This is a genomic window from Micromonospora sp. II (assembly GCF_001709195.1).
Classification (GTDB): domain Bacteria; phylum Actinomycetota; class Actinomycetes; order Mycobacteriales; family Micromonosporaceae; genus Micromonospora; species Micromonospora chalcea.
The window spans coordinates 1-56,139 of the sequence record NZ_LYXF01000089.1 but is presented as its reverse complement, the minus strand read 5'-3'; the positions used below and the strand labels follow the sequence as shown (position 1 = coordinate 56,139).

The window sequence follows — 56,139 nt, the reverse complement described above, 5'->3', positions numbered from 1 at the left end:
GCGCTGCACGACCCGGCCACGGTCCGGCCCGGCTTCTCGGCCCGGGACGAACTGCTCTCCCGGTACTGCCTCGCCACCGGCACCGACCCGGGGCGGATCGACTACTTCGTCGCCTACAACTGGTGGAAGACCGCGTGCATCCTCGAGGGCGTGTACACCAGGGTCACGCAGGGCGCGATGAGCGGCGGCGACCGCACCGCGGCCTCGTTCGCCGAGCAGGCGGCCGCCGTCGCCGGCCGGGCGGCGGCCCTCGCGGCGGCGCTGCCCCGGCACTGATCCGCGCCCGGCCGTACCCACTCGGCGTGGTGGCATGAGCCGGCTGTCGACGTCCCCGGTTCGACCGGGGACGTCGACACACCCGCCTAGGAGAGCCGCTCGATGACCATCGCCATGCCCTGGCCACCGGCCGTGCACATGGTCTCGAGGCCGAACTGGCCGTCCCGCGCCCGCAGCCCGTTGATGAGCGTCGTCGTCATCCGCGCTCCGGTCTGACCGAACGGGTGGCCCAGGGCGATCGCGCCGCCGTGCACGTTGACCTGCTCGGGGTTGGCCTTGAGGTCCGAGATGGAGGGGACGACCTGAGCGGCGAACGCCTCGTTGAGCTCGACGAGATCGATGTCGGCCATCGAGAGCCCGGCCAGCGCGAGGGCCCGCCTCGACGCCTCGACCGGGCCGAGACCCATGATCTCCGGCGAGATCGCCGAGACACCGGTGGACAGGATCCGGGCCAGCGGCGTGACGCCGAGTTCGGCGGCCTTGCGGCTGGACATGATGATGAGGGCGGCCGCGCCGTCGTTGAGCGGGCAGCAGTTGCCCGCGGTCACCGTACCGTCGGGCCGGAAGGCCGGTTTGAGGCCGGACAGCGACTCGGCCGTCACTCCGGCGCGAGGGCTGTCGTCGGTGGCCACGACGGTGCCGTCGGCGAGGGTCACCGGCGTGATGTCGGTGGCGAAGAAGCCCGACTCGATCGCGGCCTGGGCCCGCTGCTGGCTCGTGGCGGCCCACTCGTCCTGCTCGGCGCGGCTCACACCGCGGTGGCTCGCGACGTTCTCCGCGGTCTCGCCCATCGCGATGTAGACGTCGGGCAGTTCATTCGCGTCGCGTGGGTCGGTCCACGGGCCGGCGCCACCCCGTCCGCGGGTGGCGGTGCGCTCCCCCGCCGCGGCGAAGATCGGGTTCTTCGTGTCCGGCATGCCGTCGGACTTGCCGGCGGCGAAGCGCGAGACGGCCTCGACCCCGGCGGAGACGAGCACGTCGGCCTCACCGGAGCGGATGGCGTGCAGCGCCATCCGGGTCGTCTGCAGGCTCGACGCGCAGTACCGCTGCACCGTCGTCCCGGGAACCCGGTCGAGCCCGAGTTCGACAGCGACGACGCGCGCGAGGCCCCAGCCCTGCTCGCCGGCCGGCTGCGCGCAGCCGAGCATGAGGTCGTCGATCTGGGTCGGGTCGAGCGCCGGCACCTGGGCCAGGGCCGCCTGGACCATCTGGGTGGCCAGGTCGTCGGCCCGCATCGAGGCCAACGACCCCTTGAAGGCCCGGCCGATCGGCGAGCGCGCCGCGGCGACGATGACTGCGTCCTGCATTGGTGTCCTCCGGTTCTCGGGCTGGCGCCCGTGACGGCGGTGCCGTCGGTGTCAGGTCTGGTCGGGGCGTCGGGCCTGCCGGCGAGCAGGGCACCGGGGCCGGTGCGCCCGCACGAAGCGCAACGCCGGGCTCACCCGGTGAGCTTGAACTTCTGGATCTTTCCGCTCGCGGTTCGTGGCAGCGCCGCAACGACGGTGAAGCTGCGCGGGCGCTTGAAGTTGGCCAGCCGCTCCCGGCACCACGCCTCGAGCTCGTCGGCGAGCGCCGACTCGTCACCGGTCCAGGCGGGAACGGTCTGCACGAAGGCGCTGCCGACCTCGCCCATCCGCGCGTCGGGGACCCCGACGACCGCGACGTCGAAGACGGCGGGATGTTCGGACAGCACCCGCTCGACCTCGGCGGGGTAGACGTTGAAGCCCCCGACCATGTAGACGTCCTTGATCCGGTCGGTGATGCGCAGGTAGCCGTCCTCGTCGACCCAGCCGACGTCACCGGTGTGCAGCCAGCCGTCCTCGTCGATGGCCTGCGCCGTGGCGTCCGGGTCCTCGAAGTAGCCCGCCATCACGTTGTAGCCGCGCACGAGGATCTCGCCCGACTCGCCGGCCGGCAGCGGCTGTCCGTCGAGACCGGCGATCCGCAACTCGGTGCCCGGGATCGCCCGCCCGCAGCTGGTCGAGATCCGTTCGAGGCCGGCGTCGGGCGGGCACACGGTAGCGGTGCCGCACGTCTCGGTCAGGCCGTAGGCGGTGATGACGTCGCGGAAGCCGAGTTCCTCGCGCATCCGGCGCAGCAGCGGCACCGGCACGATCGTGGCGCCGGTGACGGCCAGGCGTACCGAGCTGAGGTCGTACCTGCCGAGGTCGGGGTGTTCGAGCAGGGACGTGTAGACGGTGGGCGCGCCGGGGAAGACCGTGACCCGTTCCTGCTCGATGAGACGCAGCACGGTCTCGACGGCGAACACGGCGACCGGGATGATCGTGGCGCGTGTGAGGAGGCAGGCCAGGATGCCGGCCCGCCAGCCGAAGCTGTGGAAGAACGGGTTGACCATGAGATAGCGGTCGCCTCGCCGCAGCCCGACGAGTCGGGCCCACTCCCGGTCGACGCGAAGGTTCGAGGCGTGCGAGACCATCGCGCCCTTGGGGTAGCCGGTGGTGCCGGAGGTGAACAGGATGTCGGACACGTCCTCCGGGGCGAGGGCGGCGATCCGTTCGTCGACGACTCCGGGGTCGACCTGGTCGGCCAGCGCGGTGAAGCCCGCCAGGGACCACACGCCGTGATCGGTCTGCTCGCGGCCGGTGGCGGACAGGTCGACGACGGTACGCACCGAGGGCAGCAGTGGCACGGGGCGGCCGACGGCCGGTGACGACCCGTCACCGCGCAGCGCGGCCAGGTAGTGGGAGTCCAGGAAGGCGTCGTCCAGGACGACCATCGTGGCCCGGACCTTGGCGATGACGGACCGTGCCTCCGCACCACGGAAGCGGGTGTTGACGGGGCACAGCACGCCGCCCGCGGCCAGCACGCCGAGGGCGCTGACGACCCAGTCGGCGCTGTTCGGGGCCCAGACGACGACGCGGTCCCCCGGCTCGAGACCGTGCGCGACAGCGGCCCGCGCGAACCGGTTGACGGCCGCGTCGAGCTCGGCGAAGGTCATCCGCACGTCCCCGTCGACGAGGGCCTCCAGCTCGGCGGCGTCCTGCGCGGCCTGCCGCAGCAGGGCGGGGATCGTGGTCAACACGTCACTCACGCACATCTCCTCACGCGGAGCCGGTCACTTGTCGGAAACGAAGCACAGACTACCAACCAAGCGCTTGCTAGACTAGCGGCAGCGACGCCGGCGGCACCGACCGGTGAGGCATCTGAAGGAAGGGAACCCGGTGGCAGAGGCATACATCGTGGACGCCGTCCGCACCCCCGTCACGCGACGCGGCGGCGCGCTCGCCAAGATCCACTCCGCCGATCTGGGAGCCGCCGCGCTCACCAGCCTCATGAGTTCCTCGGGGATCGACCCCGGCGCCGTCGAGGACGTCGTGTTCGGCTGTGTCGACACCATCGGCCCACAGGCCGGTGACATCGCCCGCACCGCCTGGCTCGCCGCCGGCCTCCCGCAGCACGTACCCGGCGTCACAGTGGACCGGCAGTGCGGCTCGAGCCAGCAGGCGGTGCACTTCGCGGCCCAGGCCGTCATGGCCGGAGTCAACGACGTCGTGGTCGCCGGGGGCGTGCAGAACATGAGTGCCATCCCCATCTCGGCCGCGATGCTCACCGGTCAGCAGTACGGCTTCGACGACCCCTTCTCCGGGTCGATCGGCTGGCGCGAGCGCTACGGCGACGAGCAGATCTCGCAGTTCCGCTCGGCCGAGATGATCGCCGAGAAGTGGGGCGTCAGCCGGGAGGACATGGAGCGCTTCGCCCTGCGTAGCCACGAGCGGGCCCTGCGGGCCATCGCCGAGGGCCGCTTCGGCCGCGAGATCCGCGCCGTCGGCGACGTCGACACCGACACCTGTCCGCGCGCCGACACGAGCCTGGAGAAGATGGCCGCCCTCGACCCGCTGACCCCCGGCGGCCGGGTCACCGCCGCCGTGGCGAGCCAGATCTGCGACGGCGCGGCGGCCCTGCTCGTCATGAGCGAGCAGGCCGTGGCCGAGCACGGCGTGACCCCGCGCGCCCGGATCCACCACCTGTCGGTACGCGCCGACGACCCGGTGCTGATGCTCACCGCCCCGATCCCCGCCACCGCCCACGCGCTCGAACGCACCGGAATGTCGATCGACGACATCGACCTGTTCGAGATCAACGAGGCGTTCGCCTCGGTCGTGCTCGCCTGGCTCCAGGAGACGGGGGCCGACCCGGAGCGGGTCAACGTCAACGGCGGCGCGATCGCCCTGGGCCACCCGCTCGGCGCCACCGGCGCCCGGCTGATGACCACCCTCCTGCACGAGCTCGAACGCACCGGCGGCCGCTACGGCCTGCAGGTGATGTGCGAGGGCGGCGGCCAGGCCAACGTCACGATCATCGAGAGGCTCTGATGACCCACTCCCCCGAGACGCCCGGCGGCGTCGACCTGACCGGCCAGGTCGCCGTCGTCACCGGAGGCACCCGTGGCATCGGCGCCGAGATCACCCGCGCCTTCCTCAGGGCCGGGGCGCGGGTGATCGTGTGCGGCCGCAGCGAGCCCGAGGAACTGCCCGGGATCGACGGACGCACGCCCGTCTTCGTCCAGTCGGACGTACGCGACCCGGAGCAGGCCAAGGCCCTCGTCGCCGCGGCGGTGGACCGGTTCGGCCGGCTCGACATCCTGGTCAACAACGCCGGTGGCGCACCGAGCGCCGACACCGCGACGGTGTCCCCCCGCTTCGTCTCGGCGGTCGTCACGCTCAACCTGCTCGCCCCGTTCTACGTCGCCCAGCAGGCCAACGAGGTCATGCAGCGTCAGGGCAGCGGGACGATCATCAACATCGGCTCGGTCGCCGGAGCCAACCCGGCCCCGGACACCGCCGCGTACGCCGCGGCCAAGGCGGGCCTGACGATGCTGACCCGGTGCCTCGGACTCGACTTCGCGCCCGCCGTACGGGTCAACCAGGTGACTGTGGGTCTCGTGCAGACCGAGCTGTCGCATCTCTACTACGGCGACGAGGCGGGGCAGGACCGCGTGGCGCGGACCATCCCCATGCGGCGGATGGCCACCCCGGCCGACATCGCCGCGGCCTGCCTGTTGCTCGTCTCGCCGCTGTCCGCCTACGTCACCGGCACGGAGATCGTCGTCGACGGTGGTGGGGAGATCCCGTCGCGGCACCTGGCCGCCCAGCCGCCCGGCGCCGGTCCGCTCGGCTGAGCGCGCGGGGCATGTACGGCGGAGGGGCCGCACCGGTTCGGTGCGGCCCCTCCGCTCCTGCCTGCCGTGGAGTTCGGCGCCTCGCTCAGAGGCCGGCGAGCGCCGCTACCTCGGCGCGGACCGCCGCCGCAGAGCCGGCCAGCAGCTGGGCCGACTTGCCGCGCTTGAAGAACAGGTGTGCGTGGTGCTCGAAGGTGAACCCGATGCCGCCGTGCAACTGGATCGCCTCGGCCGCGACGGTCATCAGCGTGTCGGCGCACACGAGCTTGGCCAGCGCCGCGTCGTGCGAGCGGGTGGCGGCCCCGGTGCGCAACGTCGTGACGAGGTGGTCGGCGGTGGCCCGCGCCCCGGCGACCGCGACGGCGAGGTCGGCGCAGCGGTGCTTGAGGGCCTGGAACGACCCGATCGGGCGGCCGAACTGCTCCCGCACCTTGAGGTAGTCGACGGTGAGGTCGAGGCAGGCGCGGGCGGCGGCCGCCGACTCCAGCGCGAGCATCGCGCGTACGTGGTCCAGCAGCACCCGGGCGCCGTCGCCGCCGGGGGCGTCGACCCGGGTGGCGGCGGCCTCGCGCAGGCGCACGGTGCTCAACCGACGGGTCTGGTCGAGCGTCATGTGCGTCCGCACGTCCACCCCGTCGGCGGCCCGGTCCACCGCGTAGACGCCGAGCTCACCGCCCTCGTTGCGGGCGGTGACGAGAACGACCCGGGCGGCTTCGGCCCCGGGGACGACGGTCTTCGTCCCGGTCAGCGCCCACTCGTCCCCGGCGCCGGTGGCCCGGGTGGCGGTCTGCCCGAGATCCCAGCCCGCGCCGTCCTCGGCGAGCGCGACGGCCAGGGTCAGCTGCTCGTCCACGACGCGTGCCAGCAGGGGCTCGGCGCTCGGGCCGAGGGCGCGGGCGGCGAGGATCGCGGTGAGGCTCGTCGCGAGCGCGCCCGGCACGAGCCGGGCCCCGAGCTCCTCGATGACGGCGGTCGCGGCGGGCACGTCCAGGCCGAGGCCGCCGAGGTGCTCCGGTACGACGAGGCCGAGCAGGCCCAGCTCGGCCGTGAGCAACTCGTGCAGCAGCGGGTCGTAGCCCCGCTCCCCGACCATGACCTCGTGGGTTCGGCGCAGGTCGGCCTGCCCGTCGAGCACCTCGGCCACGGAGGCACGGATCTCGGCGAGGTCCTCGGGCGTTCCGGTCATCGTCCTCACCTCATCGGGGCAGGCCGAGCAGGCGCTCGGCGATGATGTTGCGCTGGATCTCGTTGGAGCCGCCGTAGATCGTGTTGGCGCGGCTGAAGAGGAAGTGGGTCTGGGCGTCGTCCAGCTCGTACCCGGGCCCGGTGAGCAGCGCCCCGGCCCCCTCGACGTCGACCGCGAGCTCACCCAGCGAGCGGTTCCACGTGGCCCACTGGAGCTTGGAGATCGACGCCTCCAGACCGGACAGCCCTTCACCGGCGGACGCGAGCAGCCGCACCGCCGAGTGCCGCATCACCTCGAGCCCGATGTATGCGTCGACGAGGCGGTCACGCAGCGCCGGCTCCTGCCAGGCGCCGTTGGAGCGGGCCCGGGCGATGACGGCGTCGAGGCGCCGGCGGAAGCCGATCTGCTGGCCGAGGGTGGACACGCCCCGCTCGAAGCCCAGCGTGCCCATGGCGACCTTCCAGCCCTCGCCCTCGGCGCCGACACGGTGCTCGACGGCGGCGACGGCCTCGTCGAAGAAGACCTCGTTGAACTCGCTCGTGCCGGTCAGCTGGGTGATCGGGCGCACCGTCACGCCGGGCTGATTCATCGGCACCAGCAGGTAGGACAGGCCCGCGTGGCGGGTCGAGCCGGGATCGGTGCGGCACAGCACGAAGCACCAGTCGGCCAGGTGCGCCAGCGAGGTCCACACCTTTTGCCCGGTGATGACGTAGTGGTCGCCCCGGCGTTCGGCGCGGGTGCGCACCCCGGCGAGGTCCGAGCCCGCGCCGGGCTCGGAGTAGCCCTGGCACCAGATGTCCTCACCGCTGGTGATGCGGGGCAGGAAGCGGGCCTTCTGCTCCGGCGTGCCGAACGCGAGCAGGGTCGGGCCGAGCAGCTGCTCGGACATGTGCCCGAGCCGGCCGGGCGCGCCGGCGCGGGCGTACTCCTCGTGGAAGATGACCTGCTGGGCGAGGGTCGCGGGGCGACCGCCGTACTCGGTGGGCCAGGAGAGGCCGATCCAGCCGGCCCGGCCCAGGTGGCGCTCCCACTCGCGGCGCAGCTCGTGCGCCTCGTGCTCGCGTCCCTCGCCGCCGGTGCCGACGGCCTCGGCGAACGGTCCGGTGAGGGCCTCCTGGAGCCAGCCGCGGATCTCGGCCCGGAACTGCTCGTCGCTCACCGGCGCACCCATGTCAGGCACCGTAGACGGGGGTCGGCGGCTCGGAGCGGGCGATGAGGTCGGCGACCACGTCGGTGAGCTCCTCCGGTTCCCATCGGCCGCCCTTGTCGGCGGCCGGCCCGTGGCGCCAGCCGTCGGCGAGCGAGACCTCGCCGCCGGCGACCTCGAAGACGGCGCCGGTGACGGCCCGCGCGGCGTCGGAGCCGAGCCAGACCACGAGCGGGGAGACGTTTGCCGGGTCCATCGCGTCGAAGCCCGTCGCGGGGGCGGCCATCGCCTCGGCGAAGACGGCCTCGGTCATCGGGGTACGGGCCGAGGGGGCGATCGCGTTGACGACGATGCCGTACCGGGCCCACTCGGCGGCCGCGATCTGGGTCAGCGCGGCGATCCCGGCCTTGGCGGCACCGTAGTTGCCCTGTCCGACGCTGCCCATGAGCCCCGCGCCGGAGGATGTGTTGACCACGCGCGCGGCGACCGGGCGGCCGGCCTTGGCCTCGTCCCGCCAGTAGGCGGCGGCGTGGCGCATCGGGACGAAGTGTCCCTTGAGGTCGACCCGCAGGACCAGGTCCCACTCCTGCTCGCTCATGTTGACAAGCATCCGGTCGCGGTTGATGCCGGCGTTGTTGACGAGGGTGTGCAGCCCGCCGAAGGTCTCGACCGTCTCGCGCACGAGGCGCTCACCGTAGGCCCAGTCGCTGACGTCGCCGGTGCTGACGACCGCGCGGCCGCCCAGGGCGCGGATCTCGTCGACGACGGCCTGGGCCGCCTCCCGGCTGCTGTCGATGTCGTTGACGACGACGTTTGCGCCCTGCCGGGCGAATTCGAGGGCGTGGACCCGGCCCAGCCCCTGTCCGGCACCGGTCACGATCACCGTTCGTCCTGCGCAGAAGCCGCTCACGGCACGCCCTTTCACTCGAGGTACGGGAAGAAAACCACACCCGGCACTAGCTATGCAAGCAAGCGCTTGGTAGGGTCCCGGAAACGACAGAAGGATGGCGAAAGACGTGAAAATGTTCTCGGCCCTGCAATTCCGAGACTTCCGCTTCGTACTCCTGACCCTGGTGTTGTCCCAGGCCGGCTACTGGGGCTGCAACATCGCCTTCCAGTCGGTGCTGATCGAGAGCGACGCCACCCCGGCGACGATGGGGGCGCTCTTCTTCTGTCTGCTCGTGCCGTTCACGCTCTTCTCCATCCCGGCCGGGGTGCTGGCCGACGCGGTCGACCGGCGGCGGCTGCAGATCGGCGTGCTCCTGGCGACCACCGTCCTGGCCGGGGTCTGCGCGGCGACGATCGCGGCCAGCATCGTCGCCCTGCCCGTGATGCTCGGGCTCGCCTTCCTCGCCGGCACCGGAATCAGCTTTCTGTCCCCCGTGACCCAGGCGCTCGTGGCAAACACCGTCCCGGCCGAGGCGCTCGGCCATGCCGTCCCGATCCAGGCGGCCGGGCTCAACCTCGCCCGCTCGATCGGCCCCGCGGTCGCCGGGCTGATCCTCGTGGCCTGGGGACCGCTGGGCACGTTCGTGATGTACGCGACGCTCACTCTCGCCGCGGCCGCCGCCGCGGTAGCGGTCCGCACCCGGCGCATCCCGCCGGCCGTCCGGGTGGCCCGGGAGAGCCTGGCCACCCAGGTACGCGCGGGGATCCGGCACGCCCGCGAGCGTCCTCCGGCCGCGCTCTGCCTCGTCATCGTCGCGGTGAACGCGTTCTTCGGGTGCGCCTTCACCACCCAGCTCCCCGTCCGGGCGGCCGCGACCACTGACAACCCGGACCCGGTCTTCCCCGTGCTCGTGGCGCTGACCGGGCTGGGCTCGCTCCTCGGCATCCTCGTCGTGGCCCGCCTCTCCGAGCGCATCGCCACCGTGTGGCACGCCGCTGTCACCCTCGTTCTGCTCGGCCTGAGCAACGCCCTGCTCGGCGCCGCCACGACGGTGCCCGTGCTCGCGGCGGCCGCGCTGCTGTGCGGCACGTTCAGCATCGGCGCCATGGTGACCCTGCAGACGGTGGTCCAGAAGGTCGTCGACGACGCGCAGCGCGGCCGGGTGATGAGCCTCTACTTCCTCGGCTGGGGTGGCATGCCGTTCGGCGCCCTCCTGCTCGGCGGGCTGAGCACGTGGCTCGGCTCCACGACCGCGTTCCTGCTGTACGCCGCCGCATGCCTGGCCACGGCCGCCACCGTGCTCCTGTGGTTGCGCCGCGGACGCGCCGACCCCCTCCCCGCGACCTGACCTCCCCCGGCCCTCCCACCTCCTCAGGAGTTGTCGTGACCGACCAGTCCTCCCCGACCGCGCCCACGGCGGCACTGCCCGTGCCCGCCGACTTCGTCCACCGCGCCGGCGTCGCGCTCGTCACCGGCGGCACCGGCGGCCTCGGCCGGGTCATCGCCCGCGAGCTGGCGCGCCGAGGGTCGGCGGTGGCGATCACCTACCGCAGCGACGCCGACGCCGCCCGGCAGGTGCTCGACGAACTGCCGCCCGTCGCGTCCGGCACGCACTCGGCGCACCACCTCGATCTCACCGACGCCGAGGCCACCGCCGCGCTCGTGGCGCAGCTCACCGGAAGCCGCGGGCCGCTGCACACGGTCGTGCACGCGGCCGGGCCGCACGTGCCCATGCGGCACCTGTCCACAGTGCGTCCCGAGCAGTTCGCCACTCAGGTCGCAAACGACACGACCGCCTTCTTCACGCTGGTCTCGGCCTGCCTCCCGGCCCTGCGGCAGAGCCGTGGCAACGTCGTGGCGATCACGACCGCGGCGACGACGCGCTACCCCGCCCGGGACGGCCTGTCCGCCGCGCCGAAGGCGGCGGTCGAGGCGCTCGTACGGGCCTTCGCCAACGAGGAGGGCCGCTTCGGCATCCGGTTCAACTGCGTCGGGCCGGGCATGCTCACCGACGGGATGGCCGAGCGGCTGATCTCCTCGGGGGACCTCGACGAGCGCGCCCTGGCCGTCGCCCGGTCCTCGACTCCACTGCGGCGGTTCGGCAGTGCCCTCGACATCGCCGAGGCCGCCTGCTTCCTGGCCAGCGACCGGGCCGGCTTCATCTCCGGGCAGAAGCTCGACGTCGACGGAGGCTTCGGTGTCTGAGCCGTCGCGGTCCCTCCCGGTCGAGCTGGACGCGCTGCTCGCCGAGCGGGCCGTCGAACGGGCCCTGCTGCGCTATGCACGCGGGATCGACCGGATGGACCGGGCCCTGGCCGCGAGCGCCTTCCACCCGGACGCCCGGATCACCCTCGGCGGGACCACCGCCGACCGGGACACGATGCTGGACACGGTCTTCGCGCTCGTGGCGCGGCGCACCATGACGATGCACTACCTGACGAACATCCTGGTCGAACTCGACCCGGCCGACCCGGACCGCGCCCGGGCCGAGACGTACGGCATCGCGTTGCAGCGCAGCACGTCCGAGCCGCCACGCGGCAACATCATCAGCGGGTTCCGCTACGTCGACCTGGTCACCCGGCGCGCGGGCGAGTGGCGCGTGCGGGAACGCCGCACCGTCTCGGAGTGGCAGCGGGTCGACGACCTCGCCGGCCAGTGGCCGATCCCCGAGGCGGCACTGCGGGGAGCCCGCGACGCCTCCGACCCGATCAGCAGCCCGTGGCCGCCCGGCGGCCCGGCGGCCCGGCTGCGGAGGCCGGGCCGGACCCGGCCGGCGAGCCCGGGCGCCCCTGTGGGTGACCCGCGGCCGGGGGTCGGCGCCGACGCGCCGCGGCTCGGCTTCCGCACGGGCGACGTCGTCGTCGTGACCGGTGCCGGCAGCGGGATCGGCGCGGCGACCGCGGTAGCAGCCGGCGCCCAGGGACTCGTGGTGTCCGCGTGGGACCTCGACGCCGCCGCACTCGCGGCGGTGAGCGCCGCCGTCCGCGCGGCGGGCGGGGTGGTCGACCCGCACGTGGTCGACGTCGCCGACGAGGCGGCCGTGCGCGCGGCCCTGGCCGGGACCCGCTCGGCGTACGGGCCGGTGCGCCACCTCGTCAACAACGCCGGCCCGTCCTCGGCGACCGAACTCGACTTCGACCACGCCGTACGGCTGTGTGTCGGCAGCGTACGGTCGGTGACCCGGGCCTGGCTCGAACAGGCCCCGCCCGAGGCGACCCTCGTGAACACCGCCTCGGTCGCCGGCACCGCCGTGGGCACCGCCTCCGACTGGTACAGCGCGGCGAAGGCAGCGATCGTCGGCTACACCCGGCACCTGGCCGCGCACCGGGCCGACGTCGTACGGGCCAACGCGGTCGCACCCGGCATGGTGGACACCCCGAGGTTGCGGGGCTTCGCCGAGTCCCCGACGGGGCAGTCCGTGCTGGCCCGGGTGCCGAGCCACCGGATGGCCACACCGGACGAGATCGCCTGGCCGATCCTCTTCCTGCTCTCGCCGCTGGCCTCGTACGTCAACGGGGCGGTGCTCGTCGTCGACGGCGGGTGGACCGTCACGCAGTGAACGCGGCCGGTCAGCTCGGGTCGGTGCCCGGGCCGCCGAGCATCGCCCGCATCCCGCCGTGGTTGCCGGCGACGAGGGCGGCCCGGTCCGGTCCGGAGCGCCGCGCGGCGACCTCGGCCTGCTGGCGCACCACGTGCACCGGGCCGGCGCCCAGGGCCGCCAGCCCCTCGGCGGCGACGTCGGCCGGGTCGGCCGCGCCGGTCAGGTCGAGGCCGGCGCGCGCCATGGCGGGGGTGGCAGTGAGCCCGAGCACCAGGTGCAGCACGTCGACACCGACCTGCCGCAGCTCGAGCCAGAGGCCCTCGGTGAAGATCCGGGTGAAGGCCTTGGCGGCGGCGTAGACGCCGATGTCGGCGTGGCCGAGGTAGCCGGCCGAGGAGCCGACGACGAGGATGCCGCCGCGGCCGCGTGCGGCGAGCCGGGCGCCGAGCTCCCGGCAGAGTTCGAGCGGGCGGGTCACGTTGAGATCGATGACGGCCCGGACCCGGGCGAGGTCCGCCTCGACGAAGCGGCTGCGGTAGGTGTTCGCGCCCGCGTTGAGGACGAGCAGGCCGAGGTCGAGGTCGGCGACGGCCTCGACGATCCGGGCGGTCGCGTCCGCGTCGAGCAGGTCCAGGGCGAGCACGCGGCACGGGACCCCGTGCGCCCGGACCCGGTCGGCGGTCTCCCCGAGCGGCGCGGGCTTGCGGGCGACGAGCACGATGCCCAGGCCGGCCCGGGCCAGCTGCTCGGCGAACGCGGCGCCGACCCCCTCGGAACCGCCGACGACCAGGGCCCAGGGCCCGTAGCGCTCGAACAGTCCGGCGGTGGCCTCGCTCATGCCACGCGGTCCGTCGCCGTGACGGGCTCGTCGAACCAGTCCCACTCCCAGGGTGTGATGGTGGCCAGGGGCCCGGTGAACAGCGGGGTGGCCGTGCCGGCGAGCGCCGTGGGCGGGGCCGCCGGCGGGTCCGCGGCCAGGGCCCGCGCGAACTCGACCGGGTCGGCTTCGAGGTAGGTGAGCCGGATCCGCACGACGGGTCCGTCGGGGCGGCTGCGGCTCGGGGCGCTGCGGAAGGTCCACACGCCCGCGACGCCGTCGCGCGCGAGCAGGTCGGGCACCTGCGTCTCGTGCTCGAACCGGGACAGGTCGGCCACGTCCGGGCGCTGGGACGTCTCGACCCGGCTCACCTCGACGTACACCCCGCGGTGGGGCCGGAACGGCAGCGCGGCGAGGGTGACCAGTGCCCGGGGGGCGACGTGGCCCTGGACGGGCCGGAACATCCGGGTCATCGGCCGTTCGGTCCAGGCCAGCTCCGGACGCCGACCCTGGTGGATCGCCCGGTCGCCGAGGTCCGTCCACTCGGCGACCGAGTCCGCGGCCGGCTCGGCGAACCAGTACATCGCCATGTACTGGCTGCCGGCGAGGGCGGGGTCGGGGTAGCTGCCGAGCCGCTCGCACGCGGGCGTACGCACCCAGCGGTCGCCGTGCACGACCCCGGGCAGGGCGAGGTTCTCGGGGCGGTGGTCGAGCTGATGCCAGGCGTTGTAGTCGCGATGGCGGGCGGGGTCGGTCACCTTCGGAAACGAGAAGAAGGCTCGGGTGGCTGTCGCTGGGGTGCTGGGGAGCATCTCGGCCCTCTTCGCGGGTCGGGGCGCTGGTGACGCACGATCGGTCCGGTGTCGCCGCCGGGGCGCGGCCGGTGTTTCGAGCCTTGACCCTAGGGCAGCGCCGGTCATATGGTCAAGCAAGCGCTTGGTTGACACCGTTGTCCGCAAGAGGAGCCCCATGACCGGCAGTGACGCGGATTTCCGCGCCCGACTCGACGCTCTGATCGGCCTCACCGACCCGCCACGCCGGGCCAAGGACGCGATCACCGAAGCGGCCATCCGCGTCTGGTGCGACGCCGTCGGCGACGAGAACCCCGCGTACCAGGACCCCCGGTGGGCCGCCCGCTCCGTCTGGGGCGGCATCGTGGCCCCGGCGACCTCGCTGAACATGTGGACCCTGCCGGGCAACAGGCGCGCTCACCGCCACGCCGAGAGCCTCGACCGGGTCAACGAGGTCCTCGCCACGCGCGGGTTCACCTCGGTGGCCGCGGTGCAGACGGAGCACACCTACGTACGCCCGCTGCGCCCCGGCGACCACCTGGAGCAGTTCCCCTCCATCGGCGCGGTCTCCCCCGAGAAGTCCACCCGGCTCGGCCGGGGCCACTTCGTCGACCTCGTCAGCGACTACCGCACCGTCGAGGGCGAGCCGGTCGGGCGCGTCGTCCTGCGGATGCTCCGCTGGAACCCGGCGACCCGGACCGAGGGCCCGGCGAGGTCAGGGGACCGCCTCGCCCGCCCGGTACGCCCGGCCGCCGCCCCGGTCGACCTGCCGCCGGCCGGCACCACCGGCACCCTGACCGCGCACCTGCAACCCGGCTACGCCGCCGCCCCCCTCGACGAGCGCCCCTACCTCGTCGGTAGCGCCGACCTCGCCGACGGGACCCGCTTCACCGGAGACGTCGCGTACCTGCGCCCCGACCTCGTGCACGACGGCATGCCGGTCGTCGTGGCGCACCGGCGCACCCGCGACGGGGCGATCCTGCCGGTGCTCACCGCCCCCCGGCCGCAACGCCGCACGAGCACCCGCACCGGGGCCGAGGTGAGCATCGGGCAACGCCTCGCGCCCTGGCCGATCCCCGTCACCCAGCTGTCCATCGCGGCGCTGGCGACCGCGACGTTCGACTTCAACGACGTGCACCTCGACCGCGACGCGGCCCTGGAGCGAGGCGCCCGCGACGTCTACATGAACATCCTCGGCTCGAGCGCGCTGGTCAACTGCTACCTCACCGACTGGGCCGGGCCGGAGGCTCGCCTGGTCGACTTCCGTACCCGCCTGGCCGCGCAGAACCACCCCGGCGACACCTGCACGCTCGACGGCGTCGTCACCGGCCTGCAGCCGGCCGACAGGGGAACGCACGTCACCGTCGACGTCCGCGGCACCAACAGCCTCGGCGACCACGTCATCGCCTCCGCCACCATCGCCCTGCCCTGAGAGGAATCGCGTGCTCGCCAGCTACGTCGTCGACTCCGGCTCCCCCGACAGCCTGCGCCTCGGCCGACTCGACGCCCCGGCGCCCGGCCCCGGTCACGTGCTCGTGCGGGTCCAGGCGGCAAGCCTGGACCGGGTCGACACCTACATCCGTCGCGGCACCCACGGGATGGCGGTCACCGGCCCGACCATCCTCGGCCGGGACGTCGCCGGCACCGTCGTGCGGACCGGTCCGGGCGTCACCGGCTTCACCGCCGGCGACGCGGTCGTCGGGCTGACCACCGGCGCCCACGCCGAGTACGCCGTCGTCCCGGCCACGCACTGCTTCCCGCGACCGGCCGCGCTCGACGCCGTCCACGCCGCGGCGGTGCCCACCGCCGGACGCACCGCCTACGACGCGGTCGTCAACCTCGCCGGCGTACGCCCCGGCGACCGGGTCCTCGTCGTCGCCGCCGCGGGCGCGGTCGGCACCTTCGCCGTCCAGTACGCCCACCACCTGGGCGCGCGCGTCTTCGGCACCAGCGCCCCGGCGAAGGCCGACGCGGTACGCGCTCTCGGCGCGCTCGACGTCGTGGACCACTACCGCCCCGACGTCGTCGAGTCCCTGCGTGCCGCGCTGCCCGGCGGCGAGGTGGACGTCATCGTCGAGTCGGTCGGCGGCGCCCTCTGGTCCGACGTGCTCAAGGTCCTCGCCCCCGGCGGCCGGCTGGTCACCTGCGGCGTCACCGCCGACAGCCACGCCCACCTGCACCTGGGTCGCCTCATGGTCAAGGGCTGGACGCTGCGCGGCATCGGCCGGCCCGGGCCCGAGGCGGTGGCCGGCCAGCTACGCGAGGCGCTCACCCTCTCGGCCGTGACCGCCGCCCCCGCGATCGCCGCGACGTACCCGCTCGAGCAGGCCACTGTCGCGCACGACCGGCTGGAGGCGTCCGAGTTCGTCGGGCGGATCGTCCTCACCACCGGCTGAGCCGCTCAGGCGAGCGGCTCCCCCGAGACGGCGGTCAGGACGACGAGCGGGATCTGCCGCCCGAAGCCGGCGGCCCGTTCGGCGTAGCGTCCCACGTTCGGCTTGCGCGCCACGACGTGCGCGAACAGCTCCGGGTCGCGCTCGCCGTCGGTCACCCGCGCCCGCACCGGGACCGTCCTGCGCCGCAGGACGATCCAGCACAGTTCGTGGTGACGCGCGTTGACCACCCAGGCGGGGTCCTTGGGGCCGCCGCCCTTGGAGCCGACGACCACCAGATCCTTCCCGTACGGCACGTAGGGCAGCGCCGCGTCGCGCAGTTCCCCGGAGCGACGGCCCACAGTCGTCAGCAGCAGCGTGGGGTGGTACGGGAACCTGCCCGCCAGCGCGTACTGCAACGACACGAGCGAGAACCCGGTCCGTCGCACGAGGAACCGGTCGAACGCCATCCCGCGCGGCCCGCGGATGACGATCAGCCACGACCGGCCGTACGAGGCGAACGACCTCGTCTCCGCGCCGATCCGTCGGCTCACCGCGCACGCGCCAGCAGCGGCGACAGCGTCTCGGCGACGTCGGCGACGTCGTCGATGCCCCGGACCACCTCGACGAGCCGCTCCTGCGTGTCCGCGTCGAGGATCCCGTCGCAGAACGAGGCCAGCTTGCCGGTCACGAAGTCCCAGTCCGCCCGCGTCGTGTCGTCCCACGGGTCGCCCTGGGCGAAGTCCGACTCGACCACGTACTCCCGGCCGCCGGCCCGGATCGTCAGCGCGCCCCGCGTCCGGCGGATCTGGCCGCCCGGGTGTTCCCTGAGGTCGGCCTCCCACTCCGCGTCGAGCACCGGGTCGGGCGCCGTCGTGATCCGGCGCGCCAGGTCCCACACCGCTGGGTCGGCCAGCCGCTCGGGGTCGTACCACTGCGGTCCCGGTGCGTGCCCGAGCAACGCCAGCGCCGCGGCGTACGGCATGTTGAAGGCGCCGTCCAGCGGCGCGACGGCGGTGTCCGGGATCCGCGGGGCCGGCTCCCGGAACTGCAACGTCCGGTAAGCCGCCGGGCTCAGCCGGATCTCCATGGACTCGATCTGCGACACCGGCACCCCGTGGGTGCCCGGGAACGCGCGGATCGCGTCGAGCGCCGCGTGGGTGAAACGGCACGTCGGGTACGGCTTGAGCGACGTCTCGGTGATCCACCACTTCGACCCCAGGCCGGCGACCATCTCGTGCCGCTCGCCGCCGAGGAAGCCCATCGCCTCGATGAAGCCCGGGGTGCGGTCCAGCACGTCCAGGTCGCCGGTGTAGCCCTCCTCGGCCAGCGCCGCGCCGAGCATCCCGGCGTGCGCGATCGCGCCGTACGGGCCGTACTTGAACGCGTTGAACGAGCGCCGCTCGGCCATGTAGGAGTTCTTCGCCGGCGGGGCCAGCCAGGCGACCAGGCCGAGCGCGTGGGCCAGCCGCTCCGGCTCCCAGCCGCCGACGACAGCGCACGCCGCGGCCGCGCCCATCGAGGCGTACCCGTGCGACGACAGCGGCGACCAGCGGAACTGTCCGTCCTCGAAGGCCATGAGCGAGGTCGACAGGTTCAGCCGCGCGTTGATCTCGAACGCGATGATGCTCGCGCGCAGCAGGCTCGCCCCGTCGGCGTGCAGCCGCTCGGCCTCCGCCAGACCGGCCGCGACGCCGAACACCGCGAAGTGCGCCGAGTTGAAGAACGTGTCGTCGGCGTCCAGCGCGTTCATCATGTCCGCGTTGGCGTGCGCGGCGTTGATCGCCGCGACCCGCTGCTCCAGCCCGAACACCGTCGCCTCGGCGGGGCCGCCGAACCGGGCGGCGACCCGCTGGACCATGCGGCTGCGCCGCAACCGCACCGCCGCCAGCCCGCAGACGAGCGAGTCGAGCAGGACGAGCCGGCCGTAGTCGCGTACCGACTCGGGGATCTCCTCGTCGCGGGTCGTCGCGAACCGCGCCAGCAGTTGCGTCCGGGTCGGTTCCGTCGTACCGGTCACCGTTCAGCCCACCCTTCCCGGCGCGACGAGCCGGTTGCCCTGCGCGTCGCGCGGCAGCGGCACGGGGATCGCCGCGAGCAGCTTCTTCGTGTACTCCTGCCGCGGGTTGGCGAAGATCTGGTCCGTCGTGTCCGTCTCCACCACCTCACCTGCGGCCATCACCATGACCCGGTCGGCGATGACCTCGACGAGGGCCAGGTCGTGACAGACGAACAGGTACGCCAGACCCAGCTCCTCCTGCAGGTCCCGGAGCAGGTTGAGCACCTGCGCCCGCACCGACACGTCGAGCGCCGCGACCGGTTCGTCGCACACGATGAGGCTCGGCTTCATCGTCAGCGCCCGGGCGATCGCGACCCGCTGCAACTGCCCGCCGGACAGCTCGGCCGGGTAGCGCTCCAGGTAACGCGAGCCGATGCCGACCTTGTCGAGCAGCTCGACGGCCTCCTTCTCGCGGGTGGCCCGGTCCTTGTCGGTGTGCACGAGGAGAGGCTCGGCGACCGCGTCCCTGATCGTCATCCGCGGGTCGAGCGAGCTGTACGGATCCTGGAAGATCATCTGCATCCGCTGGCGCAGCGCGCGCAGTTGCTTCGGCTTCGTGGCCAGTACGTCGATCCCGTCGAAGGTCACCGAGCCGGAGTCCGGCTCGATGAGGCGCAGCACCATGCGCCCGACCGTCGACTTGCCCGCGCCGGACTCGCCGACGACGGCGAGGCACTCGCCGCGCTCCAGGGTGAAGCTCACCCCCTTGACCGCGTTCAACCATTTCGTACGCCGGCCGAGCCAGTCCCGGCCGGCGCTGAACGACTTCGTGAGGTTCTCGACTTCGAGCAGGCTCATCAGACCGTCACTCCATCCAGAGAGAGCTCCGCGGCCCGCACGCACCGCGCATGGTGCTCGGCGGCGCCGTCGAGACGGACCAGGCCGGGGTGGGCCACGTCGCACCGGCCCGGCACGGCGAACTCGCACCGGCTGCTGAACCGGCACCCGTGCGGCCAGGCGCCCGGCGCCGGGATGCCACCGGGGATCGCGCGCAACCGCCGGTCGGTGCTCAGGCCCGGCTTCGGGATCGAGCCGATCAGGCCGGACGTGTAGGGGTGCCGCGGGTGGAAGAACAACTGCTCCGAGGGCGCGTTCTCGGCCACCTCGCCGGCGTACATGACCACGACGTCCCGGCACAGCTCGGCCACCACCGCGAGGTCGTGGCTGACGAACAGCAGCGCCACCCCGGTCTGCTCCTGCAGGTCGCGCAGCAGTTCGAGGATCCGTTCCTGCACCGTCACGTCGAGCGCCGTCGTCGGCTCGTCGGCGATGAGCAGGCGCGGGTTGCACGCCATGACCATCGCGATCATGACGCGCTGGCACATGCCGCCGGAGAACGCGTGCGGGTAGTCGTCGATCCGCTGCGCCGCCCGCGGGATCTGCACCATGTCGAGCATCTCGACGGCACGGGCCCGGGCTTGCTTGCGGTTCATGCCCAGGTGCTTGCGCACCGACTCGGCGATCTGGTCCCCGACGGTGTACGCCGGGTTGAGGCTGCGGATCGGCTGCTGGAAGATCATGCCCATGCCCGGGCCGCGCAGGTCCCGCCACTGCTTCTGGGTGCCCGCGGTGAGATCCACGCCGTCGAAGACGATCCGGCCCGAGGCGATCCGTCCTCCGGTCGCCCCGGTCAGGCCCATCACCGCGATGGAGGTCACCGTCTTGCCCGACCCGGACTCGCCGACCAGGGCCATCGAACCGCCCGGCTTGAGCGAGAACGAGACGTCCTGGACGGTCGTCTGCCAGCCGCCCGAGGGCGAGGGGAACTCGACGCTCAGGTTCTCCACGCGCAGCAGGTCCGCCGTCCCGCCGGTGGCGTCGGTCCTGGTGCCGGCGGGCGCCGTTTCACGTGCCATGTCAGCTCCTGGTGGTTGCCGGACGGTCAGTTGCCCGAGCGGGTGCGCACGAGGGCGCGACGGACGCCGTCACCGACGTAGGTGAAGGCGAGGACGGCGAGGAAGATCATCACGCCGGGCGGCCACACGAGGTACGGCGCGAGGCGCATGTTCGACGAGGCGGTCGAGAGCATCGAGCCCCAGCTGGCCGCGGGGGCCTGGACGCCCAGCCCGAGGAAGCTCAGGCTCGCCTCGGCCGCGACGGCGGTACCAAGCGACACCGAGATGACGAGGATGATCGGCGGCAGCACGTTGGGCAGCACGTGCCGCACCGCGATCCGCAGGGTGCTGCAGCCCAGGGCGATCGAGGCCTCGATGTAGGTCTCGTGCCGCACGTCCATCGTGCCGGCGCGGGCCACCCGGAAGAAGCGCGGGGCCATGACCAGGCCGATGGCGAGCATCGCGTTGGTGATGCCGGCGCCGAGGACCGCGACGATGGTGATGGCCAGCACGAGCGACGGGGCGCTCATCAGCGCGTCCATGATGCGGGTCAGGATCGCGTCGACCCAGCCGCCGCGGTAGCCCGCGATCATGCCGAGCGGCAGACCGAGGACGAGCGCGACGGCCGCGGCCTGCAGCGCCGCCCACAGCGAGACCCGCGCGCCGAAGATGAGCCGGCTCAGCACGTCCCGGCCGTAGTCGTCGGTCCCCAGCCAGTGCTCGGCGTTCGGCGGCCGGAGCCGCAGCAACAGGTTCTGCACGTCGGGGTCGTACGGTGCCAGGGCCGGGGCGAAGATCGCGATGAAGGTCAGCACGAGCAGGAAGACGCCGGCCGCGATCGTCGCGGGGCGGCGCACGATGCTCTTGAGGATGCCGGGGGCGGCGACCGGCTCCGGTTCGCCCGTGCCGATGGCCGCCGCCGGCACCTCGGCGAGGCCCGAGTCGTTCCCCGGCGCCGGAGCCGAGGGGGTCTGGTTGGCGCTCATGACCGCACCTTCGGGTTGAAGTAGCCGTAGGAGATGTCGACGATGAGGTTGACGAGCACGACGACAGTCGTGCTGAACAGGACGAAGCCGAGCAGCACCGGGATGTCACGGCCCTGCACCGCCTCGATCGCGGTACGACCGAGGCCCGGCATGTTGTAGATCATCTCGATGGTCACCGACCCGGCGAGGACCTCCGCGACGCGGAAGCCGAGGACGGTGACGACGGGGATGCATGCGTTCTTCAGGGAGTGCTTGAACACCACGCTGGATCGCGACAGTCCCTTGGCCTCGGCGTTGAGGACGTAGTCGGACTTCATGACCTGCCCGAGCGCCGAGCGGAGTTGCAGGGTCACCTCGGCCGCGGGTAGCAGGCCGAGGGCGATGCCCGGCAGGACGAGGTGCGACAGCCACGGCCAGAAGCCGTCGGCCAGCGGCTGGTAGCCGAACGCCGGAAACATCTGCAGGCCCACCGCGAAGACCGAGGCGAGCACGAGGCCGAACCAGAAGCCCGGGATGGCGATCGCGATCGAGGCGAGCCCGTTGACGAACCGGTCGACGATGCCACCGGAGCGCAGCGTGGCCACGAGGGCGAGGGTGGCCCCGAGCACGACGGCGAAGATCATCGCGACGAGCACCAGCGACATCGTCGTGGCCATTCGCCGCGTCAGCAGCTCGATGACTGTCTGATCGGACAGGAAGGACGTGCCGAGGTCGCCGCGCAGGACGTCGCCGACCCACATGGCGTAGCGCACCAGGACCGGAGCGTTGAGGTTGAGTTCCTCGCGGATCGCCTCGACACGTTCCGGGGTCGGCTCGTCGCCGGCCAGGACGACGGCCGGGTCGCCCGGAGCGAGTTCGATCAGGGCGAAGACGAGCAGCGGGACGACGAACAGCAGGGGTATTGCCGCGAGCAAGCGCCTGCTGGCGTAGCGGATCATGTCCTACCTCGACTCTGAGCGTGTGCCTGGGACTGCGCCTCGCACGGCCTGGTGCCGGCAAGGCCGGTGGTGTCGCCGCCGGCCCCCGCCGCAGCGGGTGGTCCGGCGGCGACGCCACCGGTGGTCAGGAGCGACCGGTTACTTCTTGACGGCGATGTGGCGCAGGTCCCAGATGCCGATGTTCGACATCGGGATGTTGTCGGTGCCGACGATGTTCGCCTTCGAGACGTTCGCGTTGGTCTGGTTGCACAGCGGCACGAACCAGGCCTGCTCGAGCGTCGTCTTCCAGATGTCCTGGTACAGCGGGGCCCGCTTGTCCATCGGCAGCGTGGGGTTGGCGGCCTCGGCCGCCTTGCCCGCGATGAGCGAGGGGTCCGCGGCGAGCTTGTACGTGTTCAGCATGTAGGTGTTCACCGTCGCCGCCGGGTCGGCCTTCGGGCTCCACGACGTGCCGACCATCAGCTCGAAGTCGCCGGCGATGAAGCGCGGCTCGTTCTCGGTGTTGGGCACGGGGTTGAGCGTCGCGTCGACGCCGGCGGCCCGCAGGGACGCCTGCACGACGTTTGCCGGCTGCTCGGCGTTCGTGCCCGCGGCGAAGGTGACCGACACCTTGGCGCCGCCGGCCTGCTGCACGAGGGCCTTGGCCTTGTCCACGCTGAACTCGTACGGGTAGGTGTAGCTCGGGATGCGGCTCGGGTCCGTCTCCGGCACGACCTGGCGGGTCGGCGTGCAGTAGCCGCTGAAGAGCGCGCTGATCGCCTCCGGGTCGACCGCGTGGGCGATCGCCTGGCGGACCTCCGGCTTGACGAGGTCGCCCTTGTTGGCGCGCAGGTAGATGCCGACGACGTTCTTGAACTTCACCTGGTGCTGCTGGAGACCGCTGCCCGGGGTGACGATCTTCTCCACCGTGGCGATCTCGCCGGCCGAGCTGAGCGGGGCCAGGTCGACCTGGCCGCTCTGCAGGCCGTTGAGGCGGGCGGCGGCGTCGGGCACCCGCTGCAGCTCGATGCCGCCGAGACGGCCGACGTTCGGGTCCCAGTAGTTGTCGGCCCGCTTGAGGACGAGCTTCTCCTGGGGGACGAGCTGGGTGGCGATGTACGGGCCGGACCCGGCGGTGCCGGGATTGTTCTTGATGTCGGCGCCGTCCTTGATCGCCTTCGGGCTGACCATCATGCCGGCCGTGCCGGTGAAGGACGCGGGCAGCTGGACGCCCTTGCCCTTGACCAGCTTGAGGCGCGCGGTCGTCGCGTCGACGACCTCGACCGACTCGATGTCGGCGAGGTCGCTCTTGAGGGTCGAGCCCTCGAGCGTCTTGCCGCGCTCAATGTTGACCTTGACGGCCTCGGCGTCGAACGGCGTGCCGTCGTGGAACTTCACGTCGTCCCGGAGCTTGAGTTCCAGGACGCTGCCGTCCTCGACGAAGTTCCACTCCTTGGCCAGGCCCGGGACGATCTTGTCGTCCTTGTCCAGCATGGTCAGCCGGTCCCAGACGAGGAACAGGTAGCCCCACGCGCCGTAGCTCGTCTGCAGGGCCGGGTCGAGGTCGCGCAACGGACCCGCCGACGCGAACTTGAGCACTGCCGACGTGTCGATCTCGCCCTGCGCGGCGCTGCTGCCGCTGCCGGAGTTGTCCGGCGAGCTGCAGCCGGCCAGGGCGAGAGCCCCGATGCTGATCAACGCGACCACACGTTTGCGGGCCGTTATGGTGACGCCCATTCTCATCCTTCCTAAACACGAGCCGAGTCGTTCCGGCTGATCAGAGGTGGTGTTGTCCCTTCCGGCCGCTGCCGGGTGGGATCCGTGGGTCGCTGACGGCCTTCGGAGCTGTGGTGGTGGCCGGCGTCTCAGCCCTCCGCGGAGAGGATCAGTGCACTGGTGGGAACGCCGACGCCCGCCGTCACCAGGACGTTGCGGACGCCGTCGGGCTGGTTGGTCGAGGTGCCCCGGACGAGGCGGACGCCCTCCGCGACACCGTTCGTGCCGTGCAGGTAGGCCTCGCCGATCTGGCCGCCGTGGGTGTTCGTCGGCAGCGAGCCGGTGACCTCCAGGTTGCCGTCGGCGATGAAGTCCTTGGCCTCACCGCGACCGCAGAAGCCGTACTCCTCGAGCTGGTTGAGCACGTACGGCGTGAAGTGGTCGTAGAGGATCGCCGCGTCCATGTCGGCGGGACCGAGCCCCGACTGGGCCCACAACTGCCGGGCGCAGAGCTCGACCTCGGGGATCCGGGTCAGGTCCTCGCGGTAGTAGCTGACCATCTGGTACTGGTCCGGTCCCAGGCCCTGGGCCGCGCCCCGGATGTAGACCGGGGTGACGGGCAGGTCCTTGGCGCGTTCGGCGCTGACGACGACCATCGCCTGGCCGCCGTCGGTCTCCTGGCAGCAGTCGAACAGGTGCAGCGGCTCGGCGATCCAGCGCGAGGCCTGGTGCTCCTCGAGCGTGAGCGGCTTGCCGTAGAACCACGCCCTGGGGTTGTTCGCGGCGTGCTTGCGGGCGAGCACCGCCACCCGGCCGTAGTCCTCGCTGGTCGCGCCGTACGTGTGCATGTAGCGGCGGGCGAACATCGCGGTGTGCTGGGCCGGGGTGAGCAGGCCGTACGGGTTGACCCAGGAGCGGTACTCGTTGTCCGAGGTGGCCTGGGTCTTCGCCGGCGGAGGTCCCTGCCCGAAGCGGACGCCGGAGCGCTCGTTGAAGGCGCGGTACGCCACGACGACGTCGGCGATCCCGCTCGCGACGGCCATGGCGGCCTGCTGGACGGGGGCGCAGGCGCCGCCGCCGCCGTAGGGGATCCGGGAGAAGAACTTCAGCTCGGGGATGCCCAGGCTGCGGGCGACCATGTTCTCCGGGTTGGTCTCCATGGTGAAGGTCGTCATGCCGTCGACGTCGGCTGGGCTCAGGCCCGCGTCGGCCAGGGCGGCCGAGACGGCCTCGACGGCCAGCTGCAGCTCGCTGCGGCCGGAGTTCTTCGAGAACTCCGTCGCGCCGATGCCGACGACAGCGGTGCGACCCGACAGGAAGGTGGACGTCACGTCACTGCTCCGATCCGCGGGGCAGGCGCACTGTCACCTCGGAGACGACGTGCCCGCCCTTGCTGTTCATGCCACGCACCGCGACGCGCACGGTGTCCTCCTCGACGCCGACGACCTCACCGGTCAGCCGCATCACGTCACCCGGGAAGTTCGGCACCCCGAGGCGGGTGCTCAGGCGCACCATGCGCGCGGCGGGGCCGGCCCAGTCGGTGACGTAGCGGCCGACGAGCCCGTTGGTGTGGTTGATGCTCATGTACGTGTCGGGGGTGCCGCGACGCTGGGCCTGGGCCGGGTCGTGGTGCACGTCCTCGTAGTCGCGGGTCGCGAGCGCGCCGGCGACGATGACGGTCCGGGTCAGCGGGATCTCCAGCTCCGGCAGCATGTCGCCGGGGCTCACCTGCTCGATGGTGATCTGCGTGCCGCTCACAGCTGCTCCCCCTCGCCCACGAGGTCCGCGAGCTGCTGCAGGTGCCAGGCTCCCGAGCCGCCGGTGTTGGCAAGCTGCGTGGTCCAGAGCATGTAACGGTGGATCGGATAGGTGACGTCGGCGCCCATGCCGCCGTGCACGTGCTGCACGGTGCGCGCGACGCGGTCGCCCGCCTCGGCGGCCCAGTACTTCGCGACGTGCACCGCCGCCCGGGACGGCCGCCCGGTCGTCTCGCGCCACAGCGCGTTGAGGTAGGTGACCTCCATCGCCTCGGTGTCGATGTGGCAGTCGGCGAGCTGGTGGGCGACGGCCTGGAAGGTCGCGATCGGCACACCGAACTGCTCACGGCCCGAGGTGTAGTCGGCGGCCTGGCGTACGGCGGCCTGGCTGACGCCGCTCTGCAGAGCCGCCACCGCGGTCCAGACCTGGCGCAGCAACCAGTCGAACCGGTCCTCCTCGGGGCCCTCGGCGAGCAGCGCCGCGGCGGCGTCCTCGAAGTGAACGTCGGAGGCGAGTCCACGGTCGGTGCGCTCGAACGTGTCCCGGCGTACCCCGGGTCCGGCGGTCGGCACGAGGTACAGCCCGACCGCACCCGCCTCGTCGGTGGCCGGGACGACGATCGCGTCGGCGAGGTGCGCCGAGCGGACGCCGACGGCGGTGCCGCTCAGGGTGACCCCGTCACCGCCGGGCTCGGCGCCGGACCGCGCGCGGACGCGGGCGCCGTACGGCCGGGCGTCGGTCAGGTCGTCGACGGCCACGGTGAGGACCGCGTCCCCGGCGGCCACGCGGGGCAGCCACTCGGCCTGCTGCTTGGCGTTGCCGTAGCGCAGCAGCGGCAGGACGCCGCCGACGAGGGTCTCCCACAGCGGGACGGTGCCGAGCGTGCGGCCCTGTTCGACGAAGACCCCGGCGACCTCCCACAGGCCCAGCCCGGCGCCGCCGTGCTCCTCGGGCACGGGCAGCCCGAGGATGCCGGACTCGGCCAGGTCGCGGTACAGGACGCGGTCGAAGCGGTCCGGCCCGGCCTCGATGTCGAAGAGCCGCTGCGGGTCGCCGTTGCGCGAGAACACGTCGCGCGCCAGGTCGTTGACCGTGACCTGCTCCTCGGCGAGCTGGAAGTCCATCAGTTCCCTTCCTCTTCTGTGGGCTCCGATGCGGAGGTCGCGGCCCGGAAACGCGGCAGCGTGAGGTTCTCGTCGTAGTCGAGCCAGTCGACCTGCACGGGCATGCCGATCTCGACCTCGCCGGCGTCCCCGACGAAGTCGGCGACCAGACGGGTGCCCTCTTCGAGGTCGACGAGCACGACGGTGAGCGGGTAGTCGTACCCGGGCGCCTTCGGGTGGTGGCTGACGACGTAGCTGTGCACGGTGCCCCGGCCGCTCGCCTCCACCTCGTGCCATGCGTACGAGTGGCAGGAGGGGCAGATCGGGCCGGGCGGGTGGCGCAGCGTGCCGCAGTCGGTGCAGGCCTGGATGACGAGGCGACGCTGCGCGGCGGCGGCGAACCAGAACGCGTTGTCGCGCAGGATGAACGGCTTGTGCCGCAGCGCCGGGTCGGCGGCGGCCGGCGCCGCGGGCTTGGCGCCGGACGGGTCGAAGCGCAGGATGCGGAAGCGCTGGCGGGCCACGACCTCGTCGTTCTGGTCGGTGTAGGTGCGCAGCGTCGTGATGAAGTGGCCGGTGCCCAGGCCGGTGGTCTTGCGCGGGGAGACGTCCTCGATGACAGTGGTCATCTTGATCTCGTCGCCCAGGCGCAGCTCGCGCACGTACTCGTGCTCGTCGTTCGTCGCGACGACCCCGACGAAGCCGGCGTCGGCGAGCAGCGCGAGCAGCCGGGCCATCGGGGTGTCCGGCGCGGCGCCCGCGGCGGCGGCCGTGTGGGCCTTGTAGCCGACCATGAGCCAGGTGGACAGCATCGGCGGCGGGGCGACGACGCCCTCGCGGCCGGTGTCGCGGGCGGCCCGGTCGTCGACGTAGACGGGGTTCTCGTCGCCCATCGCCTCGACGAAGTGCCGGATCATCGCCTGGTTGACGGCGTCCTGGGCGTAGCGGGTGGGCGTGGCCTCGAGGCCGACGAACTCGCGCAGACGGGCGAGGAAGGCGTCCTGGTCGGTGGCTTCGGAGGCGGGGGCCTGCGTCGTGGTGCTCATGCGGAACGCCCCTTCCTCGGCATGCCGAGACCGGCGACCGCGATCATGTCGCGCAGCACCTCGTTGGTGCCGCCGCCGAAGGTGTTGATGTAGGAGCCGCGGGTGTACGCCTCAAGCTGCCCGCCGAGGACGGCGTCCGGCGCGCCGGATCGCCGGGTCGCGCGGGGCCCGACGACGGAGACGAGGTTGCGGCAGACCCGGTCGTGGGTCTCCGTGCCGTAGACCTTGGCGACCGACGCGGCGGCGGGCGCCGGGTTCTGGCCCTCCCCCACGACGGCGATCTTCCAGTTGAGCAGGCGCATCGCGGTCAGCTCGGCGTAGTCGCGGGCCAGTTCCGTGCGCACCCACGGCTTGTCGAGGACGCGGTTGCCGTCGGCGTCGGGCTCGGCGGCCCACGCGGCGACGTCGGTCCACAGCTGCTCGGTGCGCCCGCCCATCGCGGCCAGGCCCACCCGCTCGTGACCGAGCTGGCCGGTGATGAGGCGCCAGCCGCCGTTGACCTCGCCGACGAGGGCTTCGGGGCCGACGCGTACGTCCTCGTAGTAGGAGGCGTTGGTGTGGGTGATGCCGCTGGTGGCGATCGGCGTGCAGCTGAAGCCCGGGTCCGACGTCGGCACGATGAGGATGGTGATGCCCTTGTGCTTCGGGGCGGCGGGGTCGGTGCGCACGGCCATCCAGACGAAGTCGGCCTGGCTGACACCGCTGGTGAACACCTTCTGGCCGTTGATGACCCAGCCACCGTCGGGCGTCGCCTCGGCCCGGGCGCTCAGCGAGGCGAGGTCGGTGCCGGAGCCCGGCTCGCTGTAGCCGATGGCGAAGATGACGTCGCCGGTCAGCATGCCCGGCAGGTAGGTGCGCTTCTGCTCCTCGGTGCCGTAGCGCATCAGCATCGGGCCGATGTTGTTGATGGTGACGAAGGGGAACGGCGCCTGGGCGCGGTTGATCTCGTCGAAGAGGATGTACTGGTCGATCGCCGGGCGGCCCTGGCCGCCGTACTCCGTGGGCCAGCCGAGTCCGAGCAGGCCGTCCTTGCCGATCTGACGGATGATCTCGCGGTAGGCCGGGCGGTCCTCGTTGGTGCCGCCGAGCGCCTCGCGGACCTCGGGCGTGAGCAGGCGCGCGAAGTAGGCTCGCAGCTCCCTGCTCAGCTCTCGCTGCTCGGGCGTGTACTCCAGGTACATGGATGTTCCTCATTCTCGGGGCGTGGGCGCCAGTCGGTGTGCCGGGCGGGCCGGCAGGTCAGGGGGCCGGCAGGAGCGCGGCACGTCCGTTGTCGGCGAACTGCTTCTCGAGGTCCCGGACGTCCGCCTCGGTCAGCGGGCGGTACGCGGTGGACGCGCCGTCGCGGACCCAGACGGGGTCGGTCGTGACCCAGGCGGTACGGCGCAGGATCTGCTTGGCGACCTTGCCGTTGCCGGTGCTGGGGATCTGGTCGACGATCCGCACGAAGCGGGGCCGCCACTTGGTGCCGAGGTCGGCCTGCTCGTCGAGGAAGGCGGTGAACGCCTCGGGGTCGAAGGTGGCGCCGCTGCGCAGCTGGATCACGCACATGACCTGGTCGCCGGTACGCGGGTCGGGCACGGCGAAGACGGGGGCGACCGCCACCCGGTCCCAGCGCTCGATGATCCGCTCGGCGGGGCCGGCCGCGAAGTTCTCGCTGTCGACGCGGATCCAGTCCGAGGAGCGGCCGGCGAAGTAGAAGTAGCCGTCGGCGTCGCGGTAGGCCAGGTCCCCGGACCAGAAGTCCTCGCCGCGGACCCGCTCGGCGGCGGCCTCGGGGTTCTTGTAGTAGCCCTCGAACTTCGCCGCCATGCCGACGCCGACGAGCTGGCCGATGGCCTCGTCGGCGTTGAGCAGCCGCCCGGTCCCGTCGAGCCGGGCCGGCGGGCACTCCAGCCCGGTCTCCTCGTTCATGACCTTGATCTCGGCGCCTGCGACGGCCACACCGAGCGCCTCGGCGGGCGTCTCGGGGGTGCGGTTGATCCGCATGACGCCCTCGCTGGAGCCGTAGCCCTCGGAGATGACGACACCGAAGCGCTCGGCGAAGCGGGCGATGTCGGCGGCCGAGGCCTCGGTTCCGACGGCGCGCCGCAGCGTGCTCGTCGCGTCGCGGGGGTCGACCGGCCGGGCCAGGATGTAGGCCAGTGCCCGGCCGACGTAGTTGAAGTAGGTGACGCCGTGCTCGTGCACGTCGCGTACGAAGCCGGACGCGGAGAACCTGCGGACCATGCAGATCGTCGCGCCGCAGACCATGGCGGGGCCGAGATTGAGCATGACGGCGTTGCCGTGGAACAGCGGCATCGCCAGGTAGCTGACCGAGTCGCGGGTCAGCTCGGTTCGGGCCAGCAGCGCCTCGGAGACCGCGGCGAGGCGCCCGTGGGAGCAGATGACCGCCTTGGGGGCGCCGGTCGAGCCGGAGGAGAACATGAGCAGCAGGTTGGCGCGCGGGTCGACCTCGTCGGTGGGTACCGGCGCGCCGGCGTGCCGGGCCAGCCAGGCGGCGTACTCCGGGGAGTCGATGTTGCGCACCTGCCCGGCGGGGATGCCCAGGTCGAGCCCGTCGACGAGGCCGGCGAGGCGGTCCTCGGTGAGGAGCAGGTCGGTGTCGGTGTGCCGCACGTCGTGGGCCAGCTCGGCGCCACGCCGGGTCGGGTTGATCCCGACCACTGTGGCGCCGGCCAGCGCGGCGGCACAGATCCAGTACACGTAGTCGGGGGTGTTCTCCAGGAGCAGCCCGATGTGCAGTGGCCTGCCGTCGGGCCGGGGCACGTCGTCCAGTGCCGCGGCACGGTCGGCGGCCTCCTGCACGATCCGGCCCCAGGTGATGGTGCGGCCTTCGAAGAGCAGGCCGGGGTGGTCGTCGCCCGTGCGTGCCCGCACGATGTCGGCGAAGACGGCGGGTCCCGAGTTTCGGGCCACCGGGGCCTGAGTCGTCATTGACGTTTGCTCCGTCTCGTCCGTCGTCAAATGCGAATCACCAAACAAGCAAGCGCTTGGTCGAAGCGTAGAGTGAGGCTTGCCGCAGGTCAAGGCCTTGACAACGCTTCCCATGGGCTGCTCGCGGCGAGCGCCGAGCGCACCCGGTCGGTGTCCTCACCACGCCGGCGCGGGGCCCGTGGGACCCCCGCGGGTGTACGCGAGAAACGGGGCGTCGGGGCCGGCTGGGCGACCCCCTCGACCTCGACGACGGCGCCCCGGTCCCGCATCTGCGGGTGCTCGGCCGACTCGGCGATGTCCAGCACCGGATGCACGCACGCGTCGACGCCCTCGAAGACGCCGGTCCACTCCCGCCGGGTGCGGCCGGCGAAGACCGACGCGATCCGCTCGGCCCAGCCGGCCCACCCCGACTCGTCGAACTGCGCCGGCCCGTCCTCCGGATCGAGGCCGAGGGTACGCAGGAACGTGCGGTAGAACTTCGCCTCGATGGCCGCCACGGACATGAACCTGTCGTCGGCGGTGCGGTACACCCGGTAGAAGTGCGCCCCGCCGTCGAGGTAGTTCGTGCCACGGGTGAGGTTCCAGGCGCCCCGCGCGAGCATCGAGTGGATGACGACGGTGAGCAGCGCGCTGCCCTCGAGCATCGAGGCGTCCACGACCTGCCCACGCCCGGAGGAGACACGCTCCTGCAGTGCGGCCAGCACGCCGAAGGCCAGCATCATGCCGCCGCCGGCGAAGTCGGCCAGATACATCGGCGGCACGACGGGGCCGGTGTCGGGCAGGCCGATCGTGTCGAGCACCCCGGAGACGGCGATGTAGTTGAGGTCGTGCCCGGCGGCCGCGGCGAGAGGGCCGTCCTGGCCCCAGCCGGTCATCCGCGCCACGACCAGGCGCGGGTACCGCTCGGTGAGTTCGGCCGGGGCCAGGCCGAGACGTTCGAGCACCCCGGGCCGGAACGGGTCGAGCAGCACGTCCGCGTCGGCGAGCAGCCGGTGCACGAGCGCCCGGTCGGCCTCGGACTTCAGGTCGAGCGTGACTGTCGTACGGCCCCTGTCGATCGCGTTGACCTGCGCGCGCTCCCGCCGGTCGGGCTCGCCGGGCGGGTCCACCCGGACCACCTGGGCACCCATGTCGGCGAGCATCATCGTCGCGAACGGCACCGGCCCCTGCCCACCGAGTTCGAGGAGCCGCAGGCCGGCCAGCGGCCCTTCGAACCGCTGGCCGGGGACGCCGCTCACGCCTGTTCCCGGGTGCCGGCCGGCACCGGGAGGCCGGTCACGGCACGGGGGTCGGTGCTCCACGTCCGCGCGGTCACGCCCTCCTCGCGCAGGACGCGCTTGAGGACCCGACCGACGGCGTTCTTGGGCAGTTCGGTGCGGACCTCGATGTGGGAGGGCACGGCGTACCGCGGGATGCGCGGGTGCAGCCACTCGAAGAGCTCCGCGGGGTCGATCTGGGCGCCGGGCGCGGGCACGACAGTCACCTTGAGGTCGTCCTCGGCCAGCGGGGAGGGGACGGCGTGGACGGCGACCTCCCCGACGGCCGGGTGGGTCGCGACGACGCCCTCGATCTCGAAGCTGGAGATGTTCTCGCCGCCGCGGCGCAGGTAGTCCTTGCCCCGGTCGACGAAGTAGAGGTAGCCGTCCTCGTCGAGGCGGCCGTAGTCACCGCAGTGGAACCACAGTCCCCGGAAGACCTCCAGCGTCTTCTCCGGCTCACGCCAGTAGCCGTTGAACATGATCGCCGGACGGTTGGGACGGGCGACGATCTCGCCGACCTCGCCGACGGGCAGCGGGTTGTCGTGCTCGTCGACGATGCGTACCTCGAAGGAGTCGTTGATCTTGCCGGCGCTCCCGGCCCGGTAGCCCCCGGGTGGGGTGAGGGTGATCAGGCAGGCCTCGGTCAGGCCGTAGGCGCCCGAGCCGACCCGTTCGACGCCGAAGCGCTCCGTCCAGCGAGCGGCGAGCTCGGCGGTGACCGGCGAGCCGGACACGACGCGCAGCCGGCCGAAGGCCTCGCGGGTGGCCTCGGAGTCGGGGGCGCCGGCGATCATCGGCAGCATCGAGCCCATGAGCGCGGCCATCGTCGCGCGGCTGCGCAGGATCTCGTTCCAGAAGCCCCGGACCGAGAAGCGCGACGCGAGGTCGATGGCCGAGCCGAGCTGGAGCGAACCCATCACGTGCCCGACGGCGGCCATGTGGAACAGCGGCATCGCCGTCCAGAGGACGTCGTCGGCGCGGCGTTCGAGGTTCTCGTGCATCTGGCGGGCCATGTTCGCCACGTAGCCGTGGCTGACCATGCACGCCTTGGACGGCCCGGTCGTGCCGGCCGTGTAGATGAGGTGGCTGGTGGCGTACGCGTCGAGGTCCGGGGTGGTCGTCACCGCCGAGCCCTCAGCGACGGCGGCGTCGAAGTCCACGACCTCGGTGGCCCAGGCGGGCGCCGGGCCCGAGGCGGGCCGGATGGGGGCGCCGACGAGGACCGGCACCCGTAGCTCCGTGCCGATGAGGGCGTCGTCCAGGACGGGCACGAACTCGTCCTCGACGATCATCGCGACCGGGTCGGCGTCGAGCACCTGGTGGGCCAGTACGGCGCCGCGGTTGCTCGTGTTGAGCGGGACGACGAAACCGCCGCGAAGCGTCGTCGCCCACCAGGAGAGCAGGGCCAGGCGGCCGTTGCGGGCGAGGACGACGACCCGGTCGCCGGGCGCGACGCGGTCGGCGAGGAAGCCGGCGAGGCGACGCGACGCGGCGTCGAGCTCGGCCACTGTGAACGGGGCGCCGGCGAGGGTGAGGGTCAGGTCCGGCTGCTCGTCGAGCAGGCGGGACAGGGCGGGCAGGAGCGGGGTGGCTGCGGTGGGACGGTTCACTGGCTCTGGCTACCTTTCTTCGGGTCGGCCGCGCGCGGTGGCGGACGGCGGGGACCTGACGCTCAGCCCTTCGTCATCGCGACGGTCCGCAGGTCGAACAGGCCGAGGTTGGTCCACGGCAGCTGCTCGGCCCCGACGACCTTCGGGGAGGCGATGGTGGCGCTGGTGAGGTTGCAGATCGGGATGAACCACGCCTCGCTGAACAGCCGCTCCCACAGCTGGTGGTACTGCTTGGCGCGCTCCTCGACGCTGGAGCGGGGGTCGGCGGCCTTGGCCGCGATCGGGCCGATGACCTCCGGGTCGGTGGCGAGCTTGTAGTTGCCGATCAGGTAGTTGTCCACAGTGCCCGCCGGGTCGAGACGCGGGTTGAACGTGTTGGACACCTCGAGCTCGAAGTCGCCGGCGATGAAGCGGGCCTCGGTCTCGGAGTTCGGCGTCGGGTTGAGCTTCGCGTCGATGCCGGCCTGGGCCATGGCGGCCTGGATGGCGGTGGCGGGCTGCTCGGTGTTGGTGCCGGCGGAGAAGCTGATCGACACCTTCGCCCCGCCGACCTCGGAGATCAGCGCCTTGGCCTTGGCCAGGTCGAACTCGTACGGGTAGGTCGCCGCCGGGTCCTCCCACGGGCTGTCCGGGTAGATGCTGCGGGTGGGCGTGCAGGTGTCGGCGAAGAGCGCGCGGATGGCGGCCGGGTCGACCGAGCGCGCGATTGCCTCACGGACCCGCTTGTCCTTGAGGTCGCCCATGTTGGCGCGCAGCAGGATGCCGAGGACGTTGCGGAACGGGCGGGTGGTCACCTTGAGCTGGCCGTCCTCGCCGAGCTGGCGGGCCTGGGTGATCTCGTTGGCCGAGGAGACGAAGCTGAGGTCGGTCTGACCGCTGATGACGCCGTTGAGCCGGGTGGCGCCCTCGGGGACCCGGGTGATCTCCATGCCGGCGAGGCGCCCGGCGTTGGGGTCCCAGTAGGTGCCCTCGGCGCGCTTGACGACGTACTTCTCGTTCGGGATGAACTCGGTGACGACGTACGGGCCCGAGCCGGCCTTGCCGGGGGCGCGCTTGAGGTCGACGCCGTCGGCGATCGCCTTGGGCGAGACCATCATCCCGGCGGCGGTGGCCAGGGCCGAGGGGAGCACGGCGCCGGTGCCCGGCTTGAGGTTGAGGCGCACGGTGTGCGCGTCGACGACCGTGACGCCGGTGATGCTGGCGAGGTCCTGCTTGATGGTGCTCGTGGGCAGCGTCTGGCCGCGCTCGATGTTGACCTTGACGGCGTTGGCGTCGAACGGCGTCCCGTCGTGGAACTTGACGTCGTCGCGCAGGGCGAGTTCGAGGTAGGAGCCGTCCTGGGCGTAGGTCCACTTCTTGGCCAGGCCGGGGACGACCTGGTCGGTGGAGTCGACCATGGTGAGCCGGTCGTAGATCAGCGTGAGGTAGGGGTAGCCGCCGGGGGCCGGCTGCGCCGGGTCGAGGTTCTGGAACGGCGACGAGGCGCTCACCCGCAGGACGGCGTCGGGGTCGATCTCACCCGTGGTGGCACCGGGGTCGCCGGTTCCGGTGGCGGAGCAGGCTCCGACGACGAGGGTGGCGGCGAGCAGGCTCGCGGCGACGGCGAGGCGTCGGCGACGCGGGAGGCGAGACACAATGGTCCTTTCCTGACCTTCGGCCCGAGAGCGGGAGCGGCTCCGCGGGTCACCCGGCGGGTTCCCGGGGGCGGCCGGGCCGTTCGGCGGCGGCCGTGCGGGCGCGATGGTCATGGAGGTGATGGATGGCGGCGCTGGTGTGGAGCGCCTGTCCGGAGCTGATCGGCATCCGCGCCCGAGACTGGCGGTGTTGCGGCCGTTCGCGATCCAAACAAGCGCTCGATTGGGAACCGTAGGTGGCAGCGTGCGGGCACGTCAATAGGCGATCGGCAGCATGATCGACAAGGGGGCGGCGCGTAGCGGGCAACCGTTGCCAGCACGCGATCAGGTCGCTAAGGTGCGCATCAAGCAAGCGCTTGGTTGCTTGATGTCCGGCCGGCCAAAGGAGTCCGCACGGTGGAAGCCCCCCTCGCCACGGCACAGCCCCGCGACACCGGCATCGACGCGGTCGCCTCGGCCACCCGCCGGCTCATCGACGCGATCACCCGCGCGGGCGGCGCCGTCGACCCCGACGCCGACGCGATAGTGGCCGACCTCGACGCGCTCACCGCCCGGATCGACGCCCACGCCCCGGACCTCGCCGAGCGGATCGCGACGATGTGGCGCCAGCCCGGCCCGGGCCGCTTCGACCCCGCCGGCGGCACCGAGAATCCGCTGTCGCCGCCGGTGTCCCTCTGGGTCGAGCCGGACGGTTCCTTACGCGGGGAGGTCACCCTGAGGCTTGCCTTCCAAGGACCACCCGGGCACGTGCACGGCGGCACCTCGGCCATGCTGATGGACCACGCCCTCGGCATCGCCAACGCCCGCGCCGGATACGCCGCGGTGACCGTCGGGCTCGACATCTCGTTCCGCGCGGCCATCCCGATCGGCTCGACGATCACGATCCTGGCCCGGCACGACGGGCGCGACGGACGCAAGGTGCGCAGCTCCGGCGAACTGCGCGTCGGGGACCTGACGTGCGTCACGGCCACCGGCACCTTCGTCCTCATGGACGACCCGTCCACGCGGGAGAAGTTCCGCCGAGCGTCGAGGGAGCAGGCATGAGCACCGATCCCCATCCGAGCAGCGCCGCACCCGGCCCGCTCGTCGGCCGCGGCGCGCTCGTCATCGGCGGGGGCGGCGGCTTCGGCCGCGCCATCGCCGCCGCGCTGGCCGCCGACGGCGCCGCCGTGACGATCATGGGACGGACCGAGGCGACGCTGCGGGCGGCGGCCGGGACGATCGCCGCGGCCACCCCCGGAGGTTTACCGGTACGGATCAGCGCCGGCGACTCCACCCGCGAAAAGGACGTGGCAGCAGCGGTACGCGCCGCCGACGAGACCCCGCTGGCCGCGGTCGTCACCACAGTCGGCGGCGGCACCTTCCGTCCCCTGCTCGCCCTCGACGCCGAGACCCTCGAACACGACTTCCGGCGCAACGTCACCACGGCGCTGCACGCCATCCGGTACGGCGGGCAGGCCCTGGCCGCGCGCGGCGGGGGTGCGATCGTGTGCACCTCGTCGAGCGCGGGCGGGCACTCCTTCCCGTTCATGCCGTCGTACTCGGTGAGCAAGGCCGCGCTCGAAGCGCTCGTCCGGGTCGCCGCCGACGAACTCGGCCACCTCGCGGTACGGGTCAACGTGGTACGCCCCGGCATCGTCGCCACCGACGGCGAGAACCCGGGCCGGCTGCTGGCCGACCCCGAACTGGCCGCCGCGACGGTCGCCGAGAAGCCCCTGTCGCGGATCGGGCGCGCCGAGGACGTCGCCGCCGCGGTCCGCTTCCTCTGCGGTCCCGGCTCCTCCTGGATCACCGGCGCGTGCCTGCCCGTCGAAGGCGGGGCACACCTGCGGCGCGCGCCCCGGCTGGAGAAGCTCGCCCGGATCGTCAACGGCGACGAGGTCGTCGACGCCACCCTGGCGGGCCGCATCCCGTGACGGCGCCACAGACACCCGCCACCCGGATGGAGCTGACCACGACGCTGCCGCCGACGACGGCGCTGCGCGAGGTGCCCGCGGTCGTGGCGCGCATCGAACGGCTCGGCTTCGACACCGTGCACATCCCCGAGACGACGCACGACTCCCTGGCGGTCGCGCTGCTCGCGGCCGAGCACACCAGCCGGATCACCGTACGCACCAGCATGACGCTGGCCTTCCCTCGCAGCCCGATGGTGACCGCGTACGCCGCGTGGGACCTCGCGCGGTTCTCCGAGGGCCGCTTCCAGCTCGGTCTGGCCACCCAGGTACGCGGCAACATCGTCGGGCGCTTCTCGGTGCCGTGGGAGCGGCCGGTGGAGAACCTGCGCGACTACCTCGCCTCGATCCGGGCGATCTTCGCCGCGTTCAGCACCGGCGAACCCCTGGAGCACGAGGGCAGCCACTACCGCTTCACCCGGCTGCAGCCGTACTTCAATCCCGGCCCGCTGCCGACCGCGGCCCCGGCGCTGTACACCGGCGGGGTCAACCGGCGCGTCTGCGAGGTGGCCGGCGAGCTCGCCGACGGCTTCGTCACCCACGCGACGAACTCGCACCCGAGTCACCTGCGCACGGTCGTACTCCCCGCGCTGCGCGCCGGGGCCGAACGGGCCGGACGCGCCGGGATCCCGCGGGTCGTCGTGGTGTCCAAGTCGATCACCGGGCCGACGCCGGCCGCGCTCGCCGCGAGCCGCGACTCCGCCCGCCAGGAGCTGGCGTTCCTCTTCTCCACTCCCGCCTACCGCACCACCCTGGACCGGCTCGGCCTGGGCCGGGTCGGCGAACGGCTCGCCGCGATGGCCGCCTCCGGGCGCTGGACCGGACTCGCCACCGTCCTCGACGACGAGACCCTGGCCGCCCTCATCCCGCACGGCACCTACGCCGAGCTGCCGGACGTGCTCGGGCAGGCGTACGGCGGCATCGCCGACGGGCTCGGGCTCGGGCTGCCGCTCGACCCGGACGACGACGAGGACTTCGGCGCGTTGCTCGAACGCCTCCGGCTCATCCCGACCAGTGCCGCGGCCACCATCCCGCCCGCGAACGCCGGCCCCACCAGCGCGACGCGCGGCGTCGCCGGATCGGAGACCCTGTCATGACCGCACGCATCGGGCTGCTCACCCCGGTCGTCGTCCAGCATCCGCGCACCGCGGCCGCCTGGGAACGGGACGTCCTGTCCGGCCCCGACGTCGGCGGCGCGCTGCTGGCCGTCGCCCGCGCCGCCGACGACCTGGGCTACCACCACCTGACCTGCAGCGAGCACGTCGCCGTGCCCGCACCGATCGCCGCCGAGCGGGGCGCGACGTACTTCGACCCCGTGGCCACGCTGTCGTTCCTCGCCTCGGCGACGCGCCGCGTCCGGCTCGCGACGAACGTCGTCGTCATCGGCTACCACCATCCGCTCGCCCTCGCCAAGACCTACGGCACCCTCGACCTGCTCAGCGGCGGCCGCGTCGTCCTCGGGATCGGGGTCGGCAGCCTCGAAGAGGAGTTCGACCTGCTCAGCGCCGAGTTCGCCGGGCGCGGCGAGATCGCCGACGAGGCGATCACCGCCCTGCGCGCGGCGTGGGGCAGGGCCGTGCCGCACCACGAGGGGCCCCGGTTCACGTTCACCGACTTCGTCGTCGAACCGCACGCGCCGCGCACCACGGTGCCGATGTGGATCGGCGGGCGCACCCGCCGCTCGCTGCGCCGCGCCGTGACGTACGGCACCGGGTGGGCGCCGTTCGGCCTCGGACCGCGGGAGCTGACCCGCATCTGGGAATCCGTGGAACGCCCGGACGGCTTCGACCTCGTGCTGCAGATTCCGCCGCTGGACCCGCTCGGCGACCCGGACGGCTCCCGCGCGCACCTGCGCATGGCCGACACCGTCGGGGCGACCGCTGTCAACGCGAGCCTCGTGGCCACCTCGGCCGCCCACCACCTCGAGCAGATGGCCGCGCTGCGCGAGCTCGCCCCGGAACGCTTCGAGACGAACCCGGCCTGACCGGCCGCCGACCGGTTCATCCGACGAGACCCGATCGAAAGGAACCCACCATGAGCGACTCGCAGCCCGACCGGCTCGCCCTGCTCGAGGCTCGCCTCGAACAGGCCGAACGGCGCCTCGCCGCAGCCGAGGACCAGCTCGCCCTCTGGCGGATCGTGGCCAGCTACGGCCCCGCCGTGGACAGCGGCTCGGCCGAGATCACCGCCCAGCTGTGGACCGAGGAGGGCGTGTACGACACCTTCCCGGTCGTGCTCAACGGCCGGGACGCGCTGCGCGGCATGGTCAACGGTGAGCGGCACCAGGCACTGATCAACAACGGCGCCGCCCACCTCATGGGGCTGCCGCACATCGTCGTCGACGGCGACCAGGCCGTCGTGACGAACTACTCGCAGCTCGTGCTCAGCGCCCCCGACCAGAACGGTTACCGGATCTGGCGTACCGGCTCCAACCGGTGGGAGTTCATCCGCACCGACGAGGGCTGGAAGGTGACCCACCGCTGGAACCGCCAGCTCGACGGCACCGACGAGGGCCGCGATCTCCTCGCCCGCGCCGTCGAATCCGAGGCCTGAGGCCGTGCGCATCGGCCTCAGTTCCCCGGTCCTGGCCGACTCCGGGCCCCGGCCCCCGTGGGAGGCCGAGGCCGGGGTCGCCGAGTTGCGCACCGTCTTCACCACCGCCGACCGGCTCGGGTACGAGTTCTTCACCTGCCCGGAGCACGTCAGCGTGTCACCGGGGCTGGCCCGGGGTGAACGCTTCTACGACCCGGTCGCGACGTTCTCGTACCTCGCGGCGATCACCGAGCGGATCCGCTTCCTGCCGTACGTGCTCGTGCTCGGGCTGCACCATCCGCTCGAGTTGGCCAAGCGGTACGGCACGCTCGACCACCTCAGCGGCGGGCGGGTCGTCCTCGGCGTCGGCGTCGGCAACCTCGAAGAGGAGTTCGCGCTGCTCGGGCGTCCGTTCGCCGACCGTGGGCCACGGGCCGACGACGCCCTGCGGGCGCTGCGGGCGTCCCTGTCGGTACGGCTCGCGACCTACCACGGGGAGTACTACCACTTCACCGAGCAGGTGATCAGCCCGCACGCGGTTCAGCAGAAGGTCCCGATCTGGGTCGGTGGCCACAGCAGGCGTGCCCTGCGGCGCGCGGTCACCCTGGGCGACGGATGGGCGCCGGCCCCCGTCACGTATCGCGGGCCGGACCTGGAGACGCTGCCGCGGATGCTCGCCGAGCACGACCTGCCGGAGGGGTTCGACGTCGTCATCACGCCTCCGGCCCGCCTCGACCCGACCGGCGCCCCCGAGGCCGCGCTGGACCTCGTCGGCCGGATCGGCGAGGCGGGCGCCACCGTGGTCAACCTCGTCGTCCGGACCGTGACCTGGCCGAGTACCTCGACCAGCTCGCGGCGGCAGCGGAGCTCTTCGGTCTCGACCGCCGCGACTGAGCACTGCAGTGGACGCCGGGACCCGGCGACGAGCCCCGGCGTCCACGGTCACGCCGCGTTCGGCATGTTCGACCAGCCCTTGCGGTCGGCACGCGCGTACCAGCCCGATGCGGCCAGGGTTCCTCCATCGACGGGGATCGTGTGCCCGGTGACGAAGCGGGCGTCGTCGCTGGCGAGGAACTCGACCACGGCGGCATAGTCGTCGGGCTCGCCGAAGCGTCCGACGGGGATCCACGTACGGATCAGCTCCGGGTCGCGTCCGCGCAGCATCGCCGCGGCCGGTGTCTGGGGCGTGTCGGCGAGGTCGGGCGCGATGGCGTTGACCCGCACCCCGTGACCGGCGACCTCGACGGCGAGGCTCCTGGTGAAGGCGCTGACCCCGGCGTTGTAGGCGGAGTACGGGGCGCACGCCGGGATGCCCCGGAAGGCCTCGACTGTCGAGTTGTTGACGATGGCGCCACGGCCCCGATCGACCATGCCGGGCAGCAGCGCATGCGTCATCGCGAGCACGTGCCACAGGTTGATCTCGTAGAGCGCCTGCCACTGCTGCGGGGTCGAGTGCAGGAAGGTCTTGGCGGCCGGGCGGAAGTCGCCGACGTTGTTGACGAGCACGTCGACCCGCCCCGAGTCGACGGCCGCCGCGGCGGCGACCGCGTCGGCGACACCGTCGGCGGTGCGTACGTCGGCGAGGACCACCTCGACCTCGCCGCCGGCACCCCGGATGTCGGCGGCGGTGCCGGCGGCGGCCTCCCCGTCGATGTCGACGAGGACGACGTGGGCACCCGCGGCGGCGAGACGGCGGGAGATGCCGCCGCCGATCCCGAGGGCGCCGCCGGTGACGACAGCGATCCGGCCCTCGAGCCTGCGGGTGGCGCTCATCTGCCGGTTCCTTCCTCGTCGGCCCGGGTCACGGAGACGCGGTGGCGTTCGATCCAGTTGACGGTCACCGCGCGACGGGTGAAGGCCCAACCTTCGCCGGTACGCGCGTACTCGTCGTCGTAGTGCAGGAACCAGACCACGTCCGAGGGCCCGTCGCGACCGGGAAGCAGGTGGTGGGCCGTGCCGCGAACCCGGCCACGGGCCCCGGTCGACGTCGGCAGGTAGCGCGCCCCGGCCACCACGTGAGTCGTCGCCAGGGTGCCGGCGAGCGCCCCTAACGCGGCCACGACAGCGGCGCGGCCGACGTGGGGCACGTGCGGGTCGAGGTGCGCCGGCGGCTCGGGAACCACCAGGACGCCGTCCGGGACGAACAGCGCGCCGATCGCTGCCGCGTCGCGGTCGTCGGCCGCTGCGGCGTACGTCTCGGAGAGCGCGCGCAGCGCGGTGAGGTCGGCCGCGCCGAGGCCGGTCACGCCGCGCGAGCGGTCGCCGCGCGCACGACCTGGACGAGCTCGGCGACGGCGCGCTCGCAGTCGCCGCGGGTGTAGCCGAGCAGCGCGGTCTCGGCCGGATCCGGCTCGTAGGCGAGGACGTTCCCGCGACCCTGGACGATCATCGAGTCGGGCATGAAGGGGTGCGGCTCGTCGCGCTCGGCGATGGTGCGGTTGCCCCCGGCCGCGTCGACCAGCAGCTGGAAGAACTGCGTGAACGTCAGGTTGGCGTCACCGACGAGGTAGGCCGCGCCCGCCGCGCCACGGTCGAGCGCGCCGCCGATCGCCTCGGCCAGGGACCGGGCCGACATGTAGTTCGTGCCGCCAGCCGGCGCGTGGTCGGGGATCTGCGGCTCGTTGCCGGCCGCCCAGGACACCATGCGGCGGTAGCGCTTTGCCGTGACGCCGGGGATGGCACCGATGATCGAGGGCGGGTTGAGAGTGCAGACAGTGAAGGAGTCGTCAGCCAGCGCCCGGGCGCCCTCGTCGGCGTCGCGGCGGGCGGCGACGTAGGCGCTGGAGTCGGCCAGGTCGGGTCGCAGGTGGTGGTAGTAGCTGCCGACCTGGACGAAGCGGGAGACGCCCGCGCTCTTGGCGAGGGCGGCGAAGGCCGGCACCCCCTCGCTCTGGGTCTCCTTCCAGAACGTGGCCTCGTCCGCGTCCCGGGGCAGGTGGCGTACGTCCTGCCCGGCCGCGAAGACGACCGCGTCGAAGGGGGCCAGGTCCTGGCGGGTGAAGGTCTGGCGGGTGTAGTCCCCGCGGAGGACGGGCAGGCCGGCGACGGGTGAGTCCGCGTCGACCGTCCCTCGGGCGGCGACGGTGACGTTGTCTCCCCGGTCCCGCAGGTGAAGGGCGGTGTGGACCCCGATCATGCCGGTTCCACCGACCACGAGTACCTCCATCGCGAGGTCTCCTTGCGTAGTGAGGCGGCTCCCCCGGCGTGCGTTTGGGAGCCGGCATGACTTCCGTATCAACCAACCAAGCGATTGGTAGGTTAGCACGAGCAGGCGCTCGCCGCGCCAGGCGTCGCCGCGCCGACATCGACCTGCGACTCAGCCGCCCGCGACATGGCGGACCGCCCTGCTCCGAGAAGTCGAATAGGCTCGATCAACCTGCTCTGCTGCCCCCGCCTCTTCGGACTGCTCGACTCACGGCACGTCCGGGTCAGGGTGCTCGGTCCGACAGCGGCTCGCGGCAGCGTCATCGATCAGGCATCTGTCGAGCAGCCAGTCAATGGCCCGGCGGGTTGCCCGAGCTTGGTGGAAGGCATGCCAGACCGTCAGCAGGTGCGGATACTCGTCGTGCAGTTCGTCCCTGAACCGCCGGAAGGCACCCCTGCCTTGGACGGCCCGTAAGAGCCTGCGGCCCGCCTGCTCGTCGCTGACCCGCTGGGCAAAGTCGACCATGTCGCGGTGCCAGACGGAGGGCGGCAACGCCTCGATCGGAACCAGATCGAGTTCATCGAGGTCGACCGACGTCTTCCCGTCGATGCCGCCGTCAGCCGTCCACATCCTGATCTCCCCGCTGGCCGGATCGATGAGCCAGCGGTACTCGTACGCACTCTGGTCCTGCAGCGCTGTGGCGATCTCTTCGAGATCGAGGTGGCGTACGTCGAGCATGATGTCCACTCCCGTTGCCGTGGTCGTCGGCGACCACGGCAGGTGCTCTTCCCTCTCGGCCGCGAACTAGAGCGCGGCGGTGTCCCGGTAGCTGCGGCGACAGATGGACACCCCTGCGGAGATGAGGCCGATGAGGATCGGGTAGACGGCGCAGCGCTCGACGAGGCCGACCAAGACGTTGGTCCCTGACCCGGCGACGGCGAGGAAAGCCGCCGTGGAGACGAGTCCGAAGGCGCCGAGCATGACCATGGCCTTCCCGGGCTTCCTGCCGATGCGGAGGTCTCGGTACATGCGCCCGAGCACGATGATCAGAATGTTGCCGCCGACGATGGCGGCCATGGCGCCCAGACCGTGGAAGTCGACAGTGCCCTGCCGGTCGGCTTCGCCGTCGCCGGGGAAGAGCGCCAGCACGACGCCGCCGGCACCGACCAGGGCGGCCATGCCGAGCAGGACCCCCCGGCGCCAGCCTCGCAGGCCGTCGAGCAGGGCGACACCGATGAACACCAGGACTCCGAAGAGGAAGAAGCCGGTGTTCATGACCCACCAGAGGGGCGAATACATGTACTGGCCGAACGCGGTCAACGGGCCGTGGACTCCGAGGTCGCTGATGTAGTGGTAGGTGTAGCTGTAGGGCGGGCTCCGCCAGGCCGCGGCGGCGACGAACTCGAGCAGCAGGAAGATCGCTGCTGCGGCGGCGAGCGCTGCCCCGGCGGGCTGGCGCTGGCCGCTCCGGTACGCCGCAGAGACGGTTGCCTTCGGCGTTGCCTTCACCAGTTGTGTCATGGCCGGGAGCCCTTCGGCGAGGTCGGCAGGGGCAGAGGAGCCTGGTATCACTACGGAAGTGTAGTGATACCAGTTTTGGTGTCAATACCATCATGGTCAGAGTTGTACGATGACGGCATGGCAAGGGAGCCGAATCGAACTGGGCGGCGCGAGCGCAAGAAGGCCGTGACCAGGGCCTCGATCCTGCGAGCTGCGCAGGAGCTGTTCCTCGAGCGCGGCTTCGACGCGGTGAGCGTGCGGGAGATCGCCGACCAGGCGGACGTCTCCCCCACCACTGTCTTCGCCCACTTCCCCCAGAAGGAGGCACTCCTCTTCCACGAGGAAGACGCGCAACGCGAGCGACTCGTCGCCGCCGTGCGCGAGCGGCCGGCCGGCCTCTCGATCTCGGAAGCGCTGAAGGCCCACTACCGCTCCGAATTCGTCGCCATGTGGTCCGGCGAGGAAGCGCCGCTCCGCCGCCGGGTCATGTCGCTGATGGAAGCCACACCGGCCCTCCAGGAGTACGCCTCCCGGATGTGGCTCCGCCATGAGGACGCACTCGTCGCAGCCATCACCGAGGATCTCGGCCTGTCCCAGCCGAGCGACGACATCCGGATCTACGCCCGGTTCGCCCTCCAGATCCAGCTACTCGTGACGAGTGACACCGATCCGATGCTCGACGCGGGATTCCGGATCCTCGATCAGGGCTGGAGTGAGCACGACCCGGCGCGAGGCACGTAGCGTCCACGCCAATGGGCGTATGGAAACCTCACGGCCCCGTCACGGTGACGGGCTTCCCGTTGAGTCCTGGCCCACGTCACCAAAGAGCGCATTGAACCGCCGGTTGAGGTCATCGCCGACCCCGACGACTCCGGGCGGTTCAGTGGGTGGGGTACGCGAACGGCCCGGGCCGTTCGCGGTGCTACGACGCGCTGAGCCGCTCCTGCGCCTCGAACAGTTCGTCGCCATGCTCGGTGACCCAGACGCCCAGCGCCCGCATCGGGCCGTCGGCGAAGCTGCGGCCGAGATCGGTGAGCGCGTAATCGACCCGGGGCGGCGCCTGGGGGAAGAACCGCCGCTCGACCAGGCCGTTGCCGACCAGCCTGTGTACGGCCTCGGTGAGCGCCTTGTCGCTGATTCCTCCGATTCGTGCCCGCAGTGAGCGGCGGCGGAGGGCGCCCTCGGCCAGCGCGGCCAGCACGACCGCATCCCACGTGTGCGCGAACAGGTCCGTCGCCATCCGCATCCGGCAGTCGGCTACGAGTTCCTCGCAGAGGTCGCCGTCACCCATGCGCCCATCCTGGCACGCCCGACATGCACCATCCGGTGCGCGTCGGCCTGCCTAGCGTGACGGTATGCGGATCGGAATCCTCGGCACCGGCAACCTCGCCACGGCACTGGCCACCGGCTGGGCCCGGGCCGGACACGACATCATCATCGGGGGTCGCTCGACGGCCGCCGCCGAAGCGATCGCGAACCGGATCGGCGGCACCGCGCGGCCCGTGCCGACGGTCGCCGCCGGCGCCGACGCGGTTCTGCTCGCGGTCCACTGGGACGGCGTCACCGAGATGCTGACAGCGGCCGGCGGGCCCGCCGGCGCACTGGCCGGCCTCGCCCTGATCGACCCGACGAACGCCGTCGAGCACGGTGTCGGCACCCTCCGGACGGAACCCGCCCGGTCGGCCGCCGGCCACATCGCCGCCCTCGCACCCGGCGCGCACGTGGTCAAGGCTTTCCATCTCTTCCCGGCCGAGCGGTGGGTGACGCCCGATGCCGGACCGGTCACGGTCGCCATGTGCGGTGACGACGAGCGCGCACTCGATGTCGTCGGGTCGCTCGTGCGAGACGTCGGTGGAGTTCCCGCGGTCCTCGGAACGCTCGACCGGGTACGACAGTTGGAGGAGGTCGCCGGCTTTGTCATCGGGCTGGCGTTCGCCGGGGTCGACCCGCAGTCGGCGATTCCGTCGGTTCCCCGCTGACATGTGTCCGACAGGCCGCTCGTGGAGGCGGACGGTCCCCGCCGGGAGCGCCGTCTGCTCTCCCACCCGTCGATCTCCCACTTGCCCAATCCGAATGTGTCCGGCGGGTCGACCTAGACCCGCTCCGGGCCGGGACCGATCCGCCGGGCACTCACCGCTGCACGTCACAGTCAGTCCAGATCGAGCACGACCTTGCCCGGCACCCGTCGTTCCCGCAGCGCCTCGATCGCGCCCCCGAGGTGACGCCACGATCCGCGCCAGCCGATCGGCGCCCGCAGCGCCCCCTGAGCCACGAGGTCCACCAGCAGCGCCAGATCGGCGGCCGGGGCGGTGGTGTCGCCGAAGGACCGCAGCGTCCGGGACGCGCCCGGGGCGAAGGTCGAGTTCACCGGAAAGACGGCCGGCTCACCGGAGGCCCAGCCAATGCTGTGCAGCACCCCGCCCGGCGCGAGCAGACCCCACGCGGCCACCAGCTGGGCGCCTCCCACGGTGTCCAGCACCACGTCGACCGGGTCGCCGACAGCCTTCAGGCCGACCACCACCTCGTCGGCCCCCAGCGCCGCCAGCCCGTCGCCCCGGGACGCCGACCCGACCGCGGCGATCACGTACGCGCCCCCGTGCCGAGCCAACTGGACGGCAACTCGGCCCACTCCCCCGGACGCCCCGGTGATCAGTACGCGACGCCCGGGCAGCGGACCGGACTCACGCAGCGTCCGCAGCGCGGTGAGGCCGACCATCGGCAGCGCGGCAACCTCGGACAGGTCGACATCGGGGGGCACCACCGCGACGCTGTCCAGGTCGAACACCGCGAGTTGGGCCCACGCGCCCGGTCCGAAGGCGAGCACCCGGTCGCCCACCCGGGGACCGGGGCCACTCTCGGCGGCGCGCAGCACCTCGCCGGCGGCGTCGTGCCCGAGCACCTGTCCGGCCGGCCAGAGGTCGAGGTGACGGATCTCGCCGTTGTTGACGGCGGCATGCCGCACCTCGACCAGCACCTGCCCCGGCCCGCATTCGGGCTCGGGGACATCGGTCACCCGGAACCCGTCGACGGTGCCCGGAGCGGCGACGATCGCACGCATACGACCTCCTTCGGTCCTCGCCAGGTTCCCGACAGGTGGCCCACAGTGGCGACCCTGTCGACGACGACCGGCGCAAGACGCCGGCCCGATGGTCAGGCGGCGGCGCGACGGGCCGTGCCGTCCGGAGCGTCCGCGAGACCGGCGTAGCGACCCCGGTGGTAGAGCAGCGGGGAGCCGACATCGGCGTGCCGGAGCAACTCCGGCTCGGCCAGCACGACCGCGTGATCGCCGACGACCACCCGGTCGACGACCCGGCACGCCAGCCAGGCCAGGGCGCCGTCGAGGATCGGCAGTCCGTTCGGCCCGGGCCGCCAGCGGGTCGGAGCGGCGAAGCGGTCGATGCCGCTCGTGGCGAAGATCTGGGCCAGCTTGTGCTGGCCGTGTGCGAGCAGGTGCACCGCCACGTGCCGGGCCTGCGCCAGCGTCGGCCACGTGGACGAGCCGAGGTTCAGGCAGAACGAGACGATCGGCGGCGTCAGCGACACCGACGTGAACGATGTCGCGGTGAAGCCCACCGGCGGCGCACCGGGGGCGGTGACCACAGTGACGGTGCTGGCCTGGTGGCGCAGCAACCTGCGTAGCGCGTCGGCGTCGGCGTCAATCGGGTCGTCGGCGGACGAGGTCATGGGCGTTCCTCCCGAGTGGTGTGGGCGCGGAGCGCTAGGAACGGGCGGCGGCGTCGGCCGCCAGCCGCTCGTACGGGATCTTCTCCCCGGCCTCGACGGCGACCGGCAGCCGGTTCTCCCTCGGTGGCAGCGGGCACGTCGCGAAGTCGGTGTACGCGCACGGCAGGTTGACGGCCCGGTTGAAGTCCAGCGTCACCCGGCCCTGCTCGTCCGGCGCGCCGACGGCCAGCGACACCGATAGGCTGCCGGGCGTCACACCGTTGAACGCGGTCAGGCTCAGCGGCAGCCCGTCGACGCAGAACTCGATCCGGCCGGGCGCGTCGTAGACGTGCTGGAGCCCCTCCACGGCAGCGCCGACCGTGGTGGGCCGGGGACGCTCGAACGGCACGAACCGCCCCTGGAGCACCCACCGCTCGGCGGGCGGGAAGGTGGCGGTACCCCGGTAGCGCGTCCGCAGCGGGTGGTCGGGGCGTCGGGGTCGGAGGATGTCGCGCCCACCCCGCCGGGCCACCTCGAGGACACCACCGTCGATCTCCACGGTGATCCCGGCGCGCTCGGCGATCACCCCGAACTGATGCCTCTTCCGGATGCGCCGGCCGTCGACGACGATCTCCTCGTCGTCGGCGAGGGTCACCACCGGCCCGTCCGTCCCGGTGCGCCACTCCCCGGGCACACCGGGGAACCGCTGCGGCTCCGCGGTGAGCCAGTGCAGTCCGGCCACGGCGAGGAAGCCGTGGCGGTCCGCCCTCGCCTCCTCGTGCCGGCGGTGCCACTCCTGCCAGTCGTCGGCGAACGCGCGGGTGGGTCGTGCGGCGTCGGGGGTGCGGGTTCACTGTTCATGACGGATCCCTCTCGTTGACGTGCGGCCGCTCGGAAACGGGCGCGGAGGTGCCGGACGCGAGCCGGCGGGACGAGGACCGAGAGGCAGCGAGCGCCCGCTCAGGCCGGAAGGGTCGCCACGCGACAGAGCTGCGCGGCGACCCGCATCAGGTCGACGACCCGGCGGGAGGTGAACAGCCGAACAAGCAGCATGGATCAATTTTCCTACTGAGCAAGTAGGATTTCAAGCCCCGGAGCCACTCAGCATCGCGTGGCCATCGCAACGTCTACCGGAATGGGCCGAACCAGGCAGCTGTCGCGCGGCCTGCCTCATCGAAAATGGATGTGCGGGAGCCGGGCAGCCATCGGTAAAGTGGCGTCCATGTCGAGCCCCGAGTCGGACACTTCGGGGGCTTTCGGCCACGCCGTCAGCCCCTGAACCACTGAGGTTCCAGCCTCCCGCCCACTACCGCATACGCGTGGGCGGTTGTTCGACCCCCGGGTTGGCCGTGGTGACGAGACGCCTTCTGTCCGTTTCATGCCTCGGAGCAACTCGATGCCTTTCGCTCTCCATCTTCTTGCCCTCGCCGTCTTCGCCATGGGCACCTCTGAATTCATGCTCGCGGGCCTTGTGCCCGACATCGCCACGAGCCTCGATGTCTCCGTCGGGTCCGCCGGGCTGCTCACCTCCGCCTTCGCGGTCGGGATGATCGTCGGCTCACCCCTCATGGCTGCCTTCGCACGTCGGTGGCCGGCACGGACCACGCTCCTTGGATTCGTGGTGATCTTCACTCTCTGCCACGTCGTCGCCGCGACAACCCCGTCCTTCTCCGTGCTGTTCGCAACCCGTGTCCTGGCTGCGGTTGCCAACGCCGGCTTCCTGGCCGTCGCCCTCACCACCGCGACCGGTCTCGTGGCCCCGAACCAGAAGGGGCGTGCCTTGGCGGCCCTCCTTTCCGGTACGACGATCGCTGTCGTCGCAGGCGTGCCGGCGGGCGCGCTGCTCGGCACCGCGATGGGGTGGCGAGCGACCTTCTGGGCAGTCGCGCTGCTGTGTGTCCCCGCCGCTGTCGGCATCCTCGCGGGGATCCGGCCCCGCTCCGAGCCGACAGCGGAAGGGCCCGCCGCCGGCGCGTCTCTGGCCTTCGAACTCGCGCAACTCCGAAAGCCCCGACTGCTCGTGGCAATGCTGCTCGGAGCGTTTGTCAACGGCGGGACCTTCGCGGCGTTCACCTTTCTTGCACCCGTCGTCACCGAGACCGCAGGACTGGACGAGGTGTGGGTACCGCTGGCCCTGGTCGTGTTCGGCATCGGATCGTTCATCGGCGTCACTGCCGCCGGGCGGCTCTCCGACCGGCGCCCTCGTCCGATTCTCGGAGTGGCCGCTCCCCTCCTGTTCCTGGGGTGGCTGGCACTCGCACTCGTCGCCACACACCCCGTACTGCTGCTGATCCTCGTCTTCGTCCAGGGCATCCTGGCTTTCGCGGTGGGTAGCACGCTCATCGCGCGGGTGCTCTACGCAGCATCCGAAGCGCCCACCATGGGAGGTTCCTACGCAACCGCCGCGCTCAACATAGGAGCCGCCGCCGGCCCGGCACTTGCGGCCCTGACGCTGTCGGATTCCAGTGACCTCGGCCCCGTGTGGGTGGCTTCTCTCCTGACTGGGCTTGCCCTGCTCATGCTGCTTCCATCGGTGGGGCTGATCGCGCCACGGAACCGGAGTGGGGAGGTCGTCCGGTGACTCATGCGAATGCTCCGCGCAACGTCGACATCGTCGGCGGCTCGTCGACGATGTCGAACTCGACCGATCGCTCACGTCGCGGCCGACAAACTCGCCGACTTGGACCGGACGGCGTGTCCATGGGCGTGACGATGACCAAGCCTTGGCGTCAGCCCTGACGGAGGGGGCGCAGGTGGCGGTCGGCCCACTCAGCGAACGGGGTCAGGGGGATGCCGAGGGCGCGCGCGAACTCCGGCCGGGCCGGCTGCCCGGCGACGTTCAAGAACTCGTGGGAGGTGGTGGCCCACGGCGGCATACCGGCGGCAAGCGCTTCCGCCTCGGTCATGTCGGGAGCGGTGCCGTCGATGCCGAGCGACTCACCGATGATCTTCGCGATTTCCGTCATCGGCAGGTGGTCGCCGGCCAGTTCGAGTTCGACGCGGTGGAAGCGGTCGGGGTCGGCGACGGCAGCTGCGACCGCGCGACCGATGTCGTCGACGGCGACCAGCGACAGGTGGGTCTGCGGCCGGAGGACCGTCGCGAGCCCGCCCGCGACGCCCCGCGGCAGCAGGTAGGCCAGGTCGGGCAGGAAGTTCTCCATGAAGAAGCCCGGCTTGATCAGCGTCCACCGGTCGAAGCCGGCGGCCCGGACGCGTTCCTGCATGCCGGCCTTGGGCAGGAAGACGCGCTCCATCGCGGCCCAGCGCCCGTCGGTCCAGCCGGGGGCGTCCTCGTGCCGCCCGGCGCCGGACACCGAGGTGTGCACGAACTGCGGGACCTCCGCGGCCAGCGCGGCCTCGATCAGGTTGACGCCCTGGGCGAGTTCGCTCTCGAAGTCCCAGGTGTCGCCGCGCAGCTCCGGCATCTGTACGGAGAAGACGGCGCGGGCTCCCCGGGCGGCCGGGACCAGCGATGCGGGGTCGCGGAGATCGCCGGTGACCAGCTCGGCGCCGAGGGCGGCGACTTCGGCGGCCTTGGCGGCAGCAGGGTTACGGACCAGGGCGCGCACCGGGACGCCGGCGGCGAGCAGGGCGCGGGCGGTCGCCCCGCCCTGCTGGCCGGTAGCGCCGGTGACCAGTACTGGTGCTCGATCAGACATGGACACTCCTCGACCCAAGAAACGGCGGGGCCCGCCGTTTATGCTTGCTAAGATACGGCGGACCCCGCCGCTTAGCAACGCCGAGGTGAGACATGCGAGCAGACGCACGCCGCAACTACGAACTTCTGCTCGCGGTGGCAGCGGAGGCGGTTGCCGAGCACGGGGCCGACGCGTCGCTGGAACAGATCGCCCGGACCGCCGGGGTGGGCTCCGGCACGGTCCGCCGCCACTTCCCGACCCGCCACGCCCTGCTCGAAGCCGTCTTCCGGGAGCGCATCGACGCCCTCTGCGCCCGCGCGGGCGAACTAGTGGGCAACCCGGACCCCGGGGCCGCGCTCGTCGAATTCCTGATCGAGATGACGCGGGCCGCCGCGACGATCCGGGGCCTGGCCGAGGCGCTGAACCGCGGCCGCGTCGAAAGCGTCTACTGCGCGTCCGACCAACTGTCCGAGGCGGGTGAGCCGCTGGTACGCCGGGCCGCCGAGGCCGGAGTGCTGGCGCCCGACGTCACCTTCGGCGACCTGTCGACACTGGTCACCGGGATCGCCCTGGCGACCGAGAACGACCGCGACCCCGGTACCACAGCGACCCGCCTGCTCTCGCTGGCCATGACCGGGTTCACGGTGACACCGCAGGAACCCGCACAGCACAGCCCGCTTCCGAATTCAGGTGCCTGACCACGCCCCCCGGGCCACGGCCTGATCGCAAGCCGTAGCTCGGGCCGGCTTCGCCGGACCAGATAGCGGTCCGAGCCACGGCTCGCGGGCCTACCCTGCGCCGTCGTGGCCGGCGAACCCCACCGCGCCTTCTACGGCAACCAGTTCAGTCTCACTGTGCCGACCCAGCCGACAAGGCCGAGGTCTACCGACAACTCGGTTTCCAGCCTGAAACGCAAACGGTGCGCGGTGCGCTCCCCGGCGTGCACAGCGTCGAAACCGAGATCGTCGCGCAGAGGATCAAGCGGGCGGGACCACTCGTCGCCTCCGGAGCCTGAGCGCGGCTTGCTTTCAAGCGCGCTCGAAGCTCTAGTGTCGGGGCCGTGACCACGACAGCCGAGACGAGAACATGGATCATCACGGGCGCGAGTTCCGGCCTCGGTCTGGGGCTCGCCGAGGCGGCACTCCAGGCTGGCGAGCATGTGATCGGGACCGCGCGACGGGCCGACCGCTTCGACGGGCTCAAGGCGCGGTACGGGGATGGGCTCCTCGCCGTCGCGCACGATGTGCGCGACACGGCCGGAGCGGCCGGTGTCGTGCAGCGGGCGCTGGAGGTGTTCGGGCGCGTCGACGTGCTCGTCAACAATGCAGGCGCCGGACAGGTCGGCGCCGCCGAAGAGATCACGGACGCTGCGCTGCGGGCCATGCTCGAGCAGCACCTGTTCGGCCCGGCCGCCTACGTGCGTGCCGTACTGCCCCACATGAGGGAACGTCGCTCTGGTGCGGTCGTGCAGATGAGCAGCCAGGGCGGGCGGATGTCGTTTCCCGCCGTCGGCAGCTACTCAGCCGGCAAGTTCGCGCTCGAGGGCTGGTCGGAGGCGCTGGCGGGCGAGGTCGCACCGTTCGGGATCCGCGTCCTCATCGTCGAGCCCAGTCGATTCCGCACCGCGTTCAACGCCGCGGACGTGCTCAACACAGCGCGGCAGAGCTCGATCTACGAGGGGGTCACCGGTGCCGTGCGCGCGAACATGGAGGGAGCCGACGGCATCCAGGAGGGCGACCCGGCACGAGCCGCCCGGGTGATCCGGAACATGCTCGACACACCCGACGCGCCGCTCCGGCTCCCGCTCGGCGCCGAGGCGGTTCGCAACCTCACCCGCGCCTACCGTGCAGCGCTCGACGACGTCGAGAAGTGGGCGTCGGTGAGCGAGTCGGCGGACTTCCCGGGTATGCCGCCCGCGGTTCGCCCGTTCTGATCGCCGTACGCTGATGGCCGAGACGGCATCCAGTTCGGCGTCGAGCGCTGACTCCGGAACGGCACATCCCGACTGCGGGAGTGCCCGCGACCTATTCGCCCAGCTCTGAACGCCCGGCTCCGCCGACGTTGGGCCGCTTCCAGCATCCGGTCGAACCGGATGCCGAGTCGGTAGGTCACGATGGCGACGACGACACCAATACCGCGCCAAAACGGCCCACTACCAGCGAAGACTCCGACCCCACCAGGTGCGGCTGGAGTACCAAGCGCGGTTCAGCACCAGAACGCCTGACCCCGCAGTCGAGTGGCGATGATGTGCGTCAACCGCGCGGCGCTCGGTCCGCAGGGTCGTCGCGACGCTGAGCTGCACGGCTCGGCTGGGCGGGGATGGTGCCGTCAGTACGAGTCGTGGCCGCCGCGGTCGCAGCCGCAGGCTTGGATTTGCGGCGGTGGAGCGTGAGAGTCATGACCAGCACGACCAGCGCTCCGACGATCAGCCCGAGGATCGCGCTGGCCACCGTGTTGACGATCCAGCCGACGAGCCCGCCGAGCGCACCCGTGGAGTCGTGGGCGGCGACCTCCACGTGGTGCACGGCCTCGTACAGGAAGTGCAGGTTCAGCTCGTTCGTGCCTAGCAGCAGGATGTGCCCGCCCACCCACAGCATCGCCGCGGTGCCGACCACCGTCAGCACGGTGAGGACTACCGGCATCGCCCTCACCAGACCGCGGCCGAACGTGGCGACTGCGCCGGAACGTTGCGACAGGCGCAGCCCGGCGTCGTCCATCTTTACGATCAGGGCCACCACGCCGTACACCATGACGGTTATGACGACGGCGACGACAGCCAGGATCGCCAGGCGGGACCAGAACGCCTCATTGATCACCTCGTTGAGGCTGATGACCATGATCTCCGCCGAGAGGATCAGGTCGGTTCGTACCGCCCCGGACACCAGTGTCGTCTCGTCCTGCACCTTTTCCTCGCCCGCGCCGTGGGCATCGTGATGGGCGATCTTGGCCCACACCTTCTCCGCGCCTTCGTAACAGAGGTAGGCGCCGCCGAGCATGAGGATCGGAGTGAGCAGCCAGGGCACGAACTGACTGAGCAGCAGCATGGCCGGCAGGATGATGAAGAACTTGTTGCGCAGCGACCCCAGGGCAATGCGCTTGATAATCGGCAACTCGCGCTCGGCCGCCAGGCTCCGCACGTACTGCGGCGTGACGGCAGCATCGTCGACGACGACGCCCGCAGCCTTGGCGCCGGCCTTCGCGGCGCCCGCCCCGATGTCATCGATCGACGCGGCAGCGGCTCGGGCCAGCACCGCCACGTCATCCAGCAGGGCTACGAGTCCACCGGCCAAGGGAGGGTCCTTCCAGGGTTGCGCAGAGTTCGAACTGGCCCATTCTCGCTCAGGTCCTGTGCGCGGCAAGCCACCGCCCGGCCGTATATCGGGCGAGAGCTCGAGGTGAGCGTCTATCGCGCTCAGCCGGCGACCCGCCACCACCGCGCCCGGGTCATCAACCTGGCGCCAGCTCAGGCCGAGCCCGTCCGCCGCGGTCGCCGTTAGCCAGGGTCGGCGTAGATGCGTTTCGGTCGCTGTCCGGGTCGGCCGCGGATGCCTTTGATCGGCGGGATCTCGTCGACCAGGGGCAGTAGACGGGCCGCCCTCGGCAGACAGCGACTGGAGCGACAATCCAGTTGCTGAGCAGCCTCGCGGCCTGGCGACACGAGGGGCGACGACAGGGCGTCACCAGATCCACGGCGCCACGGTCCCCCATCAACAGCGCACCCGTCAAAGTCCGGGGCGTCCACCCGGCCGCCGCAGTCGCGACGGTCGAGAACGGCCCACCCCCGTTCATCGTGACACGCTGCTCGCCGGCATGGGGGTTCGTGTCGGTGCGGCGACGGCATCTGGGCATACATGGTCGTCATCAGAGACGATCTGCAACTGGCGCCCAGGTAGCGAACGGCAGCCGGGCTGACGGATGCCGTTGGATTCGGTTCGTGTGTCAGGGGCTACGGCGCAGTGAGCGGAGCGCGGGAACCGCGTTGGTGGCGGCGAGCGCCCAGAGTACGAGCAGCGGCTGGAAGAGCAGGCGGACCGCCCGTGCCGCGTCGGTGTCCAGGCCGAATCCGTCACGCCCTTCGGTGAACTGAGCGATGTTGCCCGGGAAGACCGCGACGAAGAAGGCGGCTACGACCGCTCCGGTGAGGCCGCGTACGGGCTGTCTCCAAGCCGCGAGCAGGGCCAGCCCGAGACAGATCTCGACCACTCCGGAGGCGACGACGACGAGATCGGCGTCGAGCGGGAGCCAGGAGGGCACCTGCGCCAAGAACTCCTGGCGCGCGACTGTCAGGTGGGCGATGCCGGCACCGAGCAGCATCGCGCCCAACGCGACCTGGCCGACCGCGCCCGTCAACCGTCGGGCAAACGTGGAGGTCATGGCACCTCTCCAGTGGCGTGAACGAGGGACCGACGGCCGGCCCGCTGCGGGGGGTGTCCCTATGGGTTTCGTCAAGCGGGGACCTCGACCTGGCGAGCCGTCGGGCTGGGGACATCCGACCATTGGCCGGCTTGATCGAGAAGCGGTCCGAGCTATGGCCGGCTGAGAGTTCGAGCTGCGGGGCGACGATCTCGGCCAGCAGGTCGGCGCGTGTCGCGGAGGGGTCGCGGCGCCCGGCGTTGGCCTTGCCGCCGGGCGGGCGACGCTGGCCGACCGGGCCAACCAGTACTGGTTCGTCGAGGAGCGGATGCGGACG

General features: G+C 72.1%; 53 protein-coding genes and 2 pseudogenes (1 of these 55 only partly in view). 19 read left to right on the top strand and 36 right to left on the bottom strand.

The features are described from left to right. A protein-coding gene (locus A8711_RS30350) for a phosphotransferase family protein (protein ID WP_069090079.1) crosses the window boundary here: on the top strand, window positions 1-276 show its 3' portion. Its footprint begins 801 nt before the window's first position; the window shows 276 of its 1,077 coding nt (coding positions 802-1,077); the start codon falls outside the window, past its left edge; it ends in the stop codon at window positions 274-276. 86 nt (window positions 277-362) lie between these two features. Here A8711_RS30350 and A8711_RS30345 read toward each other — a convergent pair whose 3' ends face one another. Next, entirely contained in the window at window positions 363-1,583 is a 1,221-nt protein-coding gene (locus A8711_RS30345; protein ID WP_064446335.1) for an acetyl-CoA C-acetyltransferase, read from the bottom strand. A gap of 131 nt (window positions 1,584-1,714) precedes the next feature. Further along, complete coding sequence (locus A8711_RS30340) at window positions 1,715-3,319, bottom strand: FadD3 family acyl-CoA ligase (protein WP_231915493.1); 1,605 nt, start codon at window positions 3,317-3,319, stop codon at window positions 1,715-1,717. 139 nt (window positions 3,320-3,458) lie between these two features. Between A8711_RS30340 and A8711_RS30335 the strand changes: the two genes are divergently transcribed. Beyond that, window positions 3,459-4,610, top strand: a complete 1,152-nt coding sequence (locus A8711_RS30335) for an acetyl-CoA C-acetyltransferase (protein WP_064446337.1) — start codon at window positions 3,459-3,461, stop codon at window positions 4,608-4,610. Continuing rightward, window positions 4,610-5,416, top strand: a complete 807-nt coding sequence (locus A8711_RS30330; protein ID WP_069090078.1) for an SDR family oxidoreductase — start codon at window positions 4,610-4,612, stop codon at window positions 5,414-5,416. Before A8711_RS30335 ends, A8711_RS30330 begins: the two co-directional genes overlap by 1 nt. Window positions 5,417-5,501: 85 nt before the next feature. Here A8711_RS30330 and A8711_RS30325 read toward each other — a convergent pair whose 3' ends face one another. The 3 genes from A8711_RS30325 to A8711_RS30315 are packed head-to-tail and all read right to left on the bottom strand — an operon-like array spanning window position 5,502 to window position 8,632. Continuing rightward, on the bottom strand, window positions 5,502-6,602 hold the full coding sequence (locus A8711_RS30325) for an acyl-CoA dehydrogenase family protein (RefSeq protein WP_069090077.1): 1,101 nt from the start codon (window positions 6,600-6,602) through the stop codon (window positions 5,502-5,504). A 10-nt stretch (window positions 6,603-6,612) separates the two neighbouring features. Then, on the bottom strand, window positions 6,613-7,773 hold the full coding sequence (locus tag A8711_RS30320; protein ID WP_069090076.1) for an acyl-CoA dehydrogenase family protein: 1,161 nt from the start codon (window positions 7,771-7,773) through the stop codon (window positions 6,613-6,615). Between the two features lies 1 nt (window position 7,774). After that, a complete protein-coding gene (locus A8711_RS30315) occupies window positions 7,775-8,632 on the bottom strand; it encodes an SDR family oxidoreductase (RefSeq protein WP_233607768.1) in 858 nt (285 codons plus the stop codon). A 139-nt stretch (window positions 8,633-8,771) separates the two neighbouring features. On the opposite strand from A8711_RS30315, the gene A8711_RS30310 reads away from it, so the two are divergent. From A8711_RS30310 to A8711_RS31845, 3 genes are read left to right on the top strand one after another with little or no spacing between them, the layout of a single operon-like run. Next, window positions 8,772-9,986, top strand: a complete 1,215-nt coding sequence (locus A8711_RS30310) for an MFS transporter (RefSeq protein WP_043324830.1) — start codon at window positions 8,772-8,774, stop codon at window positions 9,984-9,986. 35 nt (window positions 9,987-10,021) lie between these two features. Continuing rightward, entirely contained in the window at window positions 10,022-10,843 is an 822-nt protein-coding gene (locus A8711_RS30305; RefSeq protein WP_197494859.1) for an SDR family NAD(P)-dependent oxidoreductase, read from the top strand. After that, entirely contained in the window at window positions 10,836-12,197 is a 1,362-nt protein-coding gene (locus A8711_RS31845; protein WP_158629876.1) for an SDR family oxidoreductase, read from the top strand. Before A8711_RS30305 ends, A8711_RS31845 begins: the two co-directional genes overlap by 8 nt. 10 nt (window positions 12,198-12,207) lie before the next feature. Here the strand turns inward: A8711_RS31845 and A8711_RS30295 are convergent, their stop codons facing one another. Together A8711_RS30295 and A8711_RS30290 are read right to left on the bottom strand one after the other, a co-directional pair. Further along, a complete protein-coding gene (locus A8711_RS30295) occupies window positions 12,208-13,017 on the bottom strand; it encodes an SDR family oxidoreductase (protein WP_069090074.1) in 810 nt (269 codons plus the stop codon). Next, entirely contained in the window at window positions 13,014-13,754 is a 741-nt protein-coding gene (locus A8711_RS30290; protein WP_069090073.1) for a hypothetical protein, read from the bottom strand. Before A8711_RS30290 ends, A8711_RS30295 begins: the two co-directional genes overlap by 4 nt. Window positions 13,755-13,965: 211 nt before the next feature. On the opposite strand from A8711_RS30290, the gene A8711_RS31840 reads away from it, so the two are divergent. Then, window positions 13,966-15,219 (top strand): MaoC family dehydratase N-terminal domain-containing protein, encoded by a 1,254-nt coding sequence (locus A8711_RS31840; protein ID WP_083297139.1) that lies wholly within the window; start codon window positions 13,966-13,968, stop codon window positions 15,217-15,219. Between the two features lie 10 nt (window positions 15,220-15,229). Next, window positions 15,230-16,183, top strand: coding sequence for a zinc-binding dehydrogenase (locus A8711_RS30280; protein ID WP_069090072.1), 954 nt, complete (start codon window positions 15,230-15,232; stop codon window positions 16,181-16,183). 5 nt (window positions 16,184-16,188) lie between these two features. Here the strand turns inward: A8711_RS30280 and A8711_RS30275 are convergent, their stop codons facing one another. The 16 genes from A8711_RS30275 to A8711_RS30200 form a co-directional block, all read right to left on the bottom strand. Next, a complete protein-coding gene (locus A8711_RS30275; protein WP_051611044.1) occupies window positions 16,189-16,713 on the bottom strand; it encodes a nitroreductase/quinone reductase family protein in 525 nt (174 codons plus the stop codon). Beyond that, a complete protein-coding gene (locus A8711_RS30270) occupies window positions 16,710-18,179 on the bottom strand; it encodes an MmgE/PrpD family protein (RefSeq protein WP_069090071.1) in 1,470 nt (489 codons plus the stop codon). The genes A8711_RS30275 and A8711_RS30270 overlap by 4 nt, the downstream gene beginning before the upstream one ends. Before the next feature lie 3 nt (window positions 18,180-18,182). Then, on the bottom strand, window positions 18,183-19,016 hold the full coding sequence (locus A8711_RS30265; protein ID WP_051611046.1) for an ABC transporter ATP-binding protein: 834 nt from the start codon (window positions 19,014-19,016) through the stop codon (window positions 18,183-18,185). Further along, window positions 19,016-20,074: an ABC transporter ATP-binding protein gene (locus A8711_RS30260; RefSeq protein ID WP_064446347.1), complete on the bottom strand. Its 1,059-nt coding sequence runs from the start codon at window positions 20,072-20,074 to the stop codon at window positions 19,016-19,018. The genes A8711_RS30265 and A8711_RS30260 overlap by 1 nt, the downstream gene beginning before the upstream one ends. Window positions 20,075-20,100: 26 nt before the next feature. Then, window positions 20,101-21,039, bottom strand: a complete 939-nt coding sequence (locus tag A8711_RS30255) for an ABC transporter permease (RefSeq protein ID WP_043324834.1) — start codon at window positions 21,037-21,039, stop codon at window positions 20,101-20,103. After that, window positions 21,036-21,977, bottom strand: a complete 942-nt coding sequence (locus A8711_RS30250; protein ID WP_043324835.1) for an ABC transporter permease — start codon at window positions 21,975-21,977, stop codon at window positions 21,036-21,038. The genes A8711_RS30255 and A8711_RS30250 overlap by 4 nt, the downstream gene beginning before the upstream one ends. Window positions 21,978-22,115: 138 nt before the next feature. Beyond that, a complete protein-coding gene (locus A8711_RS30245; protein ID WP_064446348.1) occupies window positions 22,116-23,693 on the bottom strand; it encodes an ABC transporter substrate-binding protein in 1,578 nt (525 codons plus the stop codon). Between the two features lie 128 nt (window positions 23,694-23,821). Beyond that, window positions 23,822-25,003: a lipid-transfer protein gene (locus A8711_RS30240; protein WP_043324837.1), complete on the bottom strand. Its 1,182-nt coding sequence runs from the start codon at window positions 25,001-25,003 to the stop codon at window positions 23,822-23,824. A 1-nt stretch (window position 25,004) separates the two neighbouring features. Then, complete coding sequence (locus tag A8711_RS30235) at window positions 25,005-25,430, bottom strand: MaoC/PaaZ C-terminal domain-containing protein (protein WP_233607861.1); 426 nt, start codon at window positions 25,428-25,430, stop codon at window positions 25,005-25,007. Beyond that, window positions 25,427-26,554: an acyl-CoA dehydrogenase family protein gene (locus A8711_RS30230; RefSeq protein WP_069090070.1), complete on the bottom strand. Its 1,128-nt coding sequence runs from the start codon at window positions 26,552-26,554 to the stop codon at window positions 25,427-25,429. Before A8711_RS30230 ends, A8711_RS30235 begins: the two co-directional genes overlap by 4 nt. Next, the gene (locus tag A8711_RS30225) at window positions 26,554-27,579 is read right to left on the bottom strand and encodes a bifunctional MaoC family dehydratase N-terminal/OB-fold nucleic acid binding domain-containing protein (protein WP_069090069.1); all 1,026 of its coding nucleotides are present in this window, start codon (window positions 27,577-27,579) and stop codon (window positions 26,554-26,556) included. The genes A8711_RS30230 and A8711_RS30225 overlap by 1 nt, the downstream gene beginning before the upstream one ends. Then, entirely contained in the window at window positions 27,576-28,760 is a 1,185-nt protein-coding gene (locus A8711_RS30220; RefSeq protein WP_069090068.1) for an acyl-CoA dehydrogenase family protein, read from the bottom strand. Before A8711_RS30220 ends, A8711_RS30225 begins: the two co-directional genes overlap by 4 nt. Window positions 28,761-28,818: 58 nt before the next feature. Then, window positions 28,819-30,516, bottom strand: coding sequence for an AMP-binding protein (locus A8711_RS30215; protein WP_069090067.1), 1,698 nt, complete (start codon window positions 30,514-30,516; stop codon window positions 28,819-28,821). An 89-nt stretch (window positions 30,517-30,605) separates the two neighbouring features. Then, entirely contained in the window at window positions 30,606-31,754 is a 1,149-nt protein-coding gene (locus tag A8711_RS30210) for a CaiB/BaiF CoA-transferase family protein (RefSeq protein ID WP_069090066.1), read from the bottom strand. Further along, window positions 31,751-33,385, bottom strand: coding sequence for an AMP-binding protein (locus A8711_RS30205; protein ID WP_043324841.1), 1,635 nt, complete (start codon window positions 33,383-33,385; stop codon window positions 31,751-31,753). The genes A8711_RS30210 and A8711_RS30205 overlap by 4 nt, the downstream gene beginning before the upstream one ends. Before the next feature lie 62 nt (window positions 33,386-33,447). After that, window positions 33,448-35,019 carry an ABC transporter substrate-binding protein gene (locus tag A8711_RS30200; protein WP_069090065.1) on the bottom strand — a complete coding sequence of 524 codons (1,572 nt, stop codon included), beginning with the start codon at window positions 35,017-35,019 and terminating at the stop codon, window positions 33,448-33,450. A 396-nt stretch (window positions 35,020-35,415) separates the two neighbouring features. On the opposite strand from A8711_RS30200, the gene A8711_RS30195 reads away from it, so the two are divergent. The 6 genes and pseudogenes from A8711_RS30195 to A8711_RS31835 form a co-directional block, all read left to right on the top strand. Next, window positions 35,416-36,063, top strand: coding sequence for a PaaI family thioesterase (locus A8711_RS30195; RefSeq protein WP_051611058.1), 648 nt, complete (start codon window positions 35,416-35,418; stop codon window positions 36,061-36,063). Then, complete coding sequence (locus A8711_RS30190) at window positions 36,060-36,935, top strand: SDR family NAD(P)-dependent oxidoreductase (RefSeq protein WP_069090064.1); 876 nt, start codon at window positions 36,060-36,062, stop codon at window positions 36,933-36,935. The genes A8711_RS30195 and A8711_RS30190 overlap by 4 nt, the downstream gene beginning before the upstream one ends. A 26-nt stretch (window positions 36,936-36,961) precedes the next feature. Next, window positions 36,962-38,068, top strand: a complete 1,107-nt coding sequence (locus A8711_RS30185; protein ID WP_043330306.1) for a TIGR03617 family F420-dependent LLM class oxidoreductase — start codon at window positions 36,962-36,964, stop codon at window positions 38,066-38,068. Further along, the gene (locus A8711_RS30180) at window positions 38,065-38,955 is read left to right on the top strand and encodes a TIGR03619 family F420-dependent LLM class oxidoreductase (protein ID WP_069090063.1); all 891 of its coding nucleotides are present in this window, start codon (window positions 38,065-38,067) and stop codon (window positions 38,953-38,955) included. Before A8711_RS30185 ends, A8711_RS30180 begins: the two co-directional genes overlap by 4 nt. Window positions 38,956-39,005: 50 nt before the next feature. Then, entirely contained in the window at window positions 39,006-39,524 is a 519-nt protein-coding gene (locus A8711_RS30175) for a nuclear transport factor 2 family protein (RefSeq protein WP_083297137.1), read from the top strand. 4 nt (window positions 39,525-39,528) lie between these two features. Next, window positions 39,529-40,296, top strand: a pseudogene (locus tag A8711_RS31835) (TIGR03619 family F420-dependent LLM class oxidoreductase); the annotation flags it as partial. Between the two features lie 149 nt (window positions 40,297-40,445). Here the strand turns inward: A8711_RS31835 and A8711_RS33020 are convergent. The 5 genes from A8711_RS33020 to A8711_RS30145 all read right to left on the bottom strand — a co-directional run bounded on the left by A8711_RS33020 (window position 40,446) and on the right by A8711_RS30145 (window position 44,169). Continuing rightward, the gene (locus A8711_RS33020) at window positions 40,446-41,276 is read right to left on the bottom strand and encodes an SDR family NAD(P)-dependent oxidoreductase (RefSeq protein ID WP_069090061.1); all 831 of its coding nucleotides are present in this window, start codon (window positions 41,274-41,276) and stop codon (window positions 40,446-40,448) included. Beyond that, window positions 41,273-41,749 carry a nuclear transport factor 2 family protein gene (locus tag A8711_RS30160; protein WP_069090060.1) on the bottom strand — a complete coding sequence of 159 codons (477 nt, stop codon included), beginning with the start codon at window positions 41,747-41,749 and terminating at the stop codon, window positions 41,273-41,275. Before A8711_RS30160 ends, A8711_RS33020 begins: the two co-directional genes overlap by 4 nt. Then, window positions 41,746-42,669 (bottom strand): NAD(P)-dependent oxidoreductase, encoded by a 924-nt coding sequence (locus A8711_RS30155; protein ID WP_069090059.1) that lies wholly within the window; start codon window positions 42,667-42,669, stop codon window positions 41,746-41,748. Before A8711_RS30155 ends, A8711_RS30160 begins: the two co-directional genes overlap by 4 nt. 246 nt (window positions 42,670-42,915) lie before the next feature. After that, window positions 42,916-43,386 carry a UPF0158 family protein gene (locus A8711_RS30150; RefSeq protein ID WP_069090189.1) on the bottom strand — a complete coding sequence of 157 codons (471 nt, stop codon included), beginning with the start codon at window positions 43,384-43,386 and terminating at the stop codon, window positions 42,916-42,918. Window positions 43,387-43,452: 66 nt separating this feature from the next. Beyond that, entirely contained in the window at window positions 43,453-44,169 is a 717-nt protein-coding gene (locus tag A8711_RS30145; RefSeq protein ID WP_069090058.1) for a DUF998 domain-containing protein, read from the bottom strand. A 117-nt stretch (window positions 44,170-44,286) separates the two neighbouring features. Between A8711_RS30145 and A8711_RS30140 the strand changes: the two genes are divergently transcribed. Further along, the gene (locus A8711_RS30140; RefSeq protein WP_083297135.1) at window positions 44,287-44,889 is read left to right on the top strand and encodes a TetR/AcrR family transcriptional regulator; all 603 of its coding nucleotides are present in this window, start codon (window positions 44,287-44,289) and stop codon (window positions 44,887-44,889) included. A 181-nt stretch (window positions 44,890-45,070) separates the two neighbouring features. Here A8711_RS30140 and A8711_RS30135 read toward each other — a convergent pair whose 3' ends face one another. Continuing rightward, window positions 45,071-45,439 carry a helix-turn-helix domain-containing protein gene (locus A8711_RS30135; RefSeq protein WP_069090057.1) on the bottom strand — a complete coding sequence of 123 codons (369 nt, stop codon included), beginning with the start codon at window positions 45,437-45,439 and terminating at the stop codon, window positions 45,071-45,073. Window positions 45,440-45,503: 64 nt separating this feature from the next. Here A8711_RS30135 and A8711_RS30130 point away from each other — a divergent pair, with 64 nt between their 5' ends. Then, window positions 45,504-46,127, top strand: coding sequence for an NADPH-dependent F420 reductase (locus A8711_RS30130; protein WP_069090056.1), 624 nt, complete (start codon window positions 45,504-45,506; stop codon window positions 46,125-46,127). Window positions 46,128-46,297: 170 nt separating this feature from the next. On the opposite strand, the gene A8711_RS30125 is transcribed toward A8711_RS30130, so the two are convergent. The 3 genes from A8711_RS30125 to A8711_RS30115 form a co-directional block, all read right to left on the bottom strand. Continuing rightward, window positions 46,298-47,206, bottom strand: a complete 909-nt coding sequence (locus tag A8711_RS30125; RefSeq protein WP_083297134.1) for a zinc-binding dehydrogenase — start codon at window positions 47,204-47,206, stop codon at window positions 46,298-46,300. 92 nt (window positions 47,207-47,298) lie between these two features. Continuing rightward, on the bottom strand, window positions 47,299-47,832 hold the full coding sequence (locus tag A8711_RS30120) for a flavin reductase family protein (protein ID WP_043324850.1): 534 nt from the start codon (window positions 47,830-47,832) through the stop codon (window positions 47,299-47,301). Window positions 47,833-47,866: 34 nt separating this feature from the next. Then, entirely contained in the window at window positions 47,867-48,553 is a 687-nt protein-coding gene (locus tag A8711_RS30115; RefSeq protein WP_083297133.1) for a DUF1684 domain-containing protein, read from the bottom strand. 654 nt (window positions 48,554-49,207) lie between these two features. On the opposite strand from A8711_RS30115, the gene A8711_RS30110 reads away from it, so the two are divergent. Beyond that, a complete protein-coding gene (locus A8711_RS30110; RefSeq protein ID WP_069090055.1) occupies window positions 49,208-50,392 on the top strand; it encodes a Cmx/CmrA family chloramphenicol efflux MFS transporter in 1,185 nt (394 codons plus the stop codon). 148 nt (window positions 50,393-50,540) lie between these two features. On the opposite strand, the gene A8711_RS30105 is transcribed toward A8711_RS30110, so the two are convergent. Beyond that, window positions 50,541-51,470: an NmrA family NAD(P)-binding protein gene (locus A8711_RS30105; protein ID WP_069090054.1), complete on the bottom strand. Its 930-nt coding sequence runs from the start codon at window positions 51,468-51,470 to the stop codon at window positions 50,541-50,543. Between the two features lie 92 nt (window positions 51,471-51,562). On the opposite strand from A8711_RS30105, the gene A8711_RS30100 reads away from it, so the two are divergent. Further along, window positions 51,563-52,147 carry a TetR/AcrR family transcriptional regulator gene (locus A8711_RS30100; RefSeq protein WP_069090053.1) on the top strand — a complete coding sequence of 195 codons (585 nt, stop codon included), beginning with the start codon at window positions 51,563-51,565 and terminating at the stop codon, window positions 52,145-52,147. Window positions 52,148-52,509: 362 nt separating this feature from the next. After that, window positions 52,510-53,382: an SDR family NAD(P)-dependent oxidoreductase gene (locus A8711_RS30095; RefSeq protein ID WP_064446367.1), complete on the top strand. Its 873-nt coding sequence runs from the start codon at window positions 52,510-52,512 to the stop codon at window positions 53,380-53,382. A gap of 319 nt (window positions 53,383-53,701) precedes the next feature. Here the strand turns inward: A8711_RS30095 and A8711_RS30090 are convergent, their stop codons facing one another. The 3 genes and pseudogenes from A8711_RS30090 to A8711_RS30085 form a co-directional block, all read right to left on the bottom strand. Beyond that, the gene (locus A8711_RS30090; RefSeq protein ID WP_069090052.1) at window positions 53,702-54,739 is read right to left on the bottom strand and encodes a DUF808 domain-containing protein; all 1,038 of its coding nucleotides are present in this window, start codon (window positions 54,737-54,739) and stop codon (window positions 53,702-53,704) included. A 206-nt stretch (window positions 54,740-54,945) separates the two neighbouring features. After that, a pseudogene (locus tag A8711_RS32260) lies at window positions 54,946-55,038 on the bottom strand (IS5/IS1182 family transposase); the annotation flags it as partial. Between the two features lie 350 nt (window positions 55,039-55,388). Next, window positions 55,389-55,823: a hypothetical protein gene (locus A8711_RS30085; RefSeq protein WP_043324855.1), complete on the bottom strand. Its 435-nt coding sequence runs from the start codon at window positions 55,821-55,823 to the stop codon at window positions 55,389-55,391. Window positions 55,824-56,139 lie beyond the last annotated feature (316 nt).

What these genes read in the sequence shown, in the direction of transcription:
- A8711_RS30345 (WP_064446335.1), bottom strand. Translation starts at nt 1,583, where the DNA reads ATGCAGGACGCAGTCATCGTCGCCGCGGCGCGCTCGCCGATCGGCCGG.
- A8711_RS30330 (WP_069090078.1), top strand. Translation starts at nt 4,610, where the DNA reads ATGACCCACTCCCCCGAGACGCCCGGCGGCGTCGACCTGACCGGCCAG.
- A8711_RS30325 (WP_069090077.1), bottom strand. Translation starts at nt 6,602, where the DNA reads ATGACCGGAACGCCCGAGGACCTCGCCGAGATCCGTGCCTCCGTGGCC.
- A8711_RS30320 (WP_069090076.1), bottom strand. Translation starts at nt 7,773, where the DNA reads ATGGGTGCGCCGGTGAGCGACGAGCAGTTCCGGGCCGAGATCCGCGGC.
- A8711_RS30310 (WP_043324830.1), top strand. Translation starts at nt 8,772, where the DNA reads ATGTTCTCGGCCCTGCAATTCCGAGACTTCCGCTTCGTACTCCTGACC.
- A8711_RS30295 (WP_069090074.1), bottom strand. Translation starts at nt 13,017, where the DNA reads ATGAGCGAGGCCACCGCCGGACTGTTCGAGCGCTACGGGCCCTGGGCC.
- A8711_RS31840 (WP_083297139.1), top strand. Translation starts at nt 13,966, where the DNA reads ATGACCGGCAGTGACGCGGATTTCCGCGCCCGACTCGACGCTCTGATC.
- A8711_RS30265 (WP_051611046.1), bottom strand. Translation starts at nt 19,016, where the DNA reads ATGAGCCTGCTCGAAGTCGAGAACCTCACGAAGTCGTTCAGCGCCGGC.
- A8711_RS30260 (WP_064446347.1), bottom strand. Translation starts at nt 20,074, where the DNA reads ATGGCACGTGAAACGGCGCCCGCCGGCACCAGGACCGACGCCACCGGC.
- A8711_RS30255 (WP_043324834.1), bottom strand. Translation starts at nt 21,039, where the DNA reads ATGAGCGCCAACCAGACCCCCTCGGCTCCGGCGCCGGGGAACGACTCG.
- A8711_RS30250 (WP_043324835.1), bottom strand. Translation starts at nt 21,977, where the DNA reads ATGATCCGCTACGCCAGCAGGCGCTTGCTCGCGGCAATACCCCTGCTG.
- A8711_RS30245 (WP_064446348.1), bottom strand. Translation starts at nt 23,693, where the DNA reads ATGGGCGTCACCATAACGGCCCGCAAACGTGTGGTCGCGTTGATCAGC.
- A8711_RS30230 (WP_069090070.1), bottom strand. Translation starts at nt 26,554, where the DNA reads ATGGACTTCCAGCTCGCCGAGGAGCAGGTCACGGTCAACGACCTGGCG.
- A8711_RS30225 (WP_069090069.1), bottom strand. Translation starts at nt 27,579, where the DNA reads ATGAGCACCACGACGCAGGCCCCCGCCTCCGAAGCCACCGACCAGGAC.
- A8711_RS30220 (WP_069090068.1), bottom strand. Translation starts at nt 28,760, where the DNA reads ATGTACCTGGAGTACACGCCCGAGCAGCGAGAGCTGAGCAGGGAGCTG.
- A8711_RS30215 (WP_069090067.1), bottom strand. Translation starts at nt 30,516, where the DNA reads ATGACGACTCAGGCCCCGGTGGCCCGAAACTCGGGACCCGCCGTCTTC.
- A8711_RS30190 (WP_069090064.1), top strand. Translation starts at nt 36,060, where the DNA reads ATGAGCACCGATCCCCATCCGAGCAGCGCCGCACCCGGCCCGCTCGTC.
- A8711_RS30185 (WP_043330306.1), top strand. Translation starts at nt 36,962, where the DNA reads ATGGAGCTGACCACGACGCTGCCGCCGACGACGGCGCTGCGCGAGGTG.
- A8711_RS30180 (WP_069090063.1), top strand. Translation starts at nt 38,065, where the DNA reads ATGACCGCACGCATCGGGCTGCTCACCCCGGTCGTCGTCCAGCATCCG.
- A8711_RS30175 (WP_083297137.1), top strand. Translation starts at nt 39,006, where the DNA reads ATGAGCGACTCGCAGCCCGACCGGCTCGCCCTGCTCGAGGCTCGCCTC.
- A8711_RS33020 (WP_069090061.1), bottom strand. Translation starts at nt 41,276, where the DNA reads ATGAGCGCCACCCGCAGGCTCGAGGGCCGGATCGCTGTCGTCACCGGC.
- A8711_RS30155 (WP_069090059.1), bottom strand. Translation starts at nt 42,669, where the DNA reads ATGGAGGTACTCGTGGTCGGTGGAACCGGCATGATCGGGGTCCACACC.
- A8711_RS30150 (WP_069090189.1), bottom strand. Translation starts at nt 43,386, where the DNA reads ATGCTCGACGTACGCCACCTCGATCTCGAAGAGATCGCCACAGCGCTG.
- A8711_RS30145 (WP_069090058.1), bottom strand. Translation starts at nt 44,169, where the DNA reads ATGACACAACTGGTGAAGGCAACGCCGAAGGCAACCGTCTCTGCGGCG.
- A8711_RS30140 (WP_083297135.1), top strand. Translation starts at nt 44,287, where the DNA reads ATGGCAAGGGAGCCGAATCGAACTGGGCGGCGCGAGCGCAAGAAGGCC.
- A8711_RS30135 (WP_069090057.1), bottom strand. Translation starts at nt 45,439, where the DNA reads ATGGGTGACGGCGACCTCTGCGAGGAACTCGTAGCCGACTGCCGGATG.
- A8711_RS30130 (WP_069090056.1), top strand. Translation starts at nt 45,504, where the DNA reads ATGCGGATCGGAATCCTCGGCACCGGCAACCTCGCCACGGCACTGGCC.
- A8711_RS30125 (WP_083297134.1), bottom strand. Translation starts at nt 47,206, where the DNA reads ATGCGTGCGATCGTCGCCGCTCCGGGCACCGTCGACGGGTTCCGGGTG.
- A8711_RS30120 (WP_043324850.1), bottom strand. Translation starts at nt 47,832, where the DNA reads ATGACCTCGTCCGCCGACGACCCGATTGACGCCGACGCCGACGCGCTA.
- A8711_RS30110 (WP_069090055.1), top strand. Translation starts at nt 49,208, where the DNA reads ATGCCTTTCGCTCTCCATCTTCTTGCCCTCGCCGTCTTCGCCATGGGC.
- A8711_RS30105 (WP_069090054.1), bottom strand. Translation starts at nt 51,470, where the DNA reads ATGTCTGATCGAGCACCAGTACTGGTCACCGGCGCTACCGGCCAGCAG.
- A8711_RS30100 (WP_069090053.1), top strand. Translation starts at nt 51,563, where the DNA reads ATGCGAGCAGACGCACGCCGCAACTACGAACTTCTGCTCGCGGTGGCA.
- A8711_RS30085 (WP_043324855.1), bottom strand. Translation starts at nt 55,823, where the DNA reads ATGACCTCCACGTTTGCCCGACGGTTGACGGGCGCGGTCGGCCAGGTC.